Origin of the sequence: Mesorhizobium sp. M4B.F.Ca.ET.203.01.1.1, from assembly GCF_004791025.1 — a bacterium.
GTDB lineage: Bacteria > Pseudomonadota > Alphaproteobacteria > Rhizobiales > Rhizobiaceae > Mesorhizobium > Mesorhizobium abyssinicae.
The window spans coordinates 112,228-167,417 of sequence record NZ_SRUO01000015.1 but is presented as its reverse complement, the minus strand read 5'-3'; the positions used below and the strand labels follow the sequence as shown (position 1 = coordinate 167,417).

At 65.6% G+C, this 55,190-nt stretch carries 56 protein-coding genes and 1 tRNA gene (2 of these 57 only partly in view); 28 read left to right on the top strand and 29 right to left on the bottom strand.

Annotation, left to right across the window (positions count from 1 at the left end):
- Together ptsP and EN846_RS26425 are read right to left on the bottom strand one after the other, a co-directional pair.
- A protein-coding gene (ptsP, locus tag EN846_RS26430) for a phosphoenolpyruvate--protein phosphotransferase (protein WP_135913973.1) crosses the window boundary here: on the bottom strand, positions 1-2,245 show its 5' portion. Its footprint begins 26 nt before the window's first position; only the first 2,245 of its 2,271 coding nucleotides appear in the window; its start codon is at positions 2,243-2,245; the stop codon falls past the left edge of the window.
- An 81-nt stretch (positions 2,246-2,326) separates the two neighbouring features.
- Positions 2,327-3,580: an aspartate kinase gene (locus EN846_RS26425; protein WP_127286051.1), complete on the bottom strand. Its 1,254-nt coding sequence runs from the start codon at positions 3,578-3,580 to the stop codon at positions 2,327-2,329.
- 220 nt (positions 3,581-3,800) lie between these two features.
- Here EN846_RS26425 and EN846_RS26420 point away from each other — a divergent pair, with 220 nt between their 5' ends.
- Entirely contained in the window at positions 3,801-4,097 is a 297-nt protein-coding gene (locus EN846_RS26420; RefSeq protein ID WP_127309170.1) for a hypothetical protein, read from the top strand.
- A 48-nt stretch (positions 4,098-4,145) separates the two neighbouring features.
- Here EN846_RS26420 and EN846_RS26415 read toward each other — a convergent pair whose 3' ends face one another.
- Genes EN846_RS26415 through EN846_RS26410 form a run of 3 tightly spaced genes read right to left on the bottom strand, consistent with a single transcriptional unit; the run spans position 4,146 to position 4,931 of the window.
- Positions 4,146-4,571: a putative glycolipid-binding domain-containing protein gene (locus EN846_RS26415; RefSeq protein ID WP_245509046.1), complete on the bottom strand. Its 426-nt coding sequence runs from the start codon at positions 4,569-4,571 to the stop codon at positions 4,146-4,148.
- Complete coding sequence (locus EN846_RS36440) at positions 4,489-4,713, bottom strand: putative glycolipid-binding domain-containing protein (protein WP_245500146.1); 225 nt, start codon at positions 4,711-4,713, stop codon at positions 4,489-4,491. Before EN846_RS36440 ends, EN846_RS26415 begins: the two co-directional genes overlap by 83 nt.
- 32 nt (positions 4,714-4,745) lie before the next feature.
- Positions 4,746-4,931, bottom strand: a complete 186-nt coding sequence (locus EN846_RS26410; protein WP_127286048.1) for a hypothetical protein — start codon at positions 4,929-4,931, stop codon at positions 4,746-4,748.
- A gap of 56 nt (positions 4,932-4,987) precedes the next feature.
- Here EN846_RS26410 and ubiG point away from each other — a divergent pair, with 56 nt between their 5' ends.
- Entirely contained in the window at positions 4,988-5,737 is a 750-nt protein-coding gene (gene ubiG / locus EN846_RS26405) for a bifunctional 2-polyprenyl-6-hydroxyphenol methylase/3-demethylubiquinol 3-O-methyltransferase UbiG (RefSeq protein ID WP_127286047.1), read from the top strand.
- Between the two features lie 10 nt (positions 5,738-5,747).
- Here the strand turns inward: ubiG and EN846_RS26400 are convergent, their stop codons facing one another.
- Positions 5,748-6,662, bottom strand: coding sequence for a DMT family transporter (locus EN846_RS26400; protein ID WP_128346958.1), 915 nt, complete (start codon positions 6,660-6,662; stop codon positions 5,748-5,750).
- A gap of 101 nt (positions 6,663-6,763) precedes the next feature.
- Between EN846_RS26400 and EN846_RS26395 the strand changes: the two genes are divergently transcribed.
- Complete coding sequence (locus EN846_RS26395) at positions 6,764-7,249, top strand: MarR family transcriptional regulator (protein ID WP_128346959.1); 486 nt, start codon at positions 6,764-6,766, stop codon at positions 7,247-7,249.
- Between the two features lie 4 nt (positions 7,250-7,253).
- On the opposite strand, the gene EN846_RS26390 is transcribed toward EN846_RS26395, so the two are convergent.
- From EN846_RS26390 to EN846_RS26375, 4 genes are all read right to left on the bottom strand, one after another.
- Positions 7,254-7,679 carry a DUF1178 family protein gene (locus EN846_RS26390; RefSeq protein ID WP_127393319.1) on the bottom strand — a complete coding sequence of 142 codons (426 nt, stop codon included), beginning with the start codon at positions 7,677-7,679 and terminating at the stop codon, positions 7,254-7,256.
- Positions 7,676-8,536, bottom strand: coding sequence for a carbon-nitrogen hydrolase family protein (locus tag EN846_RS26385; RefSeq protein WP_127393320.1), 861 nt, complete (start codon positions 8,534-8,536; stop codon positions 7,676-7,678). The genes EN846_RS26390 and EN846_RS26385 overlap by 4 nt, the downstream gene beginning before the upstream one ends.
- Before the next feature lie 2 nt (positions 8,537-8,538).
- Positions 8,539-8,808 carry a glutaredoxin 3 gene (gene grxC / locus EN846_RS26380; protein ID WP_127286042.1) on the bottom strand — a complete coding sequence of 90 codons (270 nt, stop codon included), beginning with the start codon at positions 8,806-8,808 and terminating at the stop codon, positions 8,539-8,541.
- Between the two features lie 87 nt (positions 8,809-8,895).
- Positions 8,896-9,696 carry a ComF family protein gene (locus tag EN846_RS26375; RefSeq protein ID WP_127393321.1) on the bottom strand — a complete coding sequence of 267 codons (801 nt, stop codon included), beginning with the start codon at positions 9,694-9,696 and terminating at the stop codon, positions 8,896-8,898.
- 55 nt (positions 9,697-9,751) lie between these two features.
- On the opposite strand from EN846_RS26375, the gene EN846_RS26370 reads away from it, so the two are divergent.
- Complete coding sequence (locus EN846_RS26370; RefSeq protein WP_135913972.1) at positions 9,752-10,624, top strand: methyltransferase domain-containing protein; 873 nt, start codon at positions 9,752-9,754, stop codon at positions 10,622-10,624.
- A 6-nt stretch (positions 10,625-10,630) separates the two neighbouring features.
- On the opposite strand, the gene EN846_RS26365 is transcribed toward EN846_RS26370, so the two are convergent.
- The 5 genes from EN846_RS26365 to argJ form a co-directional block, all read right to left on the bottom strand.
- The gene (locus EN846_RS26365; RefSeq protein WP_127309173.1) at positions 10,631-10,819 is read right to left on the bottom strand and encodes a Flp family type IVb pilin; all 189 of its coding nucleotides are present in this window, start codon (positions 10,817-10,819) and stop codon (positions 10,631-10,633) included.
- A 105-nt stretch (positions 10,820-10,924) separates the two neighbouring features.
- On the bottom strand, positions 10,925-11,233 hold the full coding sequence (locus EN846_RS26360; protein ID WP_127285210.1) for a hypothetical protein: 309 nt from the start codon (positions 11,231-11,233) through the stop codon (positions 10,925-10,927).
- A 103-nt stretch (positions 11,234-11,336) separates the two neighbouring features.
- The gene (locus tag EN846_RS26355) at positions 11,337-11,759 is read right to left on the bottom strand and encodes a (deoxy)nucleoside triphosphate pyrophosphohydrolase (RefSeq protein WP_127393323.1); all 423 of its coding nucleotides are present in this window, start codon (positions 11,757-11,759) and stop codon (positions 11,337-11,339) included.
- Positions 11,756-12,505: a GNAT family N-acetyltransferase gene (locus EN846_RS26350; protein ID WP_127393324.1), complete on the bottom strand. Its 750-nt coding sequence runs from the start codon at positions 12,503-12,505 to the stop codon at positions 11,756-11,758. The genes EN846_RS26355 and EN846_RS26350 overlap by 4 nt, the downstream gene beginning before the upstream one ends.
- A 29-nt stretch (positions 12,506-12,534) precedes the next feature.
- Positions 12,535-13,776 (bottom strand): bifunctional glutamate N-acetyltransferase/amino-acid acetyltransferase ArgJ, encoded by a 1,242-nt coding sequence (gene argJ / locus EN846_RS26345; RefSeq protein ID WP_128346444.1) that lies wholly within the window; start codon positions 13,774-13,776, stop codon positions 12,535-12,537.
- 212 nt (positions 13,777-13,988) lie between these two features.
- Between argJ and EN846_RS26340 the strand changes: the two genes are divergently transcribed.
- Positions 13,989-14,585: a TetR/AcrR family transcriptional regulator gene (locus EN846_RS26340; RefSeq protein WP_127392143.1), complete on the top strand. Its 597-nt coding sequence runs from the start codon at positions 13,989-13,991 to the stop codon at positions 14,583-14,585.
- A gap of 102 nt (positions 14,586-14,687) precedes the next feature.
- Here the strand turns inward: EN846_RS26340 and EN846_RS26335 are convergent, their stop codons facing one another.
- A complete protein-coding gene (locus tag EN846_RS26335; RefSeq protein ID WP_127392145.1) occupies positions 14,688-15,605 on the bottom strand; it encodes a peptidylprolyl isomerase in 918 nt (305 codons plus the stop codon).
- 251 nt (positions 15,606-15,856) lie between these two features.
- Between EN846_RS26335 and secA the strand changes: the two genes are divergently transcribed.
- On the top strand, positions 15,857-18,589 hold the full coding sequence (gene secA / locus EN846_RS26330; RefSeq protein ID WP_127392142.1) for a preprotein translocase subunit SecA: 2,733 nt from the start codon (positions 15,857-15,859) through the stop codon (positions 18,587-18,589).
- A gap of 134 nt (positions 18,590-18,723) precedes the next feature.
- Here secA and EN846_RS26325 read toward each other — a convergent pair whose 3' ends face one another.
- A complete protein-coding gene (locus tag EN846_RS26325; protein WP_127392144.1) occupies positions 18,724-21,312 on the bottom strand; it encodes an AAA family ATPase in 2,589 nt (862 codons plus the stop codon).
- Positions 21,313-21,529: 217 nt separating this feature from the next.
- On the opposite strand from EN846_RS26325, the gene EN846_RS26320 reads away from it, so the two are divergent.
- The 8 genes from EN846_RS26320 (at position 21,530) to EN846_RS26285 (ending at position 31,748) form a co-directional block, all read left to right on the top strand.
- Complete coding sequence (locus EN846_RS26320) at positions 21,530-21,802, top strand: DUF4242 domain-containing protein (RefSeq protein WP_127392141.1); 273 nt, start codon at positions 21,530-21,532, stop codon at positions 21,800-21,802.
- A gap of 417 nt (positions 21,803-22,219) precedes the next feature.
- Positions 22,220-22,717 (top strand): hypothetical protein, encoded by a 498-nt coding sequence (locus EN846_RS26315; protein WP_127392140.1) that lies wholly within the window; start codon positions 22,220-22,222, stop codon positions 22,715-22,717.
- Positions 22,718-22,991: 274 nt separating this feature from the next.
- Positions 22,992-24,395: a lipopolysaccharide biosynthesis protein gene (locus tag EN846_RS26310; protein WP_127392139.1), complete on the top strand. Its 1,404-nt coding sequence runs from the start codon at positions 22,992-22,994 to the stop codon at positions 24,393-24,395.
- A complete protein-coding gene (locus EN846_RS26305; RefSeq protein WP_127392138.1) occupies positions 24,395-25,675 on the top strand; it encodes a GNAT family N-acetyltransferase in 1,281 nt (426 codons plus the stop codon). The genes EN846_RS26310 and EN846_RS26305 overlap by 1 nt, the downstream gene beginning before the upstream one ends.
- Positions 25,676-25,746: 71 nt before the next feature.
- Complete coding sequence (locus EN846_RS26300; RefSeq protein WP_127392137.1) at positions 25,747-26,898, top strand: YncE family protein; 1,152 nt, start codon at positions 25,747-25,749, stop codon at positions 26,896-26,898.
- A gap of 308 nt (positions 26,899-27,206) precedes the next feature.
- The gene (locus tag EN846_RS26295; protein ID WP_128346994.1) at positions 27,207-28,631 is read left to right on the top strand and encodes a family 16 glycosylhydrolase; all 1,425 of its coding nucleotides are present in this window, start codon (positions 27,207-27,209) and stop codon (positions 28,629-28,631) included.
- Between the two features lie 13 nt (positions 28,632-28,644).
- Entirely contained in the window at positions 28,645-30,426 is a 1,782-nt protein-coding gene (locus EN846_RS26290; protein ID WP_135859408.1) for a type I secretion system permease/ATPase, read from the top strand.
- Between the two features lie 2 nt (positions 30,427-30,428).
- On the top strand, positions 30,429-31,748 hold the full coding sequence (locus tag EN846_RS26285; RefSeq protein ID WP_127392563.1) for an HlyD family type I secretion periplasmic adaptor subunit: 1,320 nt from the start codon (positions 30,429-30,431) through the stop codon (positions 31,746-31,748).
- A gap of 496 nt (positions 31,749-32,244) precedes the next feature.
- Here EN846_RS26285 and EN846_RS26280 read toward each other — a convergent pair whose 3' ends face one another.
- On the bottom strand, positions 32,245-32,829 hold the full coding sequence (locus EN846_RS26280) for a sulfocyanin-like copper-binding protein (RefSeq protein WP_127392564.1): 585 nt from the start codon (positions 32,827-32,829) through the stop codon (positions 32,245-32,247).
- Between the two features lie 278 nt (positions 32,830-33,107).
- Positions 33,108-33,192 (bottom strand) — tRNA-Leu (locus tag EN846_RS26275).
- Between the two features lie 228 nt (positions 33,193-33,420).
- Between EN846_RS26275 and EN846_RS26270 the strand changes: the two genes are divergently transcribed.
- Positions 33,421-34,011, top strand: coding sequence for a YqaA family protein (locus tag EN846_RS26270; protein ID WP_127392565.1), 591 nt, complete (start codon positions 33,421-33,423; stop codon positions 34,009-34,011).
- A 200-nt stretch (positions 34,012-34,211) separates the two neighbouring features.
- Positions 34,212-34,730, top strand: a complete 519-nt coding sequence (locus tag EN846_RS26260; protein WP_127392566.1) for a disulfide bond formation protein B — start codon at positions 34,212-34,214, stop codon at positions 34,728-34,730.
- A gap of 156 nt (positions 34,731-34,886) precedes the next feature.
- Here the strand turns inward: EN846_RS26260 and EN846_RS26255 are convergent, their stop codons facing one another.
- Positions 34,887-35,444, bottom strand: a complete 558-nt coding sequence (locus tag EN846_RS26255) for an HNH endonuclease (RefSeq protein ID WP_010911702.1) — start codon at positions 35,442-35,444, stop codon at positions 34,887-34,889.
- A gap of 216 nt (positions 35,445-35,660) precedes the next feature.
- Positions 35,661-36,302, bottom strand: a complete 642-nt coding sequence (locus EN846_RS26250) for a DNA-3-methyladenine glycosylase (protein ID WP_127284370.1) — start codon at positions 36,300-36,302, stop codon at positions 35,661-35,663.
- A gap of 97 nt (positions 36,303-36,399) precedes the next feature.
- Here EN846_RS26250 and gluQRS point away from each other — a divergent pair, with 97 nt between their 5' ends.
- Positions 36,400-37,275 (top strand): tRNA glutamyl-Q(34) synthetase GluQRS, encoded by an 876-nt coding sequence (gene gluQRS, locus EN846_RS26245; protein ID WP_127392567.1) that lies wholly within the window; start codon positions 36,400-36,402, stop codon positions 37,273-37,275.
- Between the two features lie 140 nt (positions 37,276-37,415).
- Here the strand turns inward: gluQRS and EN846_RS26240 are convergent, their stop codons facing one another.
- Positions 37,416-37,730, bottom strand: coding sequence for a hypothetical protein (locus tag EN846_RS26240; RefSeq protein WP_245493400.1), 315 nt, complete (start codon positions 37,728-37,730; stop codon positions 37,416-37,418).
- Between the two features lie 159 nt (positions 37,731-37,889).
- Between EN846_RS26240 and EN846_RS26235 the strand changes: the two genes are divergently transcribed.
- Positions 37,890-38,807 carry a DMT family transporter gene (locus EN846_RS26235; RefSeq protein WP_128346460.1) on the top strand — a complete coding sequence of 306 codons (918 nt, stop codon included), beginning with the start codon at positions 37,890-37,892 and terminating at the stop codon, positions 38,805-38,807.
- Here the strand turns inward: EN846_RS26235 and EN846_RS26230 are convergent.
- Complete coding sequence (locus tag EN846_RS26230) at positions 38,777-39,628, bottom strand: YihY/virulence factor BrkB family protein (RefSeq protein WP_127284367.1); 852 nt, start codon at positions 39,626-39,628, stop codon at positions 38,777-38,779. The two genes, EN846_RS26235 and EN846_RS26230, sit on opposite strands and share 31 nt — an antisense overlap.
- Before the next feature lie 83 nt (positions 39,629-39,711).
- Here EN846_RS26230 and EN846_RS26225 point away from each other — a divergent pair, with 83 nt between their 5' ends.
- From EN846_RS26225 to EN846_RS26195, 7 genes are all read left to right on the top strand, one after another.
- The gene (locus tag EN846_RS26225; RefSeq protein WP_127284366.1) at positions 39,712-40,545 is read left to right on the top strand and encodes an SDR family oxidoreductase; all 834 of its coding nucleotides are present in this window, start codon (positions 39,712-39,714) and stop codon (positions 40,543-40,545) included.
- 23 nt (positions 40,546-40,568) lie between these two features.
- A complete protein-coding gene (locus tag EN846_RS26220; protein ID WP_126058117.1) occupies positions 40,569-40,760 on the top strand; it encodes a twin transmembrane helix small protein in 192 nt (63 codons plus the stop codon).
- 130 nt (positions 40,761-40,890) lie between these two features.
- Positions 40,891-41,472, top strand: a complete 582-nt coding sequence (locus EN846_RS26215) for a cob(I)yrinic acid a,c-diamide adenosyltransferase (protein ID WP_135913971.1) — start codon at positions 40,891-40,893, stop codon at positions 41,470-41,472.
- Positions 41,473-41,503: 31 nt separating this feature from the next.
- Positions 41,504-42,313, top strand: coding sequence for a rhomboid family intramembrane serine protease (locus EN846_RS26210; protein WP_127393211.1), 810 nt, complete (start codon positions 41,504-41,506; stop codon positions 42,311-42,313).
- 172 nt (positions 42,314-42,485) lie between these two features.
- Positions 42,486-43,235 (top strand): electron transfer flavoprotein subunit beta/FixA family protein, encoded by a 750-nt coding sequence (locus EN846_RS26205; RefSeq protein ID WP_127393210.1) that lies wholly within the window; start codon positions 42,486-42,488, stop codon positions 43,233-43,235.
- Between the two features lie 23 nt (positions 43,236-43,258).
- Positions 43,259-44,188, top strand: a complete 930-nt coding sequence (locus EN846_RS26200) for an electron transfer flavoprotein subunit alpha/FixB family protein (RefSeq protein ID WP_127393209.1) — start codon at positions 43,259-43,261, stop codon at positions 44,186-44,188.
- Positions 44,189-44,307: 119 nt separating this feature from the next.
- The gene (locus EN846_RS26195; protein WP_127284361.1) at positions 44,308-45,186 is read left to right on the top strand and encodes a 3-hydroxybutyryl-CoA dehydrogenase; all 879 of its coding nucleotides are present in this window, start codon (positions 44,308-44,310) and stop codon (positions 45,184-45,186) included.
- Positions 45,187-45,228: 42 nt separating this feature from the next.
- Here EN846_RS26195 and EN846_RS26190 read toward each other — a convergent pair whose 3' ends face one another.
- From EN846_RS26190 to EN846_RS26180, 3 genes are all read right to left on the bottom strand, one after another.
- Complete coding sequence (locus EN846_RS26190) at positions 45,229-47,217, bottom strand: PAS domain S-box protein (RefSeq protein ID WP_245518516.1); 1,989 nt, start codon at positions 47,215-47,217, stop codon at positions 45,229-45,231.
- 140 nt (positions 47,218-47,357) lie between these two features.
- Positions 47,358-47,996: an NrsF family protein gene (locus EN846_RS26185; protein ID WP_127392319.1), complete on the bottom strand. Its 639-nt coding sequence runs from the start codon at positions 47,994-47,996 to the stop codon at positions 47,358-47,360.
- A gap of 1 nt (position 47,997) precedes the next feature.
- On the bottom strand, positions 47,998-48,534 hold the full coding sequence (locus EN846_RS26180; RefSeq protein WP_127284440.1) for a sigma-70 family RNA polymerase sigma factor: 537 nt from the start codon (positions 48,532-48,534) through the stop codon (positions 47,998-48,000).
- A gap of 204 nt (positions 48,535-48,738) precedes the next feature.
- Between EN846_RS26180 and EN846_RS26175 the strand changes: the two genes are divergently transcribed.
- The 3 genes from EN846_RS26175 (at position 48,739) to EN846_RS26165 (ending at position 52,578) form a co-directional block, all read left to right on the top strand.
- Positions 48,739-49,746 (top strand): iron ABC transporter substrate-binding protein, encoded by a 1,008-nt coding sequence (locus EN846_RS26175; RefSeq protein ID WP_127392320.1) that lies wholly within the window; start codon positions 48,739-48,741, stop codon positions 49,744-49,746.
- Between the two features lie 175 nt (positions 49,747-49,921).
- Positions 49,922-51,499 carry an iron ABC transporter permease gene (locus EN846_RS26170; protein ID WP_187331472.1) on the top strand — a complete coding sequence of 526 codons (1,578 nt, stop codon included), beginning with the start codon at positions 49,922-49,924 and terminating at the stop codon, positions 51,497-51,499.
- Entirely contained in the window at positions 51,496-52,578 is a 1,083-nt protein-coding gene (locus EN846_RS26165) for an ABC transporter ATP-binding protein (protein ID WP_127392322.1), read from the top strand. Before EN846_RS26170 ends, EN846_RS26165 begins: the two co-directional genes overlap by 4 nt.
- Before the next feature lie 15 nt (positions 52,579-52,593).
- Here EN846_RS26165 and EN846_RS26160 read toward each other — a convergent pair whose 3' ends face one another.
- From EN846_RS26160 to EN846_RS26150, 3 genes are all read right to left on the bottom strand, one after another.
- Positions 52,594-53,391 carry a phosphodiesterase gene (locus tag EN846_RS26160; RefSeq protein ID WP_127284444.1) on the bottom strand — a complete coding sequence of 266 codons (798 nt, stop codon included), beginning with the start codon at positions 53,389-53,391 and terminating at the stop codon, positions 52,594-52,596.
- 66 nt (positions 53,392-53,457) lie between these two features.
- Positions 53,458-54,558, bottom strand: a complete 1,101-nt coding sequence (locus tag EN846_RS26155) for a sn-glycerol-3-phosphate import ATP-binding protein UgpC (RefSeq protein WP_127392323.1) — start codon at positions 54,556-54,558, stop codon at positions 53,458-53,460.
- A 10-nt stretch (positions 54,559-54,568) separates the two neighbouring features.
- Positions 54,569-55,190 carry the 3' portion of an ABC transporter permease subunit gene (locus EN846_RS26150; RefSeq protein ID WP_127284446.1) on the bottom strand. Its footprint extends 293 nt past the window's final position, so only the last 622 of its 915 coding nucleotides appear in the window; the start codon falls outside the window, past its right edge — the gene reads right to left on this strand; its stop codon occupies positions 54,569-54,571.

Genomic DNA, 55,190 nt, shown 5'->3' with positions numbered 1-55,190 from the left:
CAAAGGCCTGCAGCAGCGCCCGCATCGGCAGCCCTTGCGCCGGCGCCATCAGATTGTCGGCGAAGAAGGCCTGCAATTCGTCGAGCGGCAGTTCCGTCAGCATCGCCTTGACCGGGCCGATCGAGGCCGGCGACATCGAGATCGAGCGGAAGCCGAGGCCGATCAGCGCCATCGCCGATATCGGTTTTCCGGCGAGTTCCCCGCACAGCGTCACCGGCGTGTGGTTGCGGGCGCCGGCATCGGCGATCTGCTTCAGCACCCGCAGGAACGGCGCCGACAGCGTGTCGAAACGGTCGGACAATTGCGTGTTGCCGCGATCGACCGCCATGACGAACTGGAACAGGTCGTTGGAGCCGACCGAGACGAAGTCGACCGCCTTCATCAGCTCGTCGAGCTGGAACAGCAGCGACGGCACTTCGAGCATCGCGCCGAGCTTCAGGCTGGTCGGCAGGTGGTGGGCAAAGCGCGACAGATGCCTGACCTCGCGATCGATGATCTCGCGCGCCTGGGCGATCTCGCCGAGCTCCGTCACCATCGGCAGCATCAGCTTCAGCTCGCGGCCGCCGCACGCTTTCAGCAAGGCGCGGATCTGCGTCCTCAGCAGGCCCGGGCGGTCGAGGGTGAGCCGGATCGCCCGCCAGCCAAGCGCCGGGTTCTCCTCCTGCAGCGCGCCCTTGAAGTAGGGCAGCACCTTGTCGCCGCCGATGTCGATGGTGCGGAAGGTCACCGGCTTGCCGCGCGCCGCTTCGAGCACGTCGCGGTAGAGCCGCTCCTGCGCTTCGGCGCGCGGGAAGGTCGAGGCGACCATGAATTGCAGCTCGGTGCGGAACAGGCCGATGCCGGCCGCGCCAGACTCGGCAAGCTGCGGCAGGTCGACGGCGAGGCCGGCGTTCATCAGGAGGTCGACCGCAACACCGTCCTTGGTCACCGACGGCTTCTTGCGCAGCTCGCGATAGACCTCCTGCCGGCGGGCGCGGAAGCGCACCTTCTCGGCATAGGCGGCCTCGAGGTCGGGCTGCGGCCTGAGATGGATCGTGCCCTCTTCGCCGTCGACGATGATGGCATCGCCGTTTTCCGCCATCGAAACGGCGCCCTTCATCTGCCCGGCGACGGGAATGCCCATGGCGCGCGCCACGATGACGACGTGGCTGGTCGCCGCCCCATCCTCCAGCACCACGCCGCGCAGCTTGTCGCGCGGATAGTCGAGCAGCTCGGCGGCGCCCATCGAACGGGCGACGAGGATGGCATCCTTCGGCAGCGACGCCGCGACATCCTCCGGCCCGCGCCCCATCAGCTGGCGCAGCAGGCGGTTGGCAAGGTCGTCGAAATCGCTCATCCGCTCGCGCAGATAGGGGTCGGTCATGTGCAGCATGCGGGCGCGCATGTCGCTCTGCACCTTCTCCACCGCCGCTTCCGCCGTCAGGCCGTTGCGGATCGCTTCCTCCAGCCGGCGCACCCAGCCGCTGTCGTTGGCGAACATGCGGTAGGCCTCGAGCACCTCGCGGTGCTCGCCCTCGAAGGCGACCTCGCGGCGCTCCAGCATGTCGTCGATGGACAGCCTCAGCGAGCCGAGCGAGGCCTGCAGCCGGCGGACGTCCTCCTCGCTGTCCTCGTTGAACAGATTGGTGACGACGATGCGCGGCTCGTGCAGCACGACATGGCCGAGCCCGACGCCTTCGTTGAACGAGAGGCCGGTGAAGCTGACCGGGCGGCGCAGGTCGAGCTCCAGACCCGGGCGGGTCAGCCTGGCGAGATCGCCGGTGGCGATCATCTCGGCGATGACCATTGCCGTCGTTTCCAGAGCCTCGACTTCATCGTCGCGGTAGTGGCGCATGGTCTTGTTCTGCACCACGAGCACGCCAAGCGTCCGCCCCGCCCTGAGCACTGGCACCCCGAGGAAGGAGTTGTAGATCTCTTCGCCGGTCTCCGGCAGGTAGGCGAAGGCCGGATGCTCCTGCGCGTTGGAGAGGTTGAGCGGCCGTGCGCTGGCGGCGATGGTGCCGACGAGACCTTGGCCGAGCCGCAACTGCGCCAGGTGGACGGCGTTCGGATTGAGACCTTCGGTGGCGTAGAGCTCGAGCACCGAATCGGCGCGCAGCACATAGAGCGAGCACACCTCGGCGACCATGTTGGAGGCGATGTCGCGCACGATGCGGTCGAGCCGCTCCTGCGGCTCCAGCGGCTCCTGCATGAGCTCGCGGAGCCGCTTCAGCAGAACGCGCGGGCCACTGGCCGTATCACGCATCGCGGCTTCTTCTCCAATAGAGTCCTTGCCGGCGCAGTTTCCGCCGCGCCCGGCACTCACGCAACAACTGATTCAGTCTTGCTATTGCTTATCCAGACCGTAGACGGAATGCAAAGTGCGAACCGCCAATTCGGTATACGGACCGTCGATCAGTATCGAAATCTTGATCTCGGAAGTGGTGATGGCCCGGATATTGATCGCCTTGTCGGCCAGCGCCTTGAAGGCGGTGGCGGCGACACCCGCGTGGCTGCGCATGCCGATGCCGATGACCGACACCTTCGACATGCCGGCTTCCGACTGCACCACGTCATAGCCGACATCGGCTTTCAGGCGCTCCAGCACCGCAAGCGCCTTGTCGACGTCGCCCGACGGCACCGTGAAGGTCATGTCGGTGAACTTGCCGTCCTCGGAGATGTTCTGGACGATCATGTCGACATTGATGTTGGCTTCGGCCAGCGGCCCGAAGATGCCGGCGGCAACGCCGGGACGATCGCCGACGCGGCGCAGCGAAATCTGCGCCTCGTCCTTGGCGTAGGCAATTCCGGTGACGACCTGCTGTTCCACGATCTCTTCCTCGTCGCAAATAAGCGTTCCGGGCGGATTGAGCAAATCCCCCATTCCGGGCGCGTCGGGATCGTCGAAGGACGACCGCACGAAGGTACGCACCCTGTGCACCATGGCAAGCTCGACCGAGCGCACCTGCAGCACCTTGGCGCCGAGCGAGGCCATTTCGAGCATTTCCTCGAAGGAAATCTTGGCCAGCCGCCGCGCCTTCGGCTCGATGCGCGGATCGGTGGTGTAGACGCCGTCGACATCGGTATAGATGTCGCAGCGGTCGGCCTTGACCGCCGCCGCGATCGCCACGGCGCTGGTGTCGGAGCCGCCGCGGCCGAGCGTTGCGATGCGGTTGTCCGGGCCGATGCCCTGGAACCCGGCGATGACGGCCACCTGGCCCTCGCCGAAGCGCTTGATCAGGAAGCCGCCGTCGATGTCGAGAATGCGCGCCGCGCCATGCGCGTTGTCGGTCTTGATCGGGATCTGCCAGCCCTGCCAGGAGCGGGCATGAACGCCCATGTTCTGCAGCGTGATCGCCAGGAGACCGGCCGTGACCTGCTCGCCGGAGGCGACCACGGCGTCATATTCGCGCGCGTCGTGCATCGGCGAGGCCTCGCGCGTCCAGCCGACCAGTTCATTGGTCTTGCCGGCCATCGCCGAGACCACGACCGCGACCTCATGGCCGGCGTCGACCTCGCGTTTGACATGGCGCGCCACGTTGCGGATGCGGGCGATGTCGGCGACGGAGGTTCCGCCGAATTTCATCACGATGCGCGCCATGGAAACGAAATGCCTTTGACTGGATGCTGGGCCGTGGGGCCGAAAAACACGCCGGCCAAGGCCGGGTGCTGAATGCGCGGCCTCCTTAGCCAAATGATCAGGATTTCGCAAGCGATGGCGCGCAACAACGATTCGCGCTGAAAATATCGGGGTTGCTGACAGATTTGAGCACCAGGTCATGCGATAGATGAGCCTGGAAGCCCGACAACGAGGAGGATAGATGGCCGAGACCCTGGAAATCGTCACCTTCCGGCTGAAGCCCGGAACCGAAGCAGGCTTTGTCGCCGGCAACGGCCTGCTCAGCGACTGGCTGGCGCGGCAGCCCGGTTTCCTCAGCCGCTGCCTGGCCAGGCAGGACGACGGCGGCTGGGTCGATCTGGTGCGCTGGCAGAGCCGCGAGCAGGCGCTTGCCGCCGCCGGTCGGATCATGGCCGAGATCGGCGATTGCCAGGCGATGCGGGCCATCGATCCCGCCAGCGTCGACATGAAGCATCTGGCGGTGGCGCTCGCCGTCTGACCTTGATCCCGCTGCCGGCGGATTCCTGGCGTGCTGGGACGCCGATCCTCATTCCAGCCGCGCCGCGCTTCGCCACAGGCCTGGGTAATCGAGGACGAAACCAGCCGGTGAAACTTCCAGGATCGCGTTGTAGCCGAACATCGGCGCATCATAGCCGTAACGAGTATCGTCGAGCCGCCGGTAGCTCTGCTCGAGGCGCATCAGCCTGAGTTCGGGAAAGGCCAGATAGGCGGCCGGCGCGGGCGTCGACATGCCGACTCCGAGGTCGAAGCGGCGGATCGCCAGGAGGTTCGTGGCGGGCGTGAAGCCGAGATCGACGTCGATCAGCCCGGCGACCTCCGCCTGGCCGGCGCCGTTCAGCGTCCAGCCGCCATCGGCAAGCCGCTCGATCTCAAAGTGCAGGGTTTCCGCGCCGACAAAAACCGTCGACGCACGCCGAGCGCGTCCGCCAGCCGGAATCGCAGTCGGCTTCATAGGCGAGGCTGCATGGCTTGTCGTCATGGACGAAGAGCGCATGGCCCCTGAGTTTCCAACCGTCGCCCGCATCGGAAAGCAGGCAGGCATCGTGCCCTTCCAGGTCGAGCCGCCGCCATAGGATCGAAGAGTGCGGGCGCATGATCACGCTCCTGTTTGAAACATCATGCCTCATCATTCGTCCGTCAGGGCAATGCCGTTGCCGTTGCGGGCCGACGAAACTGCCATGTGCTGACAGAACGCCTCCGCCCGACCGCCGGCGCGCGCAGGCTCGCTGTTCGCTCGTGGCAGCAGTCGAAAAAAGCCGCCTTGACATTCGCGGCCAGGCAACCGACTTCCTAGCACTTTGATTTTACGCATGATCCTTTCCGAAAATCGAAAGCGATTTTCGGGGTCATGCGTCAGGAGATCCGCCCATGCCAGAGCCCCGACGGTCGACGATCGATGCCGGAGAAGTGGAACGCTTTTCCGCGCTGGCCGCCGAATGGTGGAACCCCAACGGCAAGTTCCGGCCGTTGCACAAGTTCAATCCGGTGCGGCTTGCCTATATCCGCGACCAGGTGGCGGCGCGCTTCGGCCGCGATCCGCGCGCGGCCAGACCGTTCGAAGGCCTGCGCTTCCTCGACATCGGCTGCGGCGGCGGTCTGCTGTGCGAGCCGATGGCGCGGCTCGGAGCCGAAGTGGTCGGCGCCGATGCCTCCGCCACCAACATCGAAGTGGCGAAGCTGCACGCGGCCGAGGTCGGCGTCAGCGTCGATTACCGCGCCACCACGGCTGAGGACCTCGCCGACGCCGGCGAGACATTCGACGTCATCCTCAACATGGAAGTGGTCGAGCATGTCGCCGACATCGACCTGTTCGTGGCCAAATGCGGCCAGATGGTCAAACCCGGCGGCATCATGTTCGTCGCCACCATCAACCGCACGCTGAAGGCGCTCGGCCTCGCCATCATCGGCGCCGAATATGTGCTGCGCTGGCTGCCGCGCGGCACCCACCAGTTCGGCAAGCTGGTACGGCCGGAGGAACTGGAAAAAGCCCTCGGCGCGGCCAGCCTGACCATCATCGATCGCACCGGCGTCGTCTACCATCCGCTGGCCGACCGCTGGCAGCGGTCGAAGGACATGGACGTCAACTACATGGTCTTGGCCGAAAAAGCCTCGGTCTGACCTCGCCCTGTCAGGCTGCCTGGCTCCGCATCTTCAAGCTCGTCTGGTTCTGCGCCTTTGTGGTGATGAACACGCCGATCGTGATGATCACCGCACCCATCCACGTCAGCAACTGATAGTGCTCACCAAGGAAAACCGTGCCGGCAAACAGGCCGACCGCGGCCGCGACATAGCCGATCTGGCTGAGATAGACCGGACCGCCGACCGCTTGCAGCCGGAAGAAGAAGGCAAACATCGCCGAGGCCGACGCCACCTGTCCGGCGACCACCAGCGGCACGCTGCCGAGCGGAGCGAATGCCTGCCAGCCGAATAGCGTCAGAATGCCGATCAGAAGCAGGGTCGCCGAGGCCAGATGGCTGCCGACGGCAAGCTCGATCGGACCGGTGTCTTCGGGCCAGTCGACGGTGCGGTAGATGTTGCCGGCAGCGAGGCTGACCGGGATCAGCAAACCGACCGCCACCCAGAAGAACTCGGCCGGCTGGCCGGCCTCGCCGCGCGTGACCGCCACCATCACCGCGCCGACGAAGCCGACCGCGATGCCGACGACACCGAGCAGGTTTGGCCGCCTGACGCCGAGCAGGATCGAGAACACCAGCGTGACGACGGGCGAGAGCGTGAACATGATGCCGGTGTAACCGGCTCCCAGATGCGGGATGGCCGAGAACATCAGCAAATTGGGGACCGCATAGGACACGGCGGCGGTGACGAAGAAATAGCGTAATTTGTGCGCCGTCAACCGGATGCGTTCGCCGCGCAGCAGAAGCGCCAGCAACAGCACGCCGCCGGCGCCGAGCGAGATGACGAAAGCCCAGACCATGGCCGGAACGCCGGCCGCCGTCGCCAGTTTGCCGAACGGCAGCGTCAGGCCGAGCAGGCCGCCGGTGACGACCAACAGGCCGGCCGCCGAATCCCAGAGAATTTTCATCGGATGGTCCCGTCGTTCAATCGCAGCGCTTGGCCGCTATTGTGTTTTGCGATAACATAGTGCAAAGATTCTTTATGTCAAGATACTTTTCGGTGAGATAGATGGATCGGGCGGCAAGGGCGATCGAGCAGTGGCAAAGGGAACGGCCGGATCTGGACGTCTCGCCTATGGCCGTGATCGGACGGCTGAACGAAGCCGCCTCGCTGATCTCGCGCGAGCGCCTGGCGCCGCTGTTTGCTCGCTTCGGATTGCAGCAAGGCGAGTTCGACGTGCTGGCGACCCTGCGCCGTTCCGGCACGCCCTACGCCTTGACGCCGACCGATCTCTACGAGGCGACGATGGTGACCTCGGGCGCCATGACCGCCCGGCTGGACCGGTTGGAGAAGGCCGGTTTGATCGAACGCGCGCCGCATCCAAGCGACCGCCGCGGCGTGGTGGTGCGGTTGACCGAAAAGGGTTTGGCCTTGACCGACGAGGCACTCGCCGCCCATGTCGCCAACGAACATGAAATCCTCGCCGGACTGACCGCGCCAGAGCGGGAGACACTGGCCAGTCTGCTTGGAAAGCTGATCGGAAGCCTGAGCTGAATGCTCAGTTGCGGTCGTCGGGAAAGCTGGGGATCGGCATGAACTCGACGCCATCCTCGACCAGACTCTTTGCCTCGTCGACCGTCGCCTCGCCATAGATGCCGCGCGGATCGGTCTCGCCGAAATGGATCTTGCGCGCTTCCTCGGCGAATTTGTCGCCGACATAGTCGGCATTCTCGCGCACCTTCTCGGCCATTGCCTTCAACTGCGCCAACGCCTGCTTCTGCGCCTCGCCCATGGCGAGCGCGATCTTTTCCTGCTTGCGCCCGGTCGAGACGGCCGGCGCCATCAGCGCCTTGTCGACCTTGTGCGAGCCGCAGTTCGGGCAGTCGACGAACCCGCGCTTCTTCTGGGTGTCGAAATCGTCGTTGCTCCGGAACCACGCCTCGAATTCGTGCTCATGCTCGCAGATCAGGGAGAAACGGATCAAGAGGCGGCACCCCTGAGGCGGGGCGCCTCGCCGGCATTGACCGAGAACTCGCGCGCATTCTTGAGATTGGGGATCTTCCTGCGCGCGGCAAGCGACTGCGCCGGGTCGATCTCGGCGACGATCACCGCCGGCTGGTCGTGCGCCGCTTCCGCGACAATGCGGCCCCACGGGTCGACGATCAGCGAATGGCCATAGGTCTCGCGACCGTCCTCGTGCAATCCGCCCTGAGCAGCGGCAATCACATAGGCGCCATTCTCGATGGCGCGCGCGCGAAGCAGCACATGCCAATGCGCCTCGCCGGTCTGCCGGGTGAAAGCGGCGGGCACCGACAACAAGTCGGCGCCGGCCAGCGCCTCGGCGCGGAAGAGCTGCGGGAAGCGCAAATCGTAGCAGACGGCAAAGCCGAGCTTCGCGCCGCCGATCTCGGCGACGACAGCTTCGGTGCCCGGCTCGTAAGCGGCGGATTCGCGCCAACTCTCGCCATTGTCGAGATCGACGTCGAACATGTGGATCTTGTCGTAGCTGGCTATCGTCGCCCCATCCGGCGCGAACAGCAGGGCGCGGTTTGCCAGCTTGCCGTCGGCGCGCAGGATGGCGGTCGAGCCGATATGCAGGAAAATGCCGAGTTCCCTGGCCAGCTTCCTGGCGGTCGAGACGATGATGTCCTTGTCCTCGGAGGTGAAGGAAGCGGCACGCGCCTCCTTGTCGCGCACCAGCGCGCCGGTCATCTCAGGGGTCTGGACATAGCTGGCGCCAAGGCCTGCCGCCTCGCGCACCAGGCGCTCCAGATCGACCGCGTTGCGCTCCGGGCTCTCGCCCGAACGCATCTGCACCGCCGCTGCCTTGAAAACACCCATGGTCAAGCCCTCGAACCGTTGGCAAGCAACACATCGAGCCGGCCCTCCGCCTCCAGATCATGGAGGTCGTCGGAGCCGCCGACATGCGTGTCGCCGATGAAAATCTGCGGAAACGTGGTGCGGCCATGCGCCCGGGAAATCATCTCCTGGCGCAGTTCCGGCGAGAAGGAAGCATCATGCTCGGTATAGGCGACGCCCTTGCGGTCGAGGAGCCGCTTGGCTGCGGTGCAATAGCCGCACATCATCCGGGTATAGATCGTCACATCGATCATCAGTCAGCAATCCTGCCTCTGCATGCGCGCCTGGAGGCGCGTGGCGCTTCCGGGATAACGACATGCACGAAAACAACAATTCTCGCTTTATATAGTCGCGGACTCGTCGGCCCGAAAGTCCCCCGGCAAAACGCGCGCGAAGGTCAGCACGTCGACGGCTCCGGCGCCGCCCTTCTTCAGCGCCTTGGCCACCGACCTCACTGTCGCGCCGGTGGTGTAGACATCGTCGATCAACAGCACCCGGCGGCCGGCGATCTCGATCTCCGCCTCGGTCGGCACGCGGAAGGCGGCGCGCACATTGTCCTCGCGGTCCTGCCGCTCCAGCCCGACCTGCTGGCGGGTGAGCTTCACGCGCCTCACAGCCGAAGGCGAGAAAGGCAGGCCGCTGAGGTGCGATACCGCCCTGGCCAGCTCGGCCGACTGGTTGAACTGCCGCCTGAAGAAGCGCCGCCAGTGCAACGGCACCGGCACGACGAGATCGGCCTCCGCGATCAGCTCGGCTCCGGCGCGCAGCATCCAGCGCGCCATCCATGGCGCCAGATCCGTGCGGTCCTGATACTTCAAGCCTTGCACCATCTGGCGCGCCACGCCGGAATAGACGACCGCGGCCCGCGCCCGTTCGAAGGGCGGCGGATCGGCGATCGCTTCGGCCGAGAGGAAGCCTTCGCCCATGTCATGGGTGAACGGCGTGCCCATCACCGCGCACCAGGGCCGTTCCAGCAGCCTGAGCTTCGGCCAGCAGGTCCCGCACAGCACGCCGGGCTGCGAGACATGGCGACGGCAGCCGGCGCAGACCGGCGGAAACAGGATGCGCGCCGGCAAGGCCAGTGCCCGCCGCGCGATGGTCCCGAGTTCAACGGTCTTGATCTTCGGCATTGGATCGGCCACGTGGTTTCGTCGCCGCTCCACTATAATCGGAGCGCGGAAAACAGGAACCTGCCCGTTGCAGCCTATCATCGACACCTCGCTCTGGCTGGCGCGCAAGCGCCGCGCCCTGGCCCACTCCGTGGGCGGCGCCGATTTCCTGATGCGGCGGGCAGCCGATGACCTTGCCGACCGGCTCGGCGCTGTCGAGCGCAGCTTCGGCAAGGCGGCCGCGCTGTTTTGCCAGACGCCGGCGGCAGCGGATGTGCTCGCCGAAAGCGGCAAGGCGGCGGAGATCGCGCGCGTCGAAGCGGACGCGGCTTTCCTCGCAGACAGGGCAGGCCTTGTCGCGCCGCTGGAGACGGTGCCGTTCGAGGCCGAGAGCCTCGATCTGGTTGTCTCGCTGCTGTCGTTGCAGGCGATGAACGATATTCCCGGCATGCTGGCGCAGATCCGCCGGGCGCTGCGGCCAGACGGGCTTTTCCTCGGCGCCCTGGCCGGCGCCGGCACGCTTTCCGAATTGCGCGAGAGCCTGCTCGCCGCCGAGACCGAGCTCTACGGCGGCGCCAGCCCGCGCGTCACTCCCTTCACCGATGTCCGCGACGCCGGCGCGCTGCTGCAGCGCGCCGGCCTGGCGCTGCCGGTCGCCGATGTCGAGACGGTGACGGTCCGCTACGACACTATGTTCGACCTGGTCGCCGACCTCAGAGCCATGGGCGAGACCAGCGCGCTCGTCGACCGCAGCCGGCGGCCCGGCACGCGAAAATTCCTCGCCCGCGCCGCCGAGATCTACGCGCAACGGTTTTCCGACCCCGACGGCCGGATCAGGGCGAGCTTCTCGATTGTATGGCTGTCAGGCTGGGCGCCCGATGCTTCGCAGCAAAAGCCGCTGAAGCCGGGCTCGGCAAAGGTTTCGCTGAAGACGATCCTGGAAGACCCGCCGTGGCGTTGAGACCGATCAGTGCTGGGCGAAGGCGTTGACGAGCTGGCTGTTGGTGTCGCTGAACAGCCACTGTATCGCATTGGCTGCCCTGCCGACGCCGCCGACGATGGCAAGCGACAGCACTGCGGCGATCAGGCCATATTCGATGGCTGTCGCGCCTCTCTCGTCGTGGACGAACTGTTGCAGAAGCTTTTTCATGGTCATCGATCCCTCTTGCCAGGACCATAGCTCCTACCTGTTAAGAAAGGTTAACGGCAAAAGCTTAACAGGCGGTGAAACGGGTCGTCTCTGCGAAATTTGTTAACTATATCAACACTCCCCGCTGCGCGAGCCGTCACTGCGGATCACGCAGACCGAACTGGGCAGAGGCTGCAAGACGCTGCGGCGCAGCGTATAGGTGTCGCGATGGCCGATCGTACCGGTGCTCATCGTGTCGACGCCGGCAAAACCGTCGCGGGCTGACCGGGTCTGGCTGTCGAGCAAAGGCGCGGCGATTAAGGCCAGCGCCACCGCGGCCGAGCCGAACAGAAGCGTGATGCGCAATATGCCCATGCCGGCATCGGCGGCGCGAAAGCCGCGCTCCGGCCGGATCGAGTCCCAGTCTTTGTCGAGGCTCATGCAATCGCTCCCCACGCGAATCGGCCGGGACCCGGCTTTGCCTCAATTTTCCACACCGGGATAAATCTTCCATTAACGCTGGCTAAAACCAGCGCCCAGGCTCTCACAGGAGGTCGATGAGGAACTGGATCAGCGGCGCGTCGGCCGGCGGCATCGGATAGTCGCGCATCTGGCGCGGCCGCACCCATTTCAGCCCCTGCCCTTCCCTTGGCTGCGCGATTCCGCGAAAGCGGCGGCAGACGAAGAGCGGCATCAGCAGGTGAAAATCATCGTAGCTGTGGCTGGCGAAGGTGAGCGGCGCGAGACAGGGGATGTCCGTTTCGATGCCGAGTTCCTCCTGGAGCTCCCGGATCAGGCACTCCTCCGGTGTTTCACCGGGCTCGACCTTGCCGCCCGGGAATTCCCACAGGCCGGCGAGTTGCTTGCCTTCGGGCCGTTGCGCCAGCAGCACGCGACCATCCGCGTCGACCAGCGCGCAGGCGGCGACGAGAAGCAGGCGCTTGCCGGCTGACTTGACCTCGCTCATGCGCCGGGCGGCCGACGATAGTGGTAGCGGTAGACTTCCTCGAAGCCCAGCGAGCGGTAGAGCCCTAGCGCCGGCGCGTTGCCGGCTTCGACCTGCAGCCAGGCCTCCCGCGCGCCGCGCAGCCGCGCCCATTTCAGCGCCGACAGGATAAGGTTGCGGCCGTGGCCTTGGTTGCGCACCGATCTGTCGGTGGCGATCTCGAACAATCCGGCGAGGTCGCCGTCATGGACGCAGATCAGCGTCGCCAGCGGCTCGTTGCCGTCCTCGAGCGCGAACAGCCCGGCCTCGGGCTGGATGGCGCCGATGATCTCCGACAGGCCTGGCCTGAGCGACACGTCCGAGCCGCTGACCTTCAGCGACGCGCCGATGAAGCGGCTGATGTCTTTCAGCGGAATCTGGTCCATGGCCGTGTCGAGCCGGGCGTCGGCCAGCGGCAGCCGCATCACCAGGGATTCGTCGAAGCTGCTCCAGCCTTCGCTGTCGAGATGTCTGGAAAGGACAGGGCCTGACAGCGGCGATATGCGGAACGTCAGCGGCCGGCCATAGGCGTCAAAACGCCGGCTGGCGCGGCCGATGCGCTCGGCGATGTGCTGGGTGTCGCCGGGGTCGAGCGGATTGACGGAGTTCAGCCGCTTGGCCGGATGCCCGGCCGTCAGCCGTACCACCCAGGTGCCGTCATAATGGACGGCGGCCGCCGGCCAGGCGCGGAAACCGGCCGCCTCGTAGCGGCGGACGGTCGCGAGCATGCTTGCCGGATGTCTGGACACCAACGCCCTCAGCTCCGGTAATCGCCGTTGATGGCGACATATTCCTTGGTGAGGTCGCACGTCCACACCGTCGCCTTGCCGCGGCCGATGCCGATATCGGCGCGGATGCGGATATCGTCGCGCTTCATATAGGCCGAGGTCGCTTCCTCGGAATAGGCCGGATCGCGCTCGCCCTCATGCGCCAGCCTGTTGTCGCCGAACCAGATCGACAAAAGGTCGCGGTCGGCGGGCTCGCCGGCCTTGCCGACCGCCATGACGACGCGGCCCCAATTGGCGTCCTCGCCGGCGACGGCCGTCTTGACCAGCGGCGAATTGGCGATCGACAGCGCGATGCGCTTGGCCGAACGGGCCGACTTGGCGCCGGTGACGGTGACTTCGACCTGCTTGCGCGCGCCCTCGCCGTCGCGCACCACCTGGAGCGCCAGCGTCTTCAGCACCTTGCCGAGCGCACGGCGGAACGCGCCGAGCCGCGCGTCCTTGGCATCGCTGATCGCGGGCGCGCCGCGCTTGGCAGCGGCGCCCGTGGCGAACAGCAGCAGCGTGTCGCTGGTCGAGGTGTCGCTGTCGACGGTGACCGCGTTGAAGGTCTTGGCGGTGCCGCGCGACAACAGATCCTGCAGCACGGGTGCGGCGATCGGCGCGTCGGTGGCGATGAAGGAGAGCATGGTCGCCATGTCGGGCGCGATCATGCCGGCGCCCTTGGCGATGCCGTTGATCGTGACGTCGGCGTCGCCAAGCTTCACCGTCGCCGTCGCCACCTTCGGATAGGTGTCGGTCGTCATGATGGCCTTGGCCGCCTCGGTCCACAGGTCGGGCTTGCCGTCCTTGACCAGCCCGGCGAGCAGATGGCTGAACCTGGCCGTATCGAGCGGCTCGCCGATGACGCCGGTGGAGGCCAGGAACACCTCGCTCGTGGCGCATCCGGCCGCCTTGGCCGCCGCCTCGCCGGTCAGCGCCGTTGACGCGCGGCCCTTCTTGCCGGTGAAGGCATTGGCGTTGCCGGAATTGACCACCAGCACGCGCGCCTTGCCGGCGCCGAGGTTCTGCCGGCAGAAATCGACCGGTGCCGACGGGCATTTTGACTTGGTGAACACCCCGGCGACGGCGGTGCCCGGATCGAAGACCATGGCCAGAAGGTCGGTGCGGTTCTTGTATTTGATCCCCGCCTCGGCGGTGGCGATGCGCACGCCCTCGATCGCGGGCATTTTTGGATATTTCTTCGGCGCGAGCGGCGAAATCGTTGCGGACATGAGGACCTCGGGCGGCGGAAACGCTGGGGAAGGCCGGTTTGCCCGATACGACGCGCCGGCGCAAGGGCGTTTTCGTCGCTCCTGCCGGCCGCGCCAACCCGCTCAGCACGCCTACACGGCCGCGCATTTGGGGAGGCCCCGGAACGGGCCGTATCGTTTCACCGAGAAGCCTTGTATCCTGCGGGCAAGACATATCGGCAAGGACAAGGCAGATGGGCGAGGCCGCCGGAACCGGGCGCAGATCGATCGGCGCCAGGCGCAATCCCGACAGCGCCGACGCCATTCTCGACGCCGCCGAGGCGGTGCTGGCGGAGGCCGGCTATTCCGGCTTCTCGATCGAGGCGGTGGCGCGCCGGGCGCGGGCCGGCAAGCCGACCATCTATCGCTGGTGGCCGAGCAAGGCCGCCCTGCTGCTCGACGTCTACCAGCGGCAGAAGCGGGTCGACGTCCCCGACACCGGCAATCTCGAGGACGATCTTGTCGGTTTCCTGAAGAACCTGTTCGCGCACTGGCGCCTGACAGCGTCGGGCAATGTGTTCAGATCGCTGATCGCCGAGGCGCAGTCGGATAGCCACGCTGCGGCGGCCCTCGCCGGCTACGCGACCGGACGCCGCGCCCACACCGGCCAGGTGATCGAGCGCGCCAAGGCGCGCGGCGAGGTCGCGCCCGAAGTCGATGCCGGCATCGTCGCCGACCTCATCGCCTCCTATGCCTGGAGGCACCTTCTTACCAACCGGCTCGACGAGGACAAGGCGACGCTGCGCACTGCCGTCCGCTATGTGATCTCCGGCATTTCCGCCAAGCGCTGAGCGGCCGGGCTCGGGCTGCCGGCACGACACGCTTGCTTCCATCCTCAAACGAAAAGGGCGCCTAACGGCGCCCTTCACATGACTGATGAGCTGTCGCGGGCCTTACTTGCCGCTTTCGATCGTCTCGACCGCCTTCTTCAAGTTGGCGTCGGGGATCTCGACCTTGGCGTCGGCGCGCAGCTGCTTCACCAGCGCGAAATACTTGTCGCGGATGACGGCCTGCTTGGCCTGGTCCTTGACCTCCTCGAAGGCCGGCGGCTGCTTGGCGCGCTTGTCCTCGAGCTTGATGACGTGCCAGCCGAACTGCGACTGCACCGGCTCCTTGGTGTATTTGCCGACCTCGAGCGCGAACGCCGCCTTGTCGAACTCGGGCACCATCTGCCCCGGTCCGAACCAGCCGAGATCGCCGCCGTTGGACTTGCCGCTCGGATCGCTGGTGTGCTCGTTGGCAAGCTTCTGGAAATCGGCGCCGCCGTCGAGCTGCTTGATGATCGCCTCGGCCTCTTCCTTGGTCTTCACGAGGATGTGACGGGCGTGCACCTCGTTGACCGGCGGCGTGTTGGCGATCTCCTGGTCGTAGCGGGCGCGAATCTCGGCGTCGGTCACCTTGTTGACGACGCCCTTCTCGACCATCTCGCCATGCAGCGCGCGCTGCTGCAGGAACGCCATGCGGCGCTGGAAGTCGGCATCCTTGTCGAGGCCGGTGGCGACCGCCTGGGCCGCCATGACGCGGATCTCTATGGCCGCCGAAAGGGCGGCCGCGCGGCGCTGTTCCGGCGGCAGTTGCTGGAACTGCTGCGACAGCTCGCCTTCCGCGAGCCCAAGGTCCGCCTCGGTCAGCGGCTGGCCGTTGATCGTCGCGACCACGGCGTTCGGATCGACAGGCTTGGCGGCCGCGGCCGGGGCAGCCGGCTGGGCCGGGGCGGTTTCCTGCGCCATCACCGGCGACAGCGACAGAGCCGACAATCCGAATGCCAGGCCAAGGCTGGCGAGCGACGCACGGCGGAACGATAAGGTCATCAAGATTAACTCCGGTGGGGATTGCTTTGGCTGAATGGCTTCAGATCGGCCAGATTGTGGCGGAATTTGGCGCGGTCGGCAGGACCAGCGCGGCGTTGACATCGTTTGAGCCCCCTCTTATCTGTCCAACGACTTTGCGTCCAGAACCGTTTTCCGGGCGCTTTTTGCGTTTGTCCGCGTTTCACGCGGATTTGATGGGGCCGCCCGGTGCCTGTCGCAACGATTAAGAATGCTATCGAAAGGGCCATTGGATGGTCAGTCTCGGCGGTCTCGCCCGTAAGGTTTTCGGCTCCTCCAACGATCGCCGGGTGAAGGCGACCCGGCCGCGGGTCGAGGCCATCAATGCCATGGAAAACGAGATGCGGGCGCTTTCCGACGCCGAGCTTCGCGGCCGCACGGAAAAGTTCCGCCAGGATATCGCCAATGGCGCCTCGCTCGATGATCTCTTGATCCCGGCCTTCGCCACTGTGCGCGAGGCCGCGCGTCGCGTGCTCGGCCTGCGTCCTTTCGACGTGCAGCTGATCGGCGGCATGGTGCTGCACAATGGCGGCATCGCCGAGATGCGCACCGGCGAGGGCAAGACCCTGGTCGGCACCCTGCCCGTCTATCTCAATGCGCTCGCCGGCAAGGGCGTCCACGTCGTCACCGTCAACGACTACCTCGCCACCCGCGACTCCGAATGGATGGGCCGCATCTACAAGTTCCTGGGCCTCACCGTCGGCGTCATCGTCCACGGCCTCTCCGACGAGGAGCGGCGCGCCGCCTACGCCGCCGACGTCACCTACGCCACCAACAACGAGCTCGGCTTCGACTATCTGCGCGACAACATGAAATACGAGCGCGCGCAGATGGTGCAGCGCGGTCACAGCTACGCCATCGTCGACGAAGTCGATTCCATCCTGGTCGACGAGGCGCGCACGCCGCTGATCATCTCCGGTCCGCTCGAGGACCGTTCGGAGATGTACAACACCATCGACGCCTTCATGCTCAAGCTCGGCCCGGCCGACTACGAGATCGACGAGAAGCAGAAGACCTCGATCTTCACCGAGGAGGGCACCGAGAAGCTCGAGAACATGCTGCGCGACGCCGGCCTTCTTAAGGGCGAGTCGCTTTACGACGTCGAGAACGTCGCCATCGTCCACCATGTCAACAATGCGCTCAAGGCGCACCAGCTGTTCCAGCGCGACAAGGACTATATCGTGCGCAACGGCGAGATCGTCATCATCGACGAGTTCACCGGACGCATGATGCCCGGCCGCCGCTATTCGGAAGGCCTGCACCAGGCGCTCGAGGCCAAGGAGCACGTGGCGATCCAGCCGGAGAACCAGACGCTGGCCTCCGTCACCTTCCAGAACTATTTCCGCCTCTACGACAAGCTCGCCGGCATGACCGGCACGGCGCTGACCGAGGCCGAGGAGTTCGGCAACATCTACAATCTCGAGGTCACCGAGATCCCGACCAACCTGCCGGTCGTGCGCAAGGACGAGGACGACGAGGTCTACCGGACCGTCGACGAGAAGTACAAGGCGATCGTCAAGGAGATCAAGGACGCGCGCGACAAGGGTCAGCCGATCCTGGTCGGCACCACCTCGATCGAGAAATCCGAGCAGCTCGCCGAGCGCCTGCGCAAGGACGGCTTCAAGAGTTTCGAAGTGCTCAATGCCCGCCACCACGAGCGCGAGGCGGCCATCGTCGCCCAGGCCGGCAAGCCCGGCGCCATCACCATCGCCACCAACATGGCCGGCCGCGGTACCGACATCCAGCTCGGCGGCAACGCCGAAATGCGCATCGCCGAGGAACTCGGCGACCTGCCTGAAGGGCCGGAGCGCGAAGCCAAGGAAAAGGCAATCCGCGACGACGTCGCCCGCCTGAAGGAAAAGGCGCTCGCCGCCGGCGGCCTCTACGTGCTCGCCACCGAGCGCCATGAGTCGCGCCGCATCGACAACCAGCTTCGCGGCCGCTCCGGCCGCCAGGGCGACCCCGGTCGCTCGAAATTCTTCCTGTCGCTGCAGGACGACCTGATGCGTATCTTCGGATCCGAGCGCATGGACGGCATGCTGCAGAAGCTCGGCCTCAAGGAAGACGAGGCGATCATCCATCCCTGGATCAATAAGGCGCTGGAGAAGGCGCAGAAGAAGGTCGAGGCGCGCAACTTCGACATCCGCAAGAACCTGTTGAAATATGACGACGTCTCCAACGACCAGCGCAAGGTGGTGTTCGAGCAGCGCATCGAGCTGATGGACGGCGAAGGCCTGTCGGAAACGGTCGCCGAGATGCGCGACGGCGTCATCGAGGAGATCGTCGCCAAGAACATTCCCGAAAACGCCTATGCCGAGCAGTGGAATGTCGCCGGCCTCAAGGCCGAAGTGGCCGAGTTTCTCAACCTCGACCTGCCGGTCGAGGAGTGGGCCAAGGAAGAAGGCATCGCCGAGGACGACATCCGCGAGCGCATCACCGCCGCCGCCGAGACGGCCGCCAAGGAACGCGCCGAGCGTTTCGGCCCCGACGTGATGAGCTATGTCGAGCGCTCGGTGGTGCTGCAGACGCTGGACCACCTCTGGCGAGAGCACATCGTCAATCTCGACCATCTGCGCTCGGTGGTCGGCTTCCGCGGCTACGCCCAGCGCGATCCGCTGCAGGAATACAAGGGCGAAGCCTTCGAGCTGTTCCAGGGCATGCTCGGCAATCTGCGTCAGGCCGTTACCGCGCAGCTGATGCGTGTCGAGCTGGTCCGCCAGGCCGCCGAAGCGCCGCCGCCCGAGGCCCCTGACATGTTCGGCAGCCATATCGACGGCACGACTGGCGAGGACGACTTCCAGGGCGGCGAGACGGCGCTCCTGGTGCGCCAGGAATCCAATGCGATCGTCGCGGCGGAGGATCGCGACCCGAACAACCCCGCCACCTGGGGCAAGATCGGCCGCAACGAGGCCTGCCCCTGCGGCTCCGGCAAGAAATACAAGCACTGCCACGGCGCGTTCGCTTGAGAGCAATTCCAGGAAAAGTGTGAAGCGGTTTTCCGCCCGGAATTGCGTCAGAACAAGGCGACCTTCCCTTCTCCCCGTTCACGGGGAGAAGGTGGCCCGAAAGGCCAGATGAGGGGCAGCGCGGCCGTTCGCGATCACACCAGTCCTGAAGCGCGCGCGGCGGCGGACGCCTCGCCGCGCGAGACCGCGTCCAGCTTGCCCAGCACCGCCGAGACATGGTGATCGACCGTCTTCGGCGAGATGGTCAGATGCTCGGCTATCCGCTTGTTGGAGAAGCCGCGCTCGATCAGCTGCAGCACCTCCATCTGGCGCTGGGTCAGGCCAGCGCTGTTGGCGCGTGTCGCCTGGCGCGGCCCTCTCGCAATATGGCTGACGCCGCTGCGCCGCATCAGGGCGCGGACATGCTGCGCCACCGGCCTCGCGCCAAGACCCTCCAATATTTCGAGCGCCTCGCGCAACGCCGGCTCGTCGCCATGCAACAGGGCGAGCGCGCGGTCGAAGGGAGCGCCCATCCCGGCCCATAGCGCCGCGGCGCCGCGCCACTCGCCGGCGAGCAGCATCCGGTGCGGTCCCGCCATTCCCGCCGTGTCGCCGGGATCGCTTTCGAGTGACAGGAGCAGCCGCCAGATGGCGAGTTCGCCGAACACCGCCCGCGTCGGCGACAGGCTGTCGGCCAGCTCGATCAAGCCAAGCGCTTCCTGCCTGTCGCCTTGACCGAGCCATGCCCGTTCGGCCATCACCGCCGCGTAGGGCGCCAGCCGCTGCAGCTCCATGCCCTTGTCGAGGAACCGCTTCATCTCTTCCAGCACCGGCTCGGCCGAGGGATCGCCCCGCCTTATGCGCAGTTTTGCCAACGCCACCAGCGAGGGATAGCGCACCAGCGCGGTCGTCGCGTCATTGTCGATGACGTCATGCGCAACAGTGGCTGCGTCGTCCCACAGGCCGCGCCGCACCAGGAGCTGCGCCTGCACGCCCCGCATGTAGTCGCGCCAGGTCGCCAAATCGTTCTCGACGCAATAGGCGATGCCGCGCTCGAGAAAGGACTGCGCCTCGGCGAGGTCCAGTTGGTTCATCTCGATGCAGGCGCAATTGGTGAAGGCGCGCGCCGCATGCTCCTGGAAGTTCTGTTCGAGCGCGAGCTCGAGACTGCGTGCGAGATGCAGCCGGCCGCTGGCCAGATCCAGCCATTGTTCGGCCGAACCCAGATTGTTGAGGGCGTGGCAGACGATGTCCGGCCTGTCCAGCCGCTCCGCCAGCTCGACCGCCCTGCCGCCGAGCAGCAGCGTCTCATCGAGTTTCTCGGCCAGCATCGCCAGTTGCGAGAGATTGGAATAGGCCATGGCAAGCTCTGGTCCGGCGGGCGCCGCTTCCAGCAGTTCCACCGCCTGCGCGCCGAACAAATCCGCCTGCTCGCGGTCGCCGACGAGATAGGCGAAGCGCGACAGGCACCGCAGGCTGTCGCCCTCCCTGAGCCTGTCGCCCAGGGCCTGCTGCAGCCGGCGCGCATGGCCTTGCGCCTCGATGGCCGCGTCGATGCGGCCGATGAGATGACATTCGAAGGCATAGCCCTCATAGAGCCTGGCGCGGTCCTCCATCGACATGGCGTCGGCGTAGCGCAGGGCGACCTCGTAATGCCCGGCGGCATCGCGATGCGCGCCGACGCGCGAGGCCTCGCGCGCCGCCAGCGGGGCAAGCTCGCGCACCGCCTGCAGGTTCTGCGCCTCGACCGCATGATGCACCAGCCTTGCGGTGGCGACGTCGGCGTTTTCCTGCAATGCCGACAGCGCACGCTGGTTGAATGCGCGCCGGTGGCTTGGCGTCAGCATCATCTCGATGGCGCGGCGGGCGATATCGTGCCGGAAGGCATAGCCGTCGCCCAGATCGTCGAGCAGGCCGTTCGACACGCATTCGGCGAGCTGGCCGGCACTGGCGACACCGCACAGGCCGCGCAGCGCCCAGGCATCGGCGCGTCGGGGAAACACCGACACCGCATCGAGCATCGAGCGCGCGCCGGGCGACAGGCGTTCTGCCCGCGCCAGCACCGCGTCGCGCACGCTGGCCGGCGGCGTCGCCACGTTTTCGGCCGCCAGCAGTTCGGTGACGAAGAAGGCATTGCCGGCGGTGGCCCGGTAGATGGCGTCGCCATCGCGGCCCGCGGCATCGGCCAGCGACAGCACCGCCGCCTCGCTGAGCAGCGGCACATCGATGCGCTGGACATTGCCGGATGGAATCTCGCCCAGCGCGCGGCGCACGCGCATTTGCCCCTCGCTGCGGTCGGTGCGCGCCGTGAACAGCAGCAGCATATGCGTGTTGGCGAGGCGCCGGCCCAGGAAACGCACGAAGTCGAGCGTCGCATCGTCGGCCCAGTGCATGTCCTCGATGATCAGCAAGCCTGGCCGCGACCTCGCCTCGAAGACTTCGAGCGCGTCTGAAAACAGCGGCAGCCGCTGTCCCTGGCGGTCGTCGATCGCCCGCGGCAAGGCCCATTGCGCATCACGTGCCAGATCGTAGAGGGGCCCGAGCGGATCAGGAATCGAAAGGTCCTCGCAGGCGCTGCGGAAAACGGCCGCGCCTTGCCCGACGCGCGCGAGGAAAGCCTCGACGAGCGCCGTCTTGCCGGCGCCGGCCTCGCCCAGCAATGCCGCCACATGGCCGCGACCCTGCATCGCCTCCGAGAGCAGCTGATCCAGCTGCCCGAGTTGCGCCTGCCGCTCCAGAAGCATCGTCATTGGCCCATGGTCTCGTCGCCGCCCGGTCCATCCCGCCAGCATACCCAGCCCCGGTATCCGCAGTGTGGCTCCGAGACCAAACGTCGAAAACATAGGGAATCTTCCCGGCAAATATGGGGAAAGGTTCCGATGCGCGTCTTCAACGAGCGTGGTTCTTATCCAATCGCGCTCAAACCGGGCGTGAATCATTTCACAGGAAGGAAGCCATTCCATGCCTCGCTATCTGGTTGAACGGACATTCCCCGACGGGCTCACCGTGCCGATGAACGACGCCGGCGCCACCGCGCTCGGCGGCGTCATCATGCGCAATGCCGAAAAGGGTGTGACCTGGGTGCAGTCCTTCGTGTCGCCGGACAAGAAGCACAGCTTCTGCATCTACGACGCCCCCTCGCCTGAGGCGATCCGCAGCACGGCGCAGAAGAACGCCCTGCCGGTCGACAAGATCACGGAGGTGCGGGTCCTGGACCCCTACTTTTATCATTGATCCAAGGAAGGGCGGACCCGACCATGAGCGTGAAATTGTCCTGGGCGATGACGGTGGGGGCGATGATGGCGGCCGGTTTTCCGGGCTGCTCGATCTCGAAACGGCAGTCCCCATCGCGCCAGCCGGCCGCGCAACCTCCCGGCGCGGTCTCGCATGGCGGATCGTGTCCGCGCTGTTCTCGCCATTGCGAAACCGGCGCCTGCCGCCGCAGGACGATCATCTGAGGCGCGACATCGGGCTCGGACTGCGCGAGCTGCCGCGCGACTACTGGGAATATTGATGGCACCAGCGGTGATCCGCCATCACGGCGGGATCGTTCGATCCCGCCGCCTTCAATGACATGCACAGCGCGGCAGGGTGCGGTCTTCCACCGGCCGGCATTGCTGCTCTCGCGTCCTAGACGAAACGGAGAAGGAAATGACCATTCAGATCTGGACCAGGGGCCTCATCGGCATCCTGACGATAGCCGCGGCCAGCGCCGCCCAGGCGGAGAATGCCAACCCGCTGGCCGACAAGGTGCGGGCGGGCGACAGCCGCTTCGAGGATGTCGCGGTGGCGAAAGCCGAGGGCTATGCGCCGATCCCCTGCGCCAGCGGCATCACCGGCGGCGCCATGGGCATCCACTACGTCAACGCCGCTTACCTGAAGGACGATGCCGTCGACCTCGCCAGGCCCGAGGCGGTGATGTACGAGCCGGTGGCCGACGGCACGCTGAAGCTGATCGCCGTCGAATACATCACCGCGAAGGGTCCGGCTTCGCTCGAGGGTCAGCTGTTCAACTTCAACAGCGCCCCCAACCGCTACGGCCTCGGCGCGTTCTACGAGCTGCATGTCTGGGCCTGGAAGCAGAACCCGACCGGCACCTTCGCCGACATGAACCCCAACGTGTCGTGCGACGCGATGAAGGGAATGTGAGGCGCCTCTTCCTTCTCCCCGTTTCACGGGGAGAAGGTGGCCCGAAGGGCCGGATGAGGGGCGGCGCCGGCGCCTGATGTCTTCTATCGCCTCAGCCTTCTCCGGTTTCGCCGCACGGCAATCCTTCGAAAGCTCTCGCCGCCCCTCATCGCCTGCTGGCACTTTCTCCCCGTATGGTGACGGGGGAGAAGGAAGCGCCCACCCAACCGTTTCTTAATGTGTTTTCGCTAGACCGAAACGCAGGAAACGAGGCGGAAAACGGAGAATAATCGGGGTGCGCTTTTCCGCGGCGACGACTGCCGGGCGGTTTTTGCCGCAGCGCTTGGCGCTGCGCGTGAGCCCGTTGCTTGGCCGCATCGATGCCGTGCTGTTCACCGCCGACGAGCGCGGCGAGGCCGGCCGCATGTCGCTGATCGCCTTCACCATCCGCATCATCAGCGCCGTCATCGCCTTCGTCAGCCAGGTGCTGATGGCGCGCTGGATGGGCTCCTTCGAATACGGCATCTTCGTGCTGGTCTGGGTGACGATGGTGATCGTCGGCAACCTCGCCTGCCTCGGCTTCCACACCTCCGTCATCCGCTTCATCCCCGAATATCGCGAGCGCGGCCTGCTCGCCGAACTGCGCGGCATCGTGATGGCGAGCCGGCTGTTCGTGCTGGTCGCCTCGACGGCCATCGCCGGCCTCGGCGCGCTCGGCGTCTGGCTGTTCTCGCCCTGGATCGAGAACTACTATGTCGTGCCGTTCATCCTCGGCGTCATCTGCCTGCCGATGATCGCGCTGGGCGATCTCCTGCAAGGGCTGGCGCGGGCGAATTCATGGGCGCTGTTCGCGCTGTCGCCGACCTATCTGGTGCGGCCGGTGCTGATCCTGGTGTTCATGGCGCTGATGCTGGCGGCGGGCTATGCGCCCGATGCCAGGACCGCGATCTTCGCCTCGATCGCCGCTACCTACGCCACCACGCTCGGCCAGTTCTTGGGCGTCACAGCGCGCATCGACCGCAAGCTGGCGGCCGGCCCGATGAAGGTCCATTTCGCGCAATGGTTCATGGTCTCGCTGCCGATCTTCCTGGTCGAGAGCTTCTTCTTCCTGCTCACCAATGCCGACGTGCTGATGGTCGGCGCCTATCTCGATCCCGATGACGTCGCCGTCTATTTCGCCACCGTGAAGACCCTTGCGCTGGTGCATTTCGTCTATTTCGCCGTCAAGGCCGGCGTCGCCCAGCGCTACGCCCAGTTCACCCATGGCGAGCCGGAGCGGCTTGCCGCCTTCGCCCGCGAGACGGTGTCGTGGACCTTTTGGCCCTCGCTCTTGATGGCGCTGCTGGTGCTGGCGCTGGGGCAGCCGATGCTGGTGCTGTTCGGCCCCGAATTCACCGCCGGCTATCCGCTCTTGTTCCTGCTCGTCTTCGGCGTCGTGGCGCGCGCCGCCGTCGGCCCCTGCGAGAGCCTGCTCACCATGAGCGGCAACCAGAACATCTGCGCCGGCGTCTACGCCATGACGCTTGCCTTCAACATCGGCCTCAACGTGCTCTTGATCCCGTTCTTCCACCTGTGGGGCGCGGCGATCGCCACCAGCCTCGCCATGGTCTTCGAGGCCAGCGCGCTCTCCTTCACCGTCTGGCGCAAGCTCGGCATCGTCATGTTGATCTTTGCGACCGCCAGGAAAGGGACCGCCTGATGGCCGCCATCCCGTTGCTCGAGGAAACCAGCGGCGGTCCGGCCGGCGCCATGGTGCAAGGCCTTGCCGGCCTGGCGCGCGACGCCGACCCCGCCCATATCGAGATCCTTGCCAACAACCGGCCGGAGCGCAAGCTTGCCATCTATCCGGCTTCCGCCGGCTTCGACCTGGTCGAGGAACTCGACTATCTCTGCACCCGCACCCTCGAGCCCAACGTCTTCTTCAACCCGCGCTTCCTGGCACCGGCCATGCCGAGGCTCGAGGACCGCGAGGTCAAACTGGCGGTGATCCGCGACGGCGACGAATACCGCAACCGACTGCGCCTGCTGGTGCCGTTCTCGGTCGAGCGGCCGGCGATCCCGCTCGGCGTACCCGTCATGCGCACCTGGTCGAGCCCGTTCGGCCCGCTCGGCACGCCGCTGGTCGACCGCGACGATCCGGTCGGCGTCATTGAGGATTTCGTCTCGATGCTGTCCAGGCCGCACCTCAAGATGCCGAAGGTTTTCGTGCTGCCCGACATCCGGCTGGACGGACCGGTGGCGAGCCTGTTGACCACCTTCGCCGACACGCGCGGCCTGACCATGGTCACCACCGGCAAGATGGACCGTCCGGTGCTGGAAAGCGAGGCTGACGCCGAGGATTACCTCAAGGCGTCTCTGCGCTCGCACCATTACCGCGAATTCCGCCGATTGAAGCGCCGCCTTGCCGACCTCGGCCAGCTCGAACATCTGGTCGCGCGCGGTCCGGACGATATCCGCCATGCCATCGAGGCCTTCCTGACGCTGGAGGCGGCCGGCTGGAAGGGCCGCGAGCGCACGGCCATGGCGATCGACCGCTACCGCGCCGCCTTCGCCCGCGAGGCCGTGCACCGGCTGGCCGAGCAAGATCTCTGCCGCATCCATTCGCTGACGCTCGACGGCCGCACCATCGCTTGCCTGATCGTCTTCGTCGAGGGCGGTGTCGCCTACACCTGGAAGACCGCCTATGACGAGACCCTGTCGGCCTATTCGCCGGGCACGCTGCTGATGATCGAGGTGACCAGGCAGAATCTCGACGACCCCAACATCGTGGTCACCGATTCCTGCGCCGTGCCCGACCATCCGGTGATGAGCCGGCTGTGGGTGGAGCGCAAGCCGATGGGCACGCTGGTGCTCGGGCTGTCGCCCGACGCCGACCGCCTCGCCCGCCAGGCGGCCTCGCAACTCCATCTCTACCGCGAGACCCGCAACATGGCGCGCATCCTGCGCAACCGCATGCGCAGCCTGTTGAAAAGGCGCTAGATGAACGCCGGCGCACGGTTTATGGCTGCCGGCGGCCAAATCGGGCCGGCCTCCGCGATAAAGCATTCCAGATGATACGAGCCTTCCTGCGTCATGCCGGCCTCGCGCCGGTTCTCCTGCTTGCCCTGCTGCCGACGAAGGTTTTCGCCGGCTCCTGTCCCGAGGACTGCAGCGAGCCGCCGCCCGTCGACATCTACAGCCATACCGCCGCCGGCGACCTCAGTCCCGCAACTGCGGGTGCGTTGCCGCGCGTCTATGTGCCGAACCGGTCGTCGAACAGCGTCTCGGTGATCGACACGGTGACCCTGAAGGTGGTGGATAGGTTCGGCGTCGGCAGCAAGCCGCAGCATGTCGTCCCGTCCTGGGATCTGACGACGCTGTGGGTGGCCAACAACGGCACCGGCAAGAACGGCAGCCTGACGCCGGTCGATCCGAAGACCGGCAAGCCCGGCCAGCAGATCCCCGTCGACGATCCCTACAACATGTACTTCATGCCCGACGGCAGTTCGGCCATCATCGTCGACGAGGCCTTGCGGCAGCTCGACCTGCGCGACCCGCAGACCATGGCGCTGAAGTCGGTCATCGCCACGCCCGACTGCGCCGGCATCAATCACGCCGATTTCTCGGTCGACGGCTCCTACGCCATATTCACCTGCGAATACGGCGACGGCGGGCTGCTCAAGGTCGACCTGAAGAACCAGAAGGTGCTTGGCCGGCTCGACCTCTCCAGGATGGGCATGCCGCAGGACATAAGGCTCTCGCCCGGCGGCAAGGTCTTCTACGTCGCCGACATGATGAATGACGGCGTCTTCCTGGTCGACGGTGACAGCTTCAAGGAAATCGGCTTCATCGCCACCGGCATCGGCACGCATGGCTTTGTCGTCAGCCGCGACGGCAAGCGGCTTTACGTCTCGAATCGCGGCTCGCACAAGATGGAGCAAGGCCGCGCCAAGGGTCCCGGCAGCGTGACGGTGATCGACTTCGCGACCCGCTCGGTCGTCGCCCAATGGCCCGTTCCGGGCGGCGGCAGCCCCGACATGGGCAATGTCAGCGCCGACGGCAGGCAGCTATGGCTGTCCGGCCGCTTCGACAGCGAGGTTTACATGTTCGACACCACGTCCGGCGCGGTCACCAGGATCCCGGTCGGAGCGGAGCCCCACGGCCTGACGGTGTGGCCGCAGCCAGGACGGTACTCGCACGGGCACACGGGGAACATGCGGTAGGCCATTGCCCTTTTGAGGAGCGGTGACCGCGTCAAGACAAATGCATTCTTCCGCAGCGATCTGCCTAATGATTCGGCAGAATTCCGGAAATATTGAGTAAAATTGCCCCGGCTTCACGCTTTAATTGTATTAGCGATTCCTCATTCTCTTCGACCGAAAGATTTAATCGGCGGAAATGACAATTTTCCCTGTACTATATGGTCATTCCTTGGAACGATAATTTGAACTACAACGTTGGTCCGTAAGCGGTCGCTTGAACTCCCATCGAGCGGCTCGAACAGGCCGGCATTCCGAGGAAGGATCGTCCGATGACCAGTGTCGTCAACGCCAAAGGCATTCCCCTTCCCTACACCGGCGCTTCCACCCATTGGTACTCCGCAACCGGAGCCGGACCGGAGCTGCGCGGCACGTCCGGCAACGATTCATTCTGGGGCGACACCAGCGTCAACGTCACCATGTATGGCGGCGCTGGCGACGACTATTACCACCTCTATTCGACGATCAACCGGGCCGTCGAGCTGCCCGGGCAGGGCATCGACACGATCGACACCTGGATGAGCTACAAGCTCCCCGACAATTTCGAGAACCTGGTCGTCACCGGCGCCAACAAATATGCCTTCGGAAATTCGCTCGACAACATCATCAAGGGCGGCACCAGCAGCCAGACGTTTGACGGCGGCAAGGGCAACGATGTCCTGATCGGCGGCGGCGGCGCCGACACGTTCATCATCACCAAGGGCAATGGCAGCGACCTGATCGCCGATTTCGGCGCCGACGACACCGTTCGCCTCAACGGCTACGACTTCATGTCGTTCGACGACGTCAAGGCGCACATGATCCAGTCGGGGCCGAACCTCCTGCTGAACCTCGGATCGGATGAGGTGCTGGTGTTCAACAACACCACCGTCGACAAGCTGTCGGCCGGCCAGTTCGATCTGCCGATCGACAAGTCCGGCATGACGTTGTCCTTCTCCGACAATTTCAACACGCTCAGCCTTCACAACAGCCAAGGCGGCACCTGGGATACCAATTTCTGGTGGGGGCAGCCGAACGGCAGCACGCTCACCCAGAACAACGAGCTGCAATGGTATATCGACGCCAACTACGCCCCGACGAGCTCGGTCCATCCGTTCAGCATCAACAACGGCGTGCTGACGATCACCGCCGCACAGGCGCCGGCCGACATCAAGCCGCTGATCAACAACTATGAATACACCTCCGGCATCCTGACGACGCACGACACCTTCTCGCAGACCTATGGCTATTTCGAAATGCGGGCCGACCTGCCGGAAAACACCGGCGCCTGGCCGGCCTTCTGGCTGCTTCCGGAAGACGGCTCGTGGCCGCCGGAGCTGGACGTGGTGGAAATGTACGGCCAGAGCCCGAACGCGCTGCTGATGACCGCGCACACAAATCAGACGGGGACCCACACCAAGGTCGGGTCGACGGTGAATGTGTCCGACACCGACGGCTTCCACACCTACGGCCTGTTGTGGACGCCGGACAAGCTGGTGTGGACCTATGACGGCGTGCAGGTGGCGGAGGTGGCGACGCCGTCCGACATGAACAAGCCGATGTACATGCTGGTCGATCTCGCGATCGGCGGTCAGGCCGGCGCACCGCCGGACCATCTCGCCACGCCGGCCGAAATGAAGATCGACTATATCCGCGCCTACACGCTGGACGATTTGCAGCAGAGCCACCTGAGCACGACAGGCGAACACACTGTCTAGGCGGACCGGCGCCATGTCCCGGGGTCATGATCCGTTGGTCGATGCGGGAAAGGCCGGAAGCTCGAGCCTTCGTGCGGTGTTCGTGCGCGCCGTCACCGATGTCGGCCTGTTCTCGCTGCTGATCAACATCCTGCTGTTGGTCATCCCGCTCTATTTGCTGCAGGTCTATGACCGCGTACTGCCCTCCTCCAGCGTCGAGACGCTTGCCTATCTGTCGGTGATCGCCGTTCTCGCGCTCGCCTTCCTCGGCTTCCTGGACGCCGTCCGCGCCATCTACTCGCAGCGCATTGCAGCCACCGTCGACCGGACGCTGGGCGCAAGCACATTCGCCGCCTCGCTCGGCGCCAGATATGCTGGCGGCCTGTCGCCGCTGCGCGATCTTGCCTCGGTCTGCGCCTTCATCAGGTCGCGCGGCGTGGCGGTGCTGTTCGACCTTCCCTTCGCGCCCGCCTTCCTCGCTCTGCTCTATCTCATCCATCCGGTGCTGTTCTGGCTGACGCTCGCCGGCGCCGTGCTCTTGCTTCTCCTGGTGGTGGCGAACCAGCTTGCGATCGGCAGGAACGATGCCTTGTCCGCCGAGCGCTCGGCGCTCGCCAGCCGGGCCGAGCAGGCCTTCGAGCGCAATGCCGAAACGCTGCGCGCCATGGGCATGATCGAGAACGCCGCCCGGGTCTGGGGACGGCACGTCGGGGAAGCGCTCATCCTGCATGACCGCTCCTCGAGCGCCAACGCGATTTTCAGCGGCGCGTCGCGGGCGCTGCGCATGATGCTGCAGCTGGCGATCCTCGGCGCCGGCGCCTGGCTGGTGCTGCAGGGACAGATGACGGCCGGCATGATCTTCGCCTCCTCGCTGGTGTCGTCGCGCGCGCTGCAGCCGCTCGACCAGTTGATCGGATCCTGGCGGCAGATCGTCGACGCAAGGCGGGCGTGGAAGCGGCTGGCGACAGCGCTTGCGGCGCATCCGGCGAAAGCGCGCAAGCTCACCCTGCCCGATCCCTCCGGCGCGATCTCCGCGCAGGATGTTTTCTTCATCGCGCCGAATACCCCGCTAGGCGCGGAGCCCATCCTCAAGCGGCTGAACTTCCAGATCGGCGCCGGCGAAGCGGTCGCCATCGTCGGCCCGAGCGGCGCCGGCAAATCCACGCTGGCGCGATTGCTTGTCGGTGCCGCCCAGCCGACCGGCGGCTCGGTGCGGATCGACGGCGCTGACCTCAGGACGTGGGACGAAAACCAGCTAGGCCGGCACATCGGCTATCTGGCGCAGGAGGTGGAGCTCTTTCCCGGATCGATCGGAGACAATGTCGCCCGTTTCGACCCTGAAGCGGCCGACCCGGCGATCATCGCGGCGGCAGGGCGCGCCGGGGCGCATGAGCTGATCCTGGCGCTGCGCGACGGCTACCAGACCGTGGTCGGTCCATCGGACAGGACGCTGTCGGGCGGCGAGCGCCAGCGGATCGGCCTGGCGCGCGCCTTCTACGGCAATCCGCGCATCCTCGTGCTGGACGAGCCCAGCACCCATCTCGACGGCGGCGGCGAGATGGCGCTCGAGGCGGCGCTTGCCGCAGCGCGGGCAGCCGGCGTGACGACGATCGTGATCACGCATCGTCCTTCGATCGCCGCGGCCTGCGACCGCGTGATGCTTTTGCGCGGCGGCGTGATCGAGGCTTTTGGTCCGAGCGGCGAGGTGCTGCGGCAGCCGGTGACCGGCAAGGGCCCGGCCGCACAGCCGAACACGGTGGTGACCGGATCCTTCGCCTCGACCATCCGTCCGCACAGCATCCGCTTCGGGTCCTAGCCATGGCCGTCGGGCGCCTCACCCTCGAAACGCAGCCCCGCACCGACTTCCGGCGCGTGGCCTTGACTGGCTACGCGGCGACAGCGCTGCTGGCCGGCTGCTTCGGCTATTGGGCCGTGAGCGCGCCGCTTGCCGGCGCGGTGATCACGCAGGGCACGATCGCGGCGACCGGCGGCAACATCCTCATCCAGCATTCCGAGGGCGGCATCATCAATCAGTTGCTGGTCCATGAAGGCGACCGCGTGCGGCAGGGTGAGCCGCTGATCCTGCTTGATCGAACGGCAGCGCAGGCCGACCTCAACCGGCTGACGAGACAGTCGATAGCGCTCAGGGCGAGTGCTGCACGGCTGGAGGCCGAGCGCGACGGACTGGACGGGCTGGCGCCGATCATCGGCGCCGCGCCGGTGCCTTTCCAGCAGGACTTCGAAAATCTGGTGCGGGAACAGCGGAAGGAATTCGCCGCCAGGCTCGCCCGCTTCCGCTCGGAACAAGCGATCCTCGCCCAGCGTGTCGCCATGCATCGCCAGTCCGTCATTGGCTTGAACGCCCAAAAGCAGGCCGTTCAACAACAGGCCGAGGTGGTGAAGAAGGAGCTTGGCATCAAGACCAGCCTGCTGGACCAGGGCCTCACCAATCGCACCGAATATTCGCAGCTTCTGCGCTCGCAGGCCGATCTCGTCGGCCAGGCCGGAGCGCTGGAAGCCAATCTCGCGGCGGCCAACACGCAGATCGTCGAAGCCGAGCAGCAGATCGAGCGGGCGACCACGCAGCGCGTCGAGGAGGCCCTTACCAAGCTGGACGAGGTTCGCACCAATCTGGCCGACATCGAGGAACAGATGCGCGCCGCCGAGGCGGTGCTTCAGCGCACGACGATCAAGGCGCCGGCGGCGGGCATCGTGGTGTCGTCGACCTATAATTCCACGGGCAGCGTGATCGCCCCCGGCGAAAAGATCATGGAGATCCTGCCCACCGCGTCGGGTCTCATCGTCGATGCCAAGCTGCGGCCGAAGGACATCGACGACGTGCGTGTCGGTCAGCCGGCGAAGCTGCGGTTGGCGGCCTTGAACACGCGGCTGACGCCGGAGGTCTCGGCCGCCGTGACGCAGATTTCCGCCGATCGGCTGATCGACCAGGCGACGCACGAGCCCTATTTCCGCGCCAGGCTGAAGATTGCCGACCAGCTGCCGCCCGGCGTGAAAGCGGAGCAGCTTTATCCGGGAACGCCGGTCGAGGCGTTCATCAACACCGGCGACCGGACCTTCTTCGAGTATCTCGCCCGGCCAATGCTCGATTCCTTCGCGCGTGCTTTCACGGAGCGGTAGGTTTGCCGGCCGCAGATCTTGCCCGCACCGGGGCATTGCGGCCCCCTCCTTTTACCGCGCTGAGGCCCGCTGACCCGAATTGTCTATCCGCGCTAGCTCAAGCGGGCGATTTGGCGGCGGTCCATATCGGCTACAAATGACCTGTCGCTTGACGCTGGGGTCATTGGGTGGGCACCCGTCACCGGGTGGGCACGTACGTCAGGCCAGGTGTGCGGTTGGGGTTACGGAAGTCGCAACGTTTTGAAGCTCCGTCCCCGGCCGCACCTTGAGACATCCGCCCGGCTGGCCCCGGGCGGCATCAGCCGTCGTAAGACTGACAGGCCCCCAAAGCTCGCCTGTCAGGGTCCTGTCATTGCCCAGTCGCCATTTGGTTGTGCTGCCACCCGCGAAGGCAGCTCAAGGCAGCGGGGACCAACCCCAAGCCCCCCACCCGGTCCCCGCTGCTCAAACCGCCGTCAACGGTGCCCAGTCAGGCTGCAGCGACGCTCGCGCGGATCTATGGACGTCCCGGGGGCTGCTCCTGCGGAAATTGATCTTCATGGACGATTGCCGCGGCCCGTTCGAGTTTGCCTTTCACCTCGAAACCGATCCAGTGTCCGTCCATCAGGTGTGTCTGTCTCGGACAGGCGAGGAAATAGCTGCCTGTCTGCTGCGCAACAAAGTTGAGCTGTCGCTTCTCATTGATTTTGATCCCCTCCAGCGGGGTGGTGTACGCTCCCCAGATCGCATCCTCGGCCTTCAACTTCACTGGCATCTCCGACTGGGCATAGACTCTGGCCACCATCAGGCCGTGCCAGAAATTCGAGGAGCCATTGATGAAATCGATCTGCACCGACCAGTCTTCCGGCACGATGATCGTGAGATTGCCGCCCCAGTAGCCGTTGAAGTCGATGATGTCGGTCCGGATGTTGTCCCTGCGGTACCGCTCGATCTGGTTCCAGTCGGCTACGATCTCGATGGCCACCTTCTTGGCCGCGGGATCGTTTTTGATCCAGCTTGGGACGAAAGGCTCCCCAGCCAGTGCAATTCCAGGCGACAATCCCAAGGCGAAGACGAGGGCAAGGTGGGCAAAACGCGCCATCGCGAGGTTCCTCCCAAGCGTGGTGCCCGAGTTGACCACAATCGCGGTCGACCGGGCCTATCCCTTGAGGACCAGAATACCATCACAACAAGAACCCCACCGGCAAACCGCGCCTGCTGCAGCGGAACAAAGCCGTCCTCGCCGGAGGCGGTCAACTATGATCAAGCTCGGGCGTTCAGGTGCGGTTCTTGGAACATCTCCCGCGGGGTCTGCTCGACCTCGCTATGCACCTCTCGGGAGTCCAGGTCCTTGAAGGTCTTGCAACGACTGGCGGTCAATGGTGCCCCTAGCCGGGATCGAACCAGCACTCCTTGCGGAACTCGATTTTGAGTCGAGCGCGTCTACCAATTCCGCCATAGGGGCTCAGGCCGGGCGGCCTGGATGGGCGCGGACTATACGGTTGCGGGCCTGTTCGTCAACTGGCGAGTTTCCCGATCCGCACTGCCCGCGACCAAACTTCACCTTTCGGTTTCGTGAAGGTGCTGCCATTGTGCGGCGCGGAAAATCTTTCTAGACAAGCGGCGCGCCGATGCATGTCGCCCGACATGCCGGGCCCAGAGCCTGAAGGGCGGCGAAATCACAGGAGAGCCGATGCTTCGCGGACTTTACGACTGGACGCTCTCGCTGGCAGCGCGCAAATCGGCCGAATGGTGGCTGGCCTTCATCGCCTTCGTCGAAAGCTCCGTCTTCCTGGTGCCGGCCGACGTGCTCTATCTGCCGATGGCGCTGTCGAAGCCGGAGCGCGCCTATCGCTATGCCTTGATCGCCACCGTCGCCTCGGTGCTGGGCGGCATTTTCGGCTGGTTCATCGGCCACTACGCCTATGAGGCGGTGGCCAAGCCGATCCTCGAATTCTACGGCAAGTACGACGAGTTCGAGGCATTGCGGACGTCTTCCGGCATCGGCTTCATCATCCTGATGCTGATCACCTCGGGCGCCGCGCATTTGCCGCCGATCAAGGTGGTGACGATCCTGTCCGGCGTCATCGGCGTCAATCTGCTGCTGTTCATCGGCCTTGCCATCGTTGCGCGCGGCGCCCGCTTCCTGCTCTTGGCCTGGCTGCTGCGTCGCTATGGCGAATCGATCAAGGAGTTCATCGAGAAGCGCCTCGGCATGATCGTCGGCGCCGGCGCCGCTGCCCTTATTTTGCTCTATATCCTCGTCAGATACGCCCACGCCTAGCGCAATTCCAGGAAAAGTGCGTAGCGGTTTTCCGTCCGGAATTGCGTCAAAACAAATCTGGAGCCGGATGATTTCAGGACGAATCGACCTGAAATCTGAATCCGGCCCTAAAGCAAAGAGATAGAGCATGATGTCGCCCGAAAAGCGCTTCACACTTTTCGGCATCATGCTCTAGCGACCAAGCCAACGGACCACCTTCGATGACAGCGATCATGAATGCCGACACCGGACGCCAGCGGACGCGGGCGGCGCTGTTTCTCGCCGTCGCCATGGCCGCCACCCTCGGCTCGGCGCTCGCCTTCCAGTACATTGGCGGCTACATCCCCTGCCATCTCTGCCTGGAGCAGCGCACCCCCTACTACATCGGCGCGCCGTTGATGCTGCTGGCGGTGATCGCCTCGCTGCTCAAGGCGCCGGCGTGGCTGACGCGCGGCCTGCTTGGCCTCGGCGGCCTGCTGATGCTCTACGGCCTCTATCTCGGCGTCTATCACTCCGGCGTCGAATGGGCCTGGTGGCAGGGCCCGGCAGACTGCACCGCCGGCGCCGGCCCGGTCGACACCGGCGGCAAGGGCGTGCTCGACGCGCTCGACAAGTTCGTACCGCCCTCCTGCGACAAGGCGGCGCTGCGCATCCTCGGCCTGTCGCTGGCCGGCTGGAACGCCATCGCCAGCTTCATCCTCGCCGCTGTCGCCTTTCGCAGCGCGTTCGCGCGGGATTGAATTGAAGAGCGCAACACGGAGTTCGTCCAGAAATTCGCCAGCCCGGATTGGCTGGTGCGGCTTTCGAGAACCGGAGCGGAGCGTACTTAAGTACGTGAGCACCGGAAGCGCAGAAAGCTGCGGCAGACGGCCGGGCTCGCGGATTTGTGCCGAACTCTAAGGCTCCAGTTCGACATCCCAGTAGAGATAATCCATCCAGCTTTCATGCAGATGGTTGGGTGGGAACAGGCGGCCGTTGTTGTGCAGGTCGTGCACCGTCGGCTGATAGGGCTTTTGCAGCGGCCACATCTTGGCATGCGCCGGCATCATGCCGCCCTTCCTGAGGTTGCAGGGCGAGCAGGCGGCAACGACATTCTCCCAGGTCGTGGCGCCGCCGCGATGGCGCGGGATGACATGATCGAAGGTCAGGTCGTCAGGCGTGCCGCAATACTGGCACTGGAAACGGTCGCGCAGGAAGACGTTGAAGCGGGTGAAGGCCGGATGCCTCGACGGCTTCACATAGGCCTTCAGGCTGACGACACTGGGCAGCTTCATCGAGAAGGTCGGAGAGGAGACGGCATGCTCGTACTCGGCGACGATGTTCACCCGGTCGAGGAACACCGCCTTGATGGCATCCTGCCATGACCAGAGCGACAGCGGGTAATAGCTGAGCGGACGGTAGTCCGCGTTCAGCACCAGTGCTGGAAGCCCATCCGGAGATACGGCAACCGTCACGTCGTTGACCTCCTTGGCTCCGCGCATGACCCCGAAAATCGAAAGGATCATGCGCAACTTCAAAAGTCTTACGGCGTCTTTTTCGCATCCAACCGGATGCGCGGCGCCGTAACCGATCGGCGCGGATACTGTAAGCCCGACATGACAGGGATGTGAAGCGGATTGTCGCGCGCCCGAAATGTCAAAAACGCATGATTTTAGGGCTTTTTTACGGATTTACGCCGGTGGCGCGGCGTCCCTGCCCCGCGTCTCACGGTAGTAGGCCCAGAAAAGCCGCGACGCGACACCTCGCCACGGGCTCCATGATTCGGCGAGGCGGATAAGCGTTTTCTCCGGCGGACGCGGGTCGATGCCCAGCGCGTGGCCGACCGCGCTCTGCAGCGCGACGTCCCGCGCCGGGAAGACGTCGGGATGGCCGGCGGCGAACAGCAGGTAGCATTCCGCCGTCCACGGACCGATGCCGGGCACCGCCGTCATCGCCGTGATCGCCTCATTGGCATCGAGCCGGCAAAGATGATGGAGGTCGAGACCTTCGGCGACAGCGCTGGCGACAGCGATCAGGCCGCGCTGCTTCGGCCGCGACAGCCCGGCCTCGCGAAAGATGTCCTCGCCGGCGGCAAGCACCGCCTCCGGCGTCAGTGGATCGAGCAGCCGCACCAGCCGGCCGAAGATCGCGTCTGCGCTAGCGCGCGACACCTGCTGCGAGACGATGATCGAGGCCAGGCTCCTGAACCCAGGCTCGGAAAGCCTGAGCGGCACCTCGCCCGCCATGCCGCGCACCTTCTCCAGCCGCGGGTCGAGCAGGCAGAGCGCGTCCAGCCCTTGCGCGATATCGTCGAGACTGGCGATGCGTTGCATGCTTGCTTGTTTCCAGGACGCGCACGAAGTGGCAATTGATGGCCGTGCAAAGTAGCAACCGGCGAAAGCGCCGCACAACCCGATTGCCGCCAAAGAGATGACGCTGCTGACATTCCGCTTCGCGCCGAGCCCGAATGGCGACCTGCATCTCGGCCACGCCTATTCGGCGCTGCTCAACCAGAGGTTGGCGGAGACGGCGGGTGGGCGTCTGCTGCTGCGCATCGAGGACATCGACACGACGCGCTGCACGCCGGAATTCGAAGCCGGCATCTATCGCGATCTGGAATGGCTGGGGCTGGAGTGGGAGCGGCCCGTGCGCCGCCAGTCGGACCATTTTGCGGAATACCAGGCGGTGCTCGACCGGCTGGTCGGCGAGGAGCTCGTCTACCCTGCCTTCATGAGCCGTGGCGAGATCAGGGCCTATATCGCCGACAGCGACAAGCGTGGCCGCGACTGGCCCCGCGACCCCGATGGCGTGCCGCTCTATCCCGCCATGGACAAGGCCTTGCCGATCAGCGAACGCAAGCGGCGGATCGCCGAGAACGCCCCCTTCGCCTGGCGGCTGGATATCGAAAAGGCGATGGCGCGTGTCTCGAGCGACCTGTCCTGGACCGAATTCAGCGATGCGACGCTAGGGGCCAGGCGGCGCATCGAGGCGCGGCCGCGCGACTGGGGCGACGTGATCCTGGCGCGGCGCGACATCCCGACCAGCTACCACCTCGCAGTCGTCGTCGACGATGCCCTGCAAGGCATCAGCCAAGTCGTGCGTGGCCAGGACCTGTTCCTGGCGACCAGCGTTCAACGCCTGCTGCAGGACCTGCTCGGCCTCGATCAGCCGGCCTATTTCCACCACCGCCTGATCCTCGGCCCTGATGGTCGCAAGCTGTCGAAGAGCCTTGGCGACACCGGCCTCGCCGCGCTCAGGCAAGCCGGCGCGTCGCCGGACGACGTCCGGCGGCTGGTCGGTCTCTAGGATTCTTCGAGGTGGGTATGCTGAGATTCAGGTCAGGCCGCCTGGCATAAGTGGTACGGCGTCCTTAGCGCGTCCAACAGGACGCACGGCGCCGTACAGGCACAGGAGCCTGCCGTTCGCAGGCCGGCCTCACCTGAATATCACCAACGCGCCAGGCCGGCCTTTATCAGCGCCATGCTGCTGATGAAGGTGAAGGCGCCGCCCAGGCCCCAGGCGACCGCGATCTTGAGGTCCCTGAGGCTGATGCCGTGTTCATTGGCGACGATCACCGCGAGGAAGAAGCCGGCCGTGAACAGCAGCGTGTTGCCGGTCGAGCCGAAGCCGTCGTCCTGCATGATGGCGTCAAGCGCGGTGCCGAAGAAGAAGCCGAAGACGGCGACGGTCGCAACCGTCATCAGCAGCCAGCTCGTGTCGAGATGCAAAAGCATGCCTGCCCATGGCGCGCTGAACGCCATGCCCCTTGATCCATCGACAACTTGTCGGTTGCCGTGGCGCCCTATGTTGAATTCGGATGAGCTTATGGATCAATCGTTTCGTTTTGATTGCCGGATTGAACGGCATTAGAGCAATCTCGCTAGTCACCTCTTCACGAAGCAACAGGCCCTTCCCCGAACATGCACAGCATCAAGCGGTTCATACCCGCCTCTTTCGTCGTCCTTTGGGCGACCGGCTTCATCGGCGCGCGCTATGCCATGCCCTGGGCCGAGCCCTTCACCTTCCTCGCCGCGCGCTTCATCCTGGCCGCCATCCTGCTCGCAATTCTGACGATCGTGCTCGGCTCGAGGAGGGCGAGTCGAGCCGAGGCCTGCCATGCCGCGCTTGCCGGCGTGCTGATGCACGGCGTCTATCTCGGCGCCGTGTTCTGGGCGATCCACAGGGGCATGCCCGCCGGCTTTTCGGCGCTGATCGTCGGCCTGCAGCCGCTGATTACGGCGGTGCTTGCCGGCAAGTTCCTCGGCGAGGCGATCCTGCCGCGCCATTGGACGGGCCTCGCCGTCGGGCTCGTCGGCGTCGTCATCGTGCTGTGGCCGAAGCTCGGAGCCGTTGGCGGCGGCGTCACCGCCGCCACGCTGACCGCCTCACTGATCTCGGTGCTGGCCATGAGCGCCGGCACCGTCTGGCAGAAGCGCTTCGCCTCCGGCGGCGACCTGGTGACGGCGACGATGTGGCAGTATGTCGGCGGCGCCGCGCTGATGGCGCTCGCCTCGCTCGCCTTCGAGACGCGCATCGTCACCCTCAATGGCGAGCTGATCTTCGCCATGGCCTGGCTGGTGCTGGTGCTCTCGATCGGCGCCATCTTCCTGTTGATGGTGATGATCCGCGACGGCGAGATGTCGAAGGTCGCCTCGCTGTTCTACCTGGTCCCGGCGGTCACCGCGGTCATCGCCTGGGCGCTGTTCGGCGAGCATCTCAATCTGCTGCAGATCGTCGGCATGGCGATCGCCACGCTCGGCGTCGGCCTGGCGACCGCGCGGCGGCCAGGACATGATCCGGAACAGGCTCAACTGACGCGGGCGCGCGCCTCGAGATAGCGGCTGATCGCGGCATTGAGTTCGCCGCCGAGGATGAAGATCGCCGAGACGATGTAGAGGAAGACCACCGCGATCATGATCGAGGCAAGGCCGGCATAGGTCGTCACATAGGACGAGAAATGGTCGAGATAGGTGGCGAAGATGGTCGAGCCGATCAGCCATGCCGCGAGCGTGAAGATGATGCCCGGCACGATCGAAAGCAGGCGGCGCTTGCCCGCCGGCAGCCAAAAATGCACCGAGAACAGGCCGATGACGATGACCGTCGAGGCGATGACGTAACGCCATAGCGTGATCGTGCCCATATAGGGCCTGATCCAATCGAGATGGGCCTCGGCCAGCCGCGCCAAAAGCGGCGCGAACACCAGGAGCACGCTGATCGCCAGGAAGCAGGCGGTGGCGATCAGCACGAAGATGATGCTCTGCACGCGACGATAGATGATGCCGCGCGTTTCCGACACGCGATAGGCGCGGTTGAGCGAGGTGCGCAGCGCCTCGATGCCGTTCGAGGCGAAATAGGCGGCAAGCAGCACGCCGTAGGTCAAAAGGTCGGTGCGCCGCACGGTAAGCACGTTCAGCACCTCGCGCGCGATCGGCTTGGCGATCTGCTCCGGCCAGGTGTCAAAGACGAGGTGCACGGCGGTGTCGGCGAAGGCCTGCGCGCCGAGGAAGCTCGCCAGGGTCGTGGCGAAGATCAGAAACGGAAACAGCGCCATCAGCGAGGTAATCGCCAGATGGCTGGCCATCGCCCAGCCGTCATCGGTGTTGAAATGACCGATCGCGTCATAGAGCACGCGGCGCAGGGCGACGATCTTCCGCAACACGTACCGCGTTCCCTTCGATTGTCTCGACGCCGCGAATATGGGAAGTGAATGCGGCAAATGGCAACCCTAGGTCAAACCACGCCGTGAACGCGCCGCGCACCATCATCGTCACCGGCGCCTCTTCCGGCATCGGCGCCCATTGCGCGCGGGCGCTGAAGGCGGAAGGCTGGCGGGTGTTCGCGACGGCGCGCAAGCCGGCCGACATCGCCGCGCTCGAGGCCGACGGCATCGAGACCTTCTATCTCGACTATCGCGAGCCCGCCTCGATCGAGGCGCTGGTCGCCTCGGTGCTGGAGCGCACCGGCGGAGGGCTAGACGCGTTGTTCAACAACGGCGCCCACGCGCAGCCGGGCGCCGTCGAGGACCTGCCGGTTTCAGCGTTGAAGGAGCAGTTCGAGGCCAATCTCTTCGGCTGGCACGACCTCACCCGCCGCATCGTGCCGGTGATGCGCCGCCAGGGCCATGGCCGGCTCGTCCATTGCTCTTCGATCCTCGGCCTGACGCCGGTCCGCTTTCGCGGCGCCTATTCGGCCTCAAAGCATGCGCTGGAGGGCCTGATGCTGTGCCTGCACCAGGAGCTTGAGGGCAGCGGCATCCATGTCTCGCTGATCGAGCCGGGTCCGGTGACGTCGAAGATCGCCTCTAACGGGCTGTTCTGGTTCCTGAAGAACATCGACCACGAGCACTCCGTCCATCGCGCCGCCTATGAGGCGCAACTGGCGAGGCTGAGGGCCGGCGGCAGCGTCTCGCGCCTGAAACCGGGACCGGAAGTGGTTCACACCGCCTTGCGCCATGCGCTTCTGTCGCGGCGCCCGCGCCCACACTATGTGGTAACGGTGCCGGCAAGGATCGGCGTGGTCCTCAAACGCATATTGCCGGCGTCGATGCTCTACCGCCTGCTTGCCAAACGCGCCTGAACGGAACTGATTGGAAACAGACTATGGCAACCGTCTTCAATATCCTCGCCGTCCTCGTCATGCTCGCCGTGGTGTTCGTGCTGATCCGCGGCCTGATCAACATGTTGCGCGGCGGCTCCAGCATGACCTCCAACAAGCTGATGCAGGCGCGCGTGCTGTTGCAGTTCATCGCCTTGGTGCTGATCATGCTGGCGGTGTATTTCACCCGCAAGTGAGGGTATCGGTCGATCGAGCGGTTCAGCTTTTCATAGAATCGCCGACCCGCTCTATCTATTTGTTTTGACGCAATTCCGGACGGAAAACCGCTACGCACTTTTCCTGGAATTGCTCTCGGGAGGGCAGCGCTTGGTCAAGCTCAACAAGATCTACACCCGCACCGGCGATGACGGCACCACCGGCCTCGGCACCGGCGAGCGGCGGCTGAAATCCGACCTGCGCATCGACGCCTACGGCACGGTCGACGAGGCCAATGCCTGCATCGGCATGGCCCGCATCCACACCGTTGACGGCCATCCCTCGATCGACGCCATGCTGTCGCGTATCCAGAACGACCTTTTCGATCTCGGCGCCGATCTCGCCGTGCCGGATGACGGCAAGCCGCTCGCCTATGAGCCGTTGCGTATCGTCGCCTCGCAGACCGATCGCGTCGAGAAGGACATCGACCTCCTCAACAAGGAACTGCAGCCGCTCAAATCCTTCGTGCTGAACGGCGGCACGCCGGCGGCGGCCGCACTTCACCTTGCCCGCACGGTGGCGCGGCGGGCCGAGCGGATCATTGTGGCGCTGGCGCAGGACCCCGGCGAGCCGGTCAACCGCGAGGCGATCAAGTACATCAACCGCGTCTCCGACTTTCTGTTCGTCGCCGCCCGTGCGGTCAATGACAATGGAAAGGCCGACGTGTTATGGGTTCCCGGCAAGAACCGCTGACTCCACGTGGAAGCGGAAGGGCCAGGGTCTCATGTTCATCCCGCTATACGACACCAACAGGCTGCGTCACATCCACCTGCAATATGTGACGATCGGCCTGATCGTCGCCAACGTGCTCGTCTATTTCGCCACCACGCTCGGCGGCGAGGATTTCACCAATGCCGCGGTGCTCGGCCTCGGTTTCATCCCCTCCGTCGTCCATGACAGGGTCGAGCTTTCGCCCGAATTCGTCGTCATCCCGGAGAGCCTGAGCTACCTGACCTATTCCTTCCTGCACGCCGATATCTTCCATCTCGGCGGCAACATGCTGTTCCTGTGGGTGTTCGGCGACAATGTCGAGGATGCCCTCGGCCATATCCGCTATTTGATCTTCTACCTCGCCTGCGCCATTGCCGGCGCCTTCTTCCAAGGGTTGGTGGCCTGGGATTCGCAAGTGCCGCTGATCGGCGCCTCCGGCGCCATTGCCGGCGTCGTCGCCGCCTATCTGATCCTCTACCCAAGGGTGAAGGTCTGGGTGCTCGCCTTCGCCCGCATTCCCTTGCGCATCCCCGCCTTCATCCCGCTGATCCTGTGGATCGTCTTCCAGATCGTCATGTTCGCCGCCGGCGGTGAGGACCAGGTCTCCTGGGCCTGCCACATCGGCGGCATCATCGCCGGCTCCGTCCTGGTGCTGGTCCTGCGCAACCGTGGCGTGCCGCTGCTGGCCGGCGCGGACGGGGAACCCGAACCTGCGCCAGACGTCGAGCAGGCGCCCGTCCCGGCCGAACCAGCCGCCAGCGCTCCAGCTGCGGCGCAGCCCGCGCCACAGTGGGGTCGAGGAGCCGCTTCAAGCCAGGACTGAACCGATTTGAGTGCGTCGCGGATATTGACGCGCCCGATTCCCGCCACTACGGAAACGCCACCGCAACGGCGGATGAAGTCCAGAATTCCGTCTGGAATGTCGGCTTTCGACAACTCTGACCCGGTGCGCGCTGCTATAGCGCGCCCAAAATCTTGAAAGAGGTGACAGGAAAATGAAGATCCTTGTGCCCGTGAAGCGGGTTGTGGATGCCAACGTGAAGGTCCGGGTGAAGTCGGACGGTTCGGCGGTCGAGCTTGCCAATGTGAAGATGGCGATGAACCCGTTCGACGAGATCGCGGTCGAGGAAGCGATCCGGCTGAAGGAAGGCGGCAAGGCGGAAGAGATCATCGTCGTCTCGATCGGCCCGCAGCAGGCGCAGGAAACGCTGCGCACCGCGCTGGCCATGGGCGCCGACCGCGCCATCCTGGTCAAGACCGAAGAGCAGACCGAGCCGCTCGGCGTCGCCAAGGTGCTGAAGGGCGTGGTCGACGCCGAGCAGCCCGGCCTCGTCATCCTCGGCAAGCAGGCGATCGACGACGATAGCAACCAGACCGGCCAGATGCTGGCGGCGTTGCTCGGCTGGGCTCAGGGCACCTTCGCCTCCAAGGTCGAGCTCGCCGGCGATCATGCCAAGGTGACGCGCGAGGTCGATGGCGGCCTGCAGACGGTGGAGCTGAAGATGCCGGCGATCGTCACCGCCGACCTTCGCCTCAACCAGCCGCGCTATGCTTCGCTGCCCAACATCATGAAGGCCAAGAAGAAGCCGCTCGACGAGAAGAGCCCGGCCGATTACGGCGCCGACGTCAAGCCGCGCCTCAAGGTGATCAAGACCGAGGAACCCGGCGGCCGCAAGGCGGGCGTCAAGGTCAAGAGCGTCGCCGAGCTGGTCGAGAAGCTCAAGAACGAAGCCGGCGTGCTGTAAGCGATCGGGAAAGGAACACGACAATGGCTATTCTCCTAATCGCAGAACACGACAACGCCAGCCTTTCCGACCAGACCGCCAAGGCGCTGTCGGCGGCGCTGCAGATCGGTTCGGACGTGCATGTGCTGGTTGCCGGCAAGGGCGCCAAGGCTGCCGCCGACGCCGCCGCCAAGCTCAAGGGCGTCGGCAAGGTGCTGCTCGCCGAGGCCGACGAACTGTCCGAGCGCCTTGCCGAGCCGCTCGCCGCGCTCGTGGTTTCGCTCGCCGGTTCCTATGACACGATCATCGCGCCGGCGACCTCGGCGGGCAAGAACGTCGCGCCGCGCGTCGCCGCCCTGCTCGACGTCGCGCAGGTGTCCGAGATCATAGAAGTCGTCTCGTCCGACACCTTCAAGCGTCCGATCTATGCCGGCAACGCCATCCAGACGGTGCAGGCAACCGACGCCAAGAAGGTCATCACCGTGCGCACCGCCTCCTTCCAGGCGGCGCCCGAGGGCGGCTCGGCTTCGGTCGAGACGGTCAGCGCTGCGGCCAATCCGGGTCTGTCCTCCTTCGTCGAGAACAAGCTTTCCGAGACCGACCGTCCGGAACTGACCTCGGCCAAGATCATCATCTCGGGCGGCCGCGCGCTTGGTTCCTCGGAAAAGTTCCAGGAGGTCATCCTGCCGGTTGCCGACAAGCTCGGCGCCGCGGTTGGCGCTTCCCGCGCGGCGGTCGATGCCGGCTACGCGCCGAACGACTGGCAGGTCGGCCAGACCGGCAAGGTGGTCGCCCCCGACCTCTACATCGCCGTCGGCATTTCCGGCGCCATCCAGCACCTCGCCGGCATGAAGGATTCCAAGGTCATCGTCGCCATCAACAAGGACGAGGAGGCGCCGATCTTCCAGGTCGCCGACTACGGCCTCGTCGGCGATCTCTTCGTCATCCTGCCGGAACTGCAAAAGGCGCTTTGACGCTCTCTGCGGAAGCGTATTAAATTGTGAAGGGCGGGGTAGACGAAGTCGCCCCGCCCTTTTAGTTTGCACTGCACAAAAAGCAGGCCGCAAAGGCCTTTTTCGACGGGATCGCTGTTATGAGCAAGATCGAGACGATCGGCATCGTCGGCGCGGGGCAGATGGGTGGCGGCATCGCCCATGTCTCGGCGCTATCCGGCTACAAGGTGCTGATCTACGATATTTCGCCCGACCGCATCGAGAAGGGCATCGCCACCATCAGCGGCAACATGGCGCGCCAAGTCGGCTCCGGCAAGCTCGAGGAGAAGGCCCGCAACGAGGCGATGGGACGCATTTCGGCGGCCGCCGCGATGGCCGATCTGGCCGGCGCCGATCTGGTAATCGAGGCGGCCACCGAGGACGAGACGGTCAAGCGCAAGATCTACGCCCAGCTCTGCCCGCAGCTCAACCCCGAGGCGATCCTGGCGACGAACACCTCGTCGATCTCGATCACCCGGCTGGCCGCGCAGACCGACCGGCCCGAGCGCTTCATCGGCATACATTTCATGAACCCGGTTCCGGTGATGAAGCTGGTCGAGCTGGTGCGCGGCATCGCCACCGAGGACCAGACCTTCGAGGCCGCCAAGGCCTATGTCAGGCACCTCGACAAGACGGTGACCGTCTCCGAGGATTTCCCCGCCTTCATCGTCAACCGCATCCTGCTGCCGATGATCAACGAGGCGATCTACACGCTCTATGAGGGCGTCGGCACGGTTGACGCGATCGACACCGCCATGAAGCTCGGCGCCAACCATCCGATGGGGCCGCTGCAGCTGGCGGACTTCATCGGCCTGGATACGTGCCTGTCGATCATGCAGGTGCTGCATGAGGGCCTGTCGGATTCGAAATACCGCCCCTGCCCGCTGCTGGTGAAATATGTCGAGGCCGGCTGGCTCGGCCGCAAGACCGGCCGCGGCTTCTACGATTATCGCGGCGAGCATCCGGTCCCGACGCGCTAGGGCAATTCCAGGCCGCCGGATTGCCTGAAAGCCCGGCGCTCCTCAGGACGCCGCGGCGAACGGCTTGGGCGTTTCCGCCTGTCCATCTTGGGTTTCCTCGTCCGGCGCCATGGAAACGCAGCCTCGCCCGGCGGCCTTGGCGGCATAGCAGGCGGCGTCGGCCCGCGCGATGATCTCGTCCACCGCGCCGCAGCCGGGGCGGATCGGGGCGAGCCCGATGCTGGCGCCGATCGAATGCGGCCGGCCGTCCCAGGTGAAATTCAGGCCGCGGATCGCATCGATGATCGAGCGCGCCGCGATCTCGCCTCTGGCGGCCGAGCCTGACTTCAGGATGACGGCGAATTCGTCGCCGCCGAGGCGGGCGACGATATCATCGGGGCCGATCACGCGACGGATGGCATTGGCGACCTGCTTCAGCAGGGCGTCGCCGGCGGCGTGACCGCCGGTGTCGTTGACCTGCTTGAAATGATCGAGGTCGATGAACATGAACTGATGCTCGCCGTCGCCGGCGGATCCTGTCGCGCCGGCTTTGCCGCCGTGATCGACCATCTCCTCCATGACACGGATGAAATTGGAGCGGTTCGCAAGGCCGGTGAGCGCGTCATGCGCAGCCGCATGGGCGAGCTGGCGCTGCAGGGCGCGCGCATCGGTGAAATCCTGGAAGACGATGACAAGCCCGCCGAACTCGGCGCGCTCGTTCATGATCGGCGACACAACCTGCCGGATGCTGCAGCGCGTATCGTCGCGCCGGATAAGCACCGCGCGGCTGTTCTGGTCGGCGGGGCTCGGGCTGCTGGCCGAAGGCCGCGCCACGCCGATCCGCTGTCCGGTTTCCTCGTCGACGGCCCAGTAGACATGGCCGAGCGTCTTGCCGAGCGCCTCGCCGGCCGCGACGCCGGTCAGCTTTTCGGCGACCGGGTTCATGAAGGTGACGCGATTGGCCGCATCCGTGCAGATGACGGCGTCGCCGATCGACTGCAGCGTCACTTTCAGCCGTTCCTTTTCGTCGGCCAGCATCGCCGCTGAGACGATGAGCCGCGCTTCGGCCTCCTTGCGCTGGGTGATGTCGGTAAGGCTGCCGATGGCCCGGGTCAGCCGCCCATCGCCGTCACGCTCCAGGGCCTTGCCGCGGTCGAGGACCCATATCCAGTGGCCATCCTTGTGGCGCATGCGGTACTCGGCCTCGAAAAAGGGCGTCTCGCCGGCGAGATGAGCGCGATCGGCATCGGCCACGACCGAACGGTCATCCGGGTGGATCATCGTCAGCCAGCGATCGGGATCGCCGTCCAGCTCACCATCGGCATAACCGAGCAGCTTCACCCAGGTGGCGGAATAGGTGGTGCCGCCCTTGCGCAGATCGAAGTCCCAGACGCCCTGACCGGCGCTGGCCAGCGCGAAATTCCAGCGCGTTTCGGCCTCCGCGATGCGCGCCTCGGACTTCTTGCGGGCGTCGATGTCCTCGATCTGCGACACCAGGTAGAGCGGCCGGCCGCTGTCGGCGTCGCGGATCACCGAGCCGGCAAGTTGCGCCCAGACCGGTGTCCCGTCCTTCTTGAGGTACCGCTTTTCGAAGTGAAATGAATCGATCTTGCCTTCCTTCAGGCTCACCATGGTTTCCCGGCCGATCTGCAGGTCGTCCGGATGGGTGATCTGGAAAAAGATCAGCGCCTCGATTTCCTCGCGGCTGTAGTCCAGCATGGCGGCAAAAGCCGGATTGGTCTGCACGATGCGGCCGTCGAGCCCGACGATGGCGACGCCGATCGCCGAGTCCTCCATGGCGCGGCGGAAGCGCTGCTCGCTCTCGGCGATCTGGCGGCGGTCGTCGACGATCTGGCGGATGAAGAAGGCGGCAAGGAACAGCGACGCCGCGATCATGGCGTCCGATACCTGCAGGCTGAGCTTGAGCGTCTCGGCGCTTAGATCGAGGCGCGACGACAGCATCGAGGCCGCGGCGGCGACAAGGCCAACCGCCATCAGGATCAATGCCGCGTATCTGCCGGCCCGCGGGCCCTTCCAATTCCACCGCGTCACAACGCGTTCCACCCCAATGCGCAATTGCACGTCGATGCAACCCTCGCGGATCGATTTTAAGGAAAGGTTGCATGGGGGACGGAAGCGGCGATGCCAACCGGCAAACAATTGCCCGCATGATTAAGGATCGGTATGCGCCGCTACCAGCGTACGAAAAACCGGCCGCCAAGCGCGCCGAGACCGGTGAGGATGACGACCGCGAGCGTATACCAGGTGGCGACGAAAAGCGGCGAGTCGTCGAAGCAATGCGCGGCATAGAAGGTCGCTGAAATCCCGCCGGCGAGCAGGCCGGCGACCGCGCCCGCCAGCACCGGCCGCGTCGGGGCGCCATGGCGCAGCACCCAAAGAAAGACGGCGAGCGGCCCGAGGCCGATCAGCGGGATGAACGCCATGCAGATCATCATGTTGGAGCCGACCAGTCGCGTGCCCCATTCGGCGCGGGGCACCGCGAAAAGCTCGAGGATCACCGCCACGCCCACCAATGCCGGCGCGAGCGCCATCCAGGCCGTTGCCCTGGCCGTCGGCGCGCCGGGGCTCGACAGGGCCCTGATCAGGCCAAACGCGCTGACGCCGAGCGCGATGGTGAAGACGAATTTGGACAGGAAACGCATCGTGTGCATGGCGACCATCAGGTCCGGACGCGGGCCGATGGTCAGCCAGAACATGGCGGCCGCGACCACCGCCGCCACGGCGACGGCCATCCGCCAGGCGGAGCCGAGCGGCATCGCCTTGCTGCGGACGTCGGCGTCGAGCGCCTTGATGAGATCCTCGGTCCTCATGTCACTCCCGCCCGAAGCGTTTGGCGATGGCGGCAAGGCCGCGATGCAGCGACACCCTGACCGCCGTCTCCGTGATGCCGAACTTCGCCGCCGTCTCGCCGATCGAGCGGCCCTCGACCGACACCGACGAGACCACCGAACGCTGTGCCGGCGGCAGGCTCTCAAGCACGCGGTTGATGTCGCGTTCGCTCACCGTCTCCGTTTCCGGCTCGGCGAAGGTCTCGGCGATCTCGTCGATCTCGACCTCGATGCGCCGCCCGCGCCGCCGGAAGGCGTCGATCAGCTTGAAGCGCGCAATGGCGTAGATCCATGGCAGCACCGGCGCGTCCTGGCGCCAGGTATGCCGTTTGACGTGAATGGCCAGCAAGGTTTCCTGCACGACATCCTCGGGGTCGACCCCGCCCTGAACGATCTTGCGCCGGGCAAAGCCGCGCACGAGAGCGGCCGTCCGGGTCAGAAAGTCGGCGTAAGCCCTTTCGTCTCCCGCGATCGCGGCCTTGAGCAACCGGGAAAGCTCGGCCTCGTTGTTGCCGGTCACAAGAGTTTTCTCCCCCGATGTTCGCGCCTCGGCGCTGATTTGTTACGTGGCCGAAGAAATAATGTCCAAGCCAAAGTGCCGCAAAATCACGAAAGGTTGCGCCCCGGCGACCGAATGAAGCAGGCCTGCAATGTTGACTAGCTTAATCAGGTATTGGTAGGTGCAGCCGTGCCAACCAAGACCATCAGATCGAGGACGACGCCCATGAGATTTGCCCTTTCCACGCTTGCCGGCGCCACGGCGCTGGCGCTCGGCCTGCTTGCCGCTCCGGCGCTGGCGGAAGATGCCGGTATCGTCGTCTACAACGCCCAGCACGAGAGCCTGGCGAAGGAATGGGCCAAAGGCTTCACCAAGGAAACCGGCATCAAGGTGACGCTGCGCAATGGCGGCGACAGCGATTTCTCCAACCAGATCGTCGCCGAGGGCGCGGCCTCGCCGGCCGATGTGTTCCTGACCGAAAACTCGCCGGCCATGGCGCTCGTCGAGGCTGCCGGCCTGTTCGCGCCGGTCGATGCCGAGACGCTGGCGCAGGTGCCGCCGGAATACCAGCCGGCCACCGGCAAATGGGTCGGCGTCGCCGCCCGCAGCACGGTCTTTGCCTATGACAAGACCAAGCTCAAGGAAGACCAGCTGCCCAAGTCGCTGCTCGACCTTGCCGATCCGAGCTGGAAGGGCCGCTGGGCCGCGTCGCCTTCGGGCGCCGATTTCCAGGCCATCGTCAGCGCGCTGCTGCGGCTCAAGGGCGAGGCCGCCACGGCCGACTGGCTGAAGGCGATGAAGGAGAACTTCACTGCCTACAAGGGCAACAACACGGTGATGAAGGCGGTCAATGCCGGCGAGATCGAAGGCGGCGTGATCTACCATTATTACTACTTCGGCGATCAGGCCAAAACCGGCGAGAACAGCAAGAACATCGCGCTCCACTATTTCAAGAACCAGGATCCGGGCGCCTTCGTCTCGATCTCCGGCGGTGGCGTGCTGGCTTCGAGCAAGCATCCGAAGGAAGCCCAGGCGTTCCTGAAATGGGTGACCGGCAAGGGTGGCCAGGACGTGCTGAAGAACGGCACCTCCTTCGAATACGCGGTCGGCAAGGGCGCCGAGTCCAACCCCAAGCTGGTGCCGCTGGCCGACCTGCAGGCGCCGAAAGTCGATCCGACGACGCTGAACTCCAAGAAGGTGACCGACCTGATGACGGCAGCCGGCTTGCTTTAGTTCGCGTTCGTCCTAAAAGGGCAACCGACTGCGCTCCTGCGGGACTTCGCTTTCCGCGGGAGCGCTCTGTTTTAGAGATGGCATCGTCTATGACGACAAGCTGCGTTTCTGGCTGCGACAAGCGCACCTTCGGCCACCTTCGTCCGCGGGCCGAAGCGGCGCGGCATCGGGTCTGATGCAAGCGGCGGTCGACCTCACCCGATCAGGCCTGCCGGCCGCCGGACGCGCGCGGCAACGGCGCTCGGCGTCCTGGATCCTGCTCGCCGCCGCCTTGATCTCGCTGCTTGCGCTGCTGCCGCTGGCCTTCATCGTCTGGATCGCGGTACAGACCGGCTGGGAGACCGTCTCGGCGCTCATCTTCCGCGCACGTGTCGGCGACCTCCTGATCAACACCATCATGCTGGTGGCGCTGGCGGTTCCGATCTCCATCGTCCTTTCGGTGGCGCTGGCCTGGCTGACCGAGCGCAGCGACCTGCCCGGCGCCCGCCTGTGGGCATGGCTGTCGGTGGCGCCGCTCGCCATTCCGGCCTTCGTCCACTCCTATGCCTGGATCAGCCTGGTGCCGGGACTGCATGGCCTGTGGGCCGGCGTGCTGGTTTCCGTCATCGCCTATTTCCCGTTCCTCTATCTGCCCATCTCGGCCGCGTTGCGCCGGCTCGACCCCGCACTGGAAGACGCCGCCGCCGCGCTTGGGCTCGGTCCGTGGCGGGTCTTCGCGCGCGTCGTGCTGCCGCAGCTCAGACTGGCCATCTGCGGCGGTTCGCTGCTGGTCGGCCTGCATCTGCTGGCCGAATACGGCCTCTACGTCTTCATCCGCTTCGACACCTTCACCACGGCGATCGTCGACCAGTTCCAGTCGACCTTCAACGGGCCGGCCGCCAACATGCTGGCCGCCGTGCTGGTGACATGCTGCTTCGTGCTGCTCGGGCTTGAGGTTCTGGTGCGCGGCGAGGAGCGCTATGCCCGCGTCGGTTCGGGCGCCGCCCGCCAGCAGCAGCGCGCCAGCCTCGGCCGCGCCACGCTGCCTTGCCTGGCCCTGCCCGCCATCGCCGCGCTGCTTTCGCTGGGCGTGCCCTTCGTCACCATCGGCCGCTGGCTGATCGCCGGCGGCGCCGAGGTCTGGCGCCTCGACGAGATCGGCCTGGCGCTCGGCCAGACGCTTGTCCTGGCGCTCGCCGGCGCGCTGCTCGCCACCATCGCCGCCATGCCGATGGCCTGGATCTCGATCCGCGCGCCCGGGCCGTTGCAGCGCCTGCTCGAAGGCTGCAACTATATCGTCGGCTCACTGCCCGGCGTCGTCATCGCGCTGGCGCTGGTCACCATCACCGTGCGCATCGCCATGCCGCTCTACCAGACCCTGTTCACCATCCTCTTCGCCTATGCGCTGATGTTCCTGCCGCGCGCTTTGGTCAGCCTGAGGGCTTCGATCGCGCAGGCGCCCGTCGAACTGGAGCGGGCCGCATCGAGCCTCGGCCGGGCGCCGCTCAAGGCGCTGTGGTCGACGACCATCCGCCTGTCGGCGCCGGGCGCCGCGGCCGGCATGGCCATGGTGGCGCTCGGCATCATGAACGAACTGACCGCCACCCAGATGCTGGCGCCGAACGGCACCCGCACGTTGGCGATGGCATTCTGGTCCTACAGCGGCGAGATCGACTATGCCTCGGCCGCCCCTTACGCCTTCATCATGGTGGCGATGTCGCTGCCGCTGACCTGGCTGCTCTATGTCCAGTCGAAGAGGATGGCCGGACGATGAGCTTCCTCGAACTCAGCGGCGTGGCCAAGCACTACGGCCCGGTGGCGGCGCTGGCCGGCGTCGACCTCAGCGTCGCCAGCGGCAGCCGCACGGCGATCGTCGGGCCGTCCGGCTGCGGCAAGACCACCTTGCTCAGGCTTATCGCCGGTTTCGAGGCGCCGGACCGGGGCAAGATCGTGCTCGACGGTGAGGTGCTGGCCAATGGCGGCGCCGCCGTGCCGGCGCACCGGCGCGGCATCGGCGTGGTCGCCCAGGACGGGGCGTTGTTCCCGCACCTCACCATCGCCGACAATATCGGCTTCGGCCTGGCGCGAAACGCCGACAAACGCGCCGAGCAGATCGTCGAGCTCGCCTATATCGTAGGGCTGGACAAGGCGATCCTGAGGCGGCGTCCGCACGAGCTCTCCGGCGGCCAGCAGCAGCGCGTGGCGCTTGCCCGCGCCATGGCCATGAAGCCGCGCCTGATGCTGCTCGACGAACCGTTCTCGGCGCTCGACACCGGCTTGCGCGCCTCGATGCGCAAGGCGGTGGCCGAACTGCTGGAACTCGCCGGGATCACCACCATTCTGGTCACCCACGACCAGGCCGAGGCGCTGTCCTTCGCCAGCCAGGTGGCGGTGATGCGCGACGGCCTGTTCTCGCAGGTCGGCACGCCGCGCGAGCTCTATTTTCAGCCGAAGGACAGGATGGTCGCCGAGTTCCTCGGCGACGCCATCATCCTGCCGGCCAGGATCGCCGACGGCTTCGCCACCTCGCCGCTCGGCCGCATCGCCGTCGACACCGCCGAGCGCCGCGATGTCGCCCGCATCATGCTGAGGCCGGAACAGGTGATTTTGAAACGGACCTCGCGCGAAGGCATGTCGGGAACGCCGGACATGCTGTTCGGCGAGGTGACCGAATCAGAATTCGCCGGTTCGATGTGCACGATAGCGGTGCGGCTCCTGAACAGCCCCGATCCGCCCGACGCGGCGGCGATCGGCAACACGCCGCTGATCCTGCGCAAGCCCGGCATCGACGCGCCGGCGCTTGGCGAGATCGTGCGGCTGACCGTCTCCGGCAAGGCGCATGTCCTTGCCTGAAGCTTGCCGCGGTCGTTACCCTACGCGCTGACCGGTCGCCGGCGACCACAGCGGCCAGTTCTCCAGGAAGTCGCAGCTGTGCACGACGACGCGCGCGCCGTCGATCAGGATGATCGAGTAGGCGGGTGGTGCCTGCTCGACCTTCTCGTCGCCGACCAGGTCGAGCATGAAACGGGCATGCAGGCCACGCTGCGCGGAAAACGGAATGCCGGCGACCGTGCCGGCGATGTCGCGATGGACATGGCCGAAGAAGACGTAGCCGACATTGCCGTGCCGCATCAGCACGTCGAGCAGCCGATGCGGCTGTTCGAGCCCGAGCGGATCGAGCAGCTCGAGGCCAAGCTCGACGGGCGGATGGTGCAGGAAGACATAGGCCCGGCGGCCCGCAGCCTCGCCGAGCCTGGCATCCAGCCAGGCCAGCCGCCTGTCGCACAATTCGCCGGTGACGCGACCCTCGGCCAGGCTGTCGAGGAACAGCAGCGATGCCTCCGGCGTGTCGAAGACCGACTGCACGAAACCATTCTCGTCGGTTGGGTTTCCGGCAAAAGCCGCGACCAGGTTGGCGCGCCTGTCGTGATTGCCGGGCAGCAGCCGGTAGGGGACTGAAAGCCGAGCCAGGCCCGATTTGAGGTCGGCATAGCTCTGCGCCTCGCCGGATTCGGTCAGGTCGCCGGTGAAGACGCAAAGCGCCGCATCGCCGTGGTGGGCATTGATATGGTCGATGCAGCGGTCGAGCCGCTCGTGCAGGTCGGCGCCAAAGCGGATCTCCCCGCGCCGGCCGAGATGGACGTCGGTGACCTGGATGATTTTCATTGCGCGACCTTTCTTCGACACGACAGGGAGTTGCCTTGGCGTCCTCGCAGCCGAGCGAGCGCGTGATCAGAGCGCCGGCACCGGCATCGATGCCTTGAAGACGTCGAGGCGGCTTCCCGTCTCGGACGAGAAGAAATGCAGGTCGGCTTCGGAAAACTGCAGCCCGACGGCGCTGCCCGGCGCCGGATGGGCGGTCTCCGACGTCACCACCGAAAACGCCGCGCCGTCGAGATCGACATAGATGACCCGCCCGGCGCCGAGCTCCTCGACCAGATCGACGGTCGCGTCGAGCGCGCCCGGCGTTCCCGGCGCCACCAGGCGCACGGCCTCCGGCCGGATGCCCACCGCGATCTTGCTGCCGACCGGCAGGCCCGCGCGCGAGACGTTGAGCTTGCGGCTGCCGCCGAGCAGCGACAGGCCATCGAGCGTCACCTCGCCTTCCAGCATGTTCATCGCCGGCGCGCCGACGAAGGTGGCGACGAAGCGGCTCGCCGGGCGGCTGTAGACTTCCGCCGGCGTGCCGACCTGTTCGACACGGCCGCCATTCATCACCACCAGCCGGTCCGCCAGCGTCATCGCCTCGACCTGGTCGTGGGTGACGAAGACGGAGGTGGCGCTCAGCCGCCGGTGCAGCTTGCGGATTTCGGAACGCATCTGCACGCGCAGCTTGGCGTCGAGGTTGGAAAGCGGCTCGTCGAACAGGAAGACCTTGGGCTCGCGGATCATGGCCCGGCCCATGGCGACGCGCTGGCGCTGGCCGCCGGAGAGCGCCATCGGCTTGCGGTCGAGCAGGTGCTCCAGCTCCAGGATGCGGGCGACCGCCTGGATGCGCTGGGCGCGCTCGGCGACTGGGACACCCGCCACCTTCAGCGAATAGCCGATGTTCTGCGCAACGCTCATATGCGGATAGAGCGCGTAGTTCTGGAACACCATGGCGCAGCCGCGCTCGCGCGGCTCCAGCGTGTTGACCACCTTGCCGTCGATGGCGATCGTGCCGCCGGAGATTTCCTCCAGCCCGGCGATCATCCTGAGCAGCGTGGACTTGCCGCAGCCCGACGGGCCGAGGATGACGACGAATTCGCCGGACGCGATGTCGAGGTTGACGCCGTGCACGACCTGCATCTTGGCGTAGCTTTTCCTGACGTCGCGGATGGTGATGGAGGCCATCTTTGTCTCCTTACTTTTCTGTCGCGATGAGGCCGCGCACGAACCAGCGCTGCATGGCCACCACGACGACGAGCGGCGGCAGCATGACGATCAGCGTGCCGGCCATGGCGATGTTCCATTCGGGAATGCCGCCGACATTGGGAATGAGCTGCTTGAGTTCGGTCACCGCCGTGGCGTGGCTGGCATCCGTGGTGATCAGCAGCGGCCACAGATACTGGTTCCATGCCCACAGGAACATGATGGTGCCGAGCGCCGCCATGTTGTTGCGCGACAAGGGCAGCAGGATGTCGATGAAGAAGCGCAGCGCCCCGGCGCCGTCCATGCGCGCCGCCTCGGTCAGCTCATCGGGCACGGTCAGGAAGAATTGCCGGTAGAGGAACGTGCCGGTGGCGGTGGCGATCAGCGGCATGATCAGGCCGGTGTAGGAATTGAGCAGCCCGAGGCTGAGCGAGACCTGCACGCCCGATACCTTCTCGATCAGCCAACTCAGGCCCGTCACGTCGAGGATCGCCTGATAGGGCGACATGACGTTGGCGACCACGGCATAGGTCGGCACGATGCGCACTTCGAGCGGCAGCATCAACGTGACGAAGATCAGCCAGAAGATCAGCATGCGGCCGGGATAGCGGAAA

Bases quoted from the DNA above. Each gene is read 5' to 3' on its own strand.
- EN846_RS26425 (WP_127286051.1), bottom strand. From the start codon at position 3,580: ATGGCGCGCATCGTGATGAAATTCGGCGGAACCTCCGTCGCCGACATC.
- EN846_RS26420 (WP_127309170.1), top strand. From the start codon at position 3,801: ATGGCCGAGACCCTGGAAATCGTCACCTTCCGGCTGAAGCCCGGAACC.
- EN846_RS26415 (WP_245509046.1), bottom strand. From the start codon at position 4,571: ATGAAGCCGACTGCGATTCCGGCTGGCGGACGCGCTCGGCGTGCGTCG.
- EN846_RS36440 (WP_245500146.1), bottom strand. From the start codon at position 4,713: ATGCGCCCGCACTCTTCGATCCTATGGCGGCGGCTCGACCTGGAAGGG.
- EN846_RS26410 (WP_127286048.1), bottom strand. From the start codon at position 4,931: ATGCGTAAAATCAAAGTGCTAGGAAGTCGGTTGCCTGGCCGCGAATGT.
- ubiG (WP_127286047.1), top strand. From the start codon at position 4,988: ATGCCAGAGCCCCGACGGTCGACGATCGATGCCGGAGAAGTGGAACGC.
- EN846_RS26400 (WP_128346958.1), bottom strand. From the start codon at position 6,662: ATGAAAATTCTCTGGGATTCGGCGGCCGGCCTGTTGGTCGTCACCGGC.
- EN846_RS26395 (WP_128346959.1), top strand. From the start codon at position 6,764: ATGGATCGGGCGGCAAGGGCGATCGAGCAGTGGCAAAGGGAACGGCCG.
- EN846_RS26385 (WP_127393320.1), bottom strand. From the start codon at position 8,536: ATGGGTGTTTTCAAGGCAGCGGCGGTGCAGATGCGTTCGGGCGAGAGC.
- grxC (WP_127286042.1), bottom strand. From the start codon at position 8,808: ATGATCGATGTGACGATCTATACCCGGATGATGTGCGGCTATTGCACC.
- EN846_RS26365 (WP_127309173.1), bottom strand. From the start codon at position 10,819: ATGACCATGAAAAAGCTTCTGCAACAGTTCGTCCACGACGAGAGAGGC.
- EN846_RS26360 (WP_127285210.1), bottom strand. From the start codon at position 11,233: ATGAGCCTCGACAAAGACTGGGACTCGATCCGGCCGGAGCGCGGCTTT.
- EN846_RS26355 (WP_127393323.1), bottom strand. From the start codon at position 11,759: ATGAGCGAGGTCAAGTCAGCCGGCAAGCGCCTGCTTCTCGTCGCCGCC.
- EN846_RS26350 (WP_127393324.1), bottom strand. From the start codon at position 12,505: ATGCTCGCGACCGTCCGCCGCTACGAGGCGGCCGGTTTCCGCGCCTGG.
- argJ (WP_128346444.1), bottom strand. From the start codon at position 13,776: ATGTCCGCAACGATTTCGCCGCTCGCGCCGAAGAAATATCCAAAAATG.
- EN846_RS26340 (WP_127392143.1), top strand. From the start codon at position 13,989: ATGGGCGAGGCCGCCGGAACCGGGCGCAGATCGATCGGCGCCAGGCGC.
- EN846_RS26335 (WP_127392145.1), bottom strand. From the start codon at position 15,605: ATGACCTTATCGTTCCGCCGTGCGTCGCTCGCCAGCCTTGGCCTGGCA.
- secA (WP_127392142.1), top strand. From the start codon at position 15,857: ATGGTCAGTCTCGGCGGTCTCGCCCGTAAGGTTTTCGGCTCCTCCAAC.
- EN846_RS26325 (WP_127392144.1), bottom strand. From the start codon at position 21,312: ATGCTTCTGGAGCGGCAGGCGCAACTCGGGCAGCTGGATCAGCTGCTC.
- EN846_RS26320 (WP_127392141.1), top strand. From the start codon at position 21,530: ATGCCTCGCTATCTGGTTGAACGGACATTCCCCGACGGGCTCACCGTG.
- EN846_RS26315 (WP_127392140.1), top strand. From the start codon at position 22,220: ATGACCATTCAGATCTGGACCAGGGGCCTCATCGGCATCCTGACGATA.
- EN846_RS26305 (WP_127392138.1), top strand. From the start codon at position 24,395: ATGGCCGCCATCCCGTTGCTCGAGGAAACCAGCGGCGGTCCGGCCGGC.
- EN846_RS26300 (WP_127392137.1), top strand. From the start codon at position 25,747: ATGATACGAGCCTTCCTGCGTCATGCCGGCCTCGCGCCGGTTCTCCTG.
- EN846_RS26295 (WP_128346994.1), top strand. From the start codon at position 27,207: ATGACCAGTGTCGTCAACGCCAAAGGCATTCCCCTTCCCTACACCGGC.
- EN846_RS26290 (WP_135859408.1), top strand. From the start codon at position 28,645: ATGTCCCGGGGTCATGATCCGTTGGTCGATGCGGGAAAGGCCGGAAGC.
- EN846_RS26285 (WP_127392563.1), top strand. From the start codon at position 30,429: ATGGCCGTCGGGCGCCTCACCCTCGAAACGCAGCCCCGCACCGACTTC.
- EN846_RS26280 (WP_127392564.1), bottom strand. From the start codon at position 32,829: ATGGCGCGTTTTGCCCACCTTGCCCTCGTCTTCGCCTTGGGATTGTCG.
- EN846_RS26270 (WP_127392565.1), top strand. From the start codon at position 33,421: ATGCTTCGCGGACTTTACGACTGGACGCTCTCGCTGGCAGCGCGCAAA.
- EN846_RS26260 (WP_127392566.1), top strand. From the start codon at position 34,212: ATGACAGCGATCATGAATGCCGACACCGGACGCCAGCGGACGCGGGCG.
- EN846_RS26250 (WP_127284370.1), bottom strand. From the start codon at position 36,302: ATGCAACGCATCGCCAGTCTCGACGATATCGCGCAAGGGCTGGACGCG.
- gluQRS (WP_127392567.1), top strand. From the start codon at position 36,400: ATGACGCTGCTGACATTCCGCTTCGCGCCGAGCCCGAATGGCGACCTG.
- EN846_RS26240 (WP_245493400.1), bottom strand. From the start codon at position 37,730: ATGGCGTTCAGCGCGCCATGGGCAGGCATGCTTTTGCATCTCGACACG.
- EN846_RS26235 (WP_128346460.1), top strand. From the start codon at position 37,890: ATGCACAGCATCAAGCGGTTCATACCCGCCTCTTTCGTCGTCCTTTGG.
- EN846_RS26220 (WP_126058117.1), top strand. From the start codon at position 40,569: ATGGCAACCGTCTTCAATATCCTCGCCGTCCTCGTCATGCTCGCCGTG.
- EN846_RS26210 (WP_127393211.1), top strand. From the start codon at position 41,504: ATGTTCATCCCGCTATACGACACCAACAGGCTGCGTCACATCCACCTG.
- EN846_RS26205 (WP_127393210.1), top strand. From the start codon at position 42,486: ATGAAGATCCTTGTGCCCGTGAAGCGGGTTGTGGATGCCAACGTGAAG.
- EN846_RS26200 (WP_127393209.1), top strand. From the start codon at position 43,259: ATGGCTATTCTCCTAATCGCAGAACACGACAACGCCAGCCTTTCCGAC.
- EN846_RS26195 (WP_127284361.1), top strand. From the start codon at position 44,308: ATGAGCAAGATCGAGACGATCGGCATCGTCGGCGCGGGGCAGATGGGT.
- EN846_RS26185 (WP_127392319.1), bottom strand. From the start codon at position 47,996: ATGAGGACCGAGGATCTCATCAAGGCGCTCGACGCCGACGTCCGCAGC.
- EN846_RS26175 (WP_127392320.1), top strand. From the start codon at position 48,739: ATGAGATTTGCCCTTTCCACGCTTGCCGGCGCCACGGCGCTGGCGCTC.
- EN846_RS26170 (WP_187331472.1), top strand. From the start codon at position 49,922: ATGCAAGCGGCGGTCGACCTCACCCGATCAGGCCTGCCGGCCGCCGGA.
- EN846_RS26165 (WP_127392322.1), top strand. From the start codon at position 51,496: ATGAGCTTCCTCGAACTCAGCGGCGTGGCCAAGCACTACGGCCCGGTG.
- EN846_RS26160 (WP_127284444.1), bottom strand. From the start codon at position 53,391: ATGAAAATCATCCAGGTCACCGACGTCCATCTCGGCCGGCGCGGGGAG.
- EN846_RS26155 (WP_127392323.1), bottom strand. From the start codon at position 54,558: ATGGCCTCCATCACCATCCGCGACGTCAGGAAAAGCTACGCCAAGATG.